47 protein-coding genes (1 of these 47 running past the window's edge) are annotated in these 57,671 nt (G+C 65.7%); 25 read left to right on the top strand and 22 right to left on the bottom strand.

Annotated features, from left to right (window positions below):
• The 6 genes from QQL87_RS23945 to QQL87_RS23920 form a co-directional block, all read left to right on the top strand.
• Positions 1–64, top strand: the end of a protein-coding gene (locus tag QQL87_RS23945; protein ID WP_231326311.1) for a branched-chain amino acid ABC transporter permease. 809 nt of this gene lie to the left of the window's left edge; only the last 64 of its 873 coding nucleotides appear in the window; the start codon falls outside the window, past its left edge; it ends in the stop codon at positions 62–64.
• Positions 61–1,842: a branched-chain amino acid ABC transporter ATP-binding protein/permease gene (locus QQL87_RS23940; RefSeq protein WP_284421200.1), complete on the top strand. Its 1,782-nt coding sequence runs from the start codon at positions 61–63 to the stop codon at positions 1,840–1,842. Before QQL87_RS23945 ends, QQL87_RS23940 begins: the two co-directional genes overlap by 4 nt.
• Positions 1,842–2,567, top strand: a complete 726-nt coding sequence (locus tag QQL87_RS23935; RefSeq protein WP_284421199.1) for an ABC transporter ATP-binding protein — start codon at positions 1,842–1,844, stop codon at positions 2,565–2,567. Before QQL87_RS23940 ends, QQL87_RS23935 begins: the two co-directional genes overlap by 1 nt.
• A 15-nt stretch (positions 2,568–2,582) precedes the next feature.
• Positions 2,583–3,668 (top strand): malate/lactate/ureidoglycolate dehydrogenase, encoded by a 1,086-nt coding sequence (locus QQL87_RS23930; RefSeq protein WP_284421198.1) that lies wholly within the window; start codon positions 2,583–2,585, stop codon positions 3,666–3,668.
• Between the two features lie 187 nt (positions 3,669–3,855).
• Positions 3,856–4,635, top strand: coding sequence for an HpcH/HpaI aldolase family protein (locus tag QQL87_RS23925; protein WP_284421197.1), 780 nt, complete (start codon positions 3,856–3,858; stop codon positions 4,633–4,635).
• Positions 4,636–4,745: 110 nt separating this feature from the next.
• Positions 4,746–6,269: a UxaA family hydrolase gene (locus tag QQL87_RS23920; RefSeq protein ID WP_284421196.1), complete on the top strand. Its 1,524-nt coding sequence runs from the start codon at positions 4,746–4,748 to the stop codon at positions 6,267–6,269.
• 181 nt (positions 6,270–6,450) lie between these two features.
• Here the strand turns inward: QQL87_RS23920 and QQL87_RS23915 are convergent, their stop codons facing one another.
• The gene (locus tag QQL87_RS23915) at positions 6,451–6,648 is read right to left on the bottom strand and encodes a hypothetical protein (protein ID WP_008964013.1); all 198 of its coding nucleotides are present in this window, start codon (positions 6,646–6,648) and stop codon (positions 6,451–6,453) included.
• Positions 6,649–7,083: 435 nt separating this feature from the next.
• Between QQL87_RS23915 and QQL87_RS23910 the strand changes: the two genes are divergently transcribed.
• The 4 genes from QQL87_RS23910 to QQL87_RS23895 all read left to right on the top strand — a co-directional run bounded on the left by QQL87_RS23910 (position 7,084) and on the right by QQL87_RS23895 (position 14,321).
• Complete coding sequence (locus QQL87_RS23910) at positions 7,084–10,398, top strand: transglutaminase family protein (protein ID WP_284421194.1); 3,315 nt, start codon at positions 7,084–7,086, stop codon at positions 10,396–10,398.
• A gap of 30 nt (positions 10,399–10,428) precedes the next feature.
• Complete coding sequence (locus QQL87_RS23905) at positions 10,429–12,963, top strand: circularly permuted type 2 ATP-grasp protein (RefSeq protein WP_284421193.1); 2,535 nt, start codon at positions 10,429–10,431, stop codon at positions 12,961–12,963.
• Positions 12,960–13,838 (top strand): transglutaminase family protein, encoded by an 879-nt coding sequence (locus QQL87_RS23900; protein ID WP_284421192.1) that lies wholly within the window; start codon positions 12,960–12,962, stop codon positions 13,836–13,838. Before QQL87_RS23905 ends, QQL87_RS23900 begins: the two co-directional genes overlap by 4 nt.
• A gap of 102 nt (positions 13,839–13,940) precedes the next feature.
• On the top strand, positions 13,941–14,321 hold the full coding sequence (locus QQL87_RS23895) for a hypothetical protein (protein ID WP_284421191.1): 381 nt from the start codon (positions 13,941–13,943) through the stop codon (positions 14,319–14,321).
• Positions 14,322–14,550: 229 nt separating this feature from the next.
• Here the strand turns inward: QQL87_RS23895 and lepB are convergent, their stop codons facing one another.
• From lepB to QQL87_RS23840, 11 genes are all read right to left on the bottom strand, one after another.
• Positions 14,551–15,351 carry a signal peptidase I gene (gene lepB / locus QQL87_RS23890; protein WP_284421190.1) on the bottom strand — a complete coding sequence of 267 codons (801 nt, stop codon included), beginning with the start codon at positions 15,349–15,351 and terminating at the stop codon, positions 14,551–14,553.
• Positions 15,352–15,505: 154 nt separating this feature from the next.
• Entirely contained in the window at positions 15,506–16,399 is an 894-nt protein-coding gene (locus tag QQL87_RS23885) for an SMP-30/gluconolactonase/LRE family protein (protein ID WP_284421189.1), read from the bottom strand.
• A gap of 181 nt (positions 16,400–16,580) precedes the next feature.
• Positions 16,581–18,620 carry a PQQ-dependent sugar dehydrogenase gene (locus QQL87_RS23880; RefSeq protein WP_284421187.1) on the bottom strand — a complete coding sequence of 680 codons (2,040 nt, stop codon included), beginning with the start codon at positions 18,618–18,620 and terminating at the stop codon, positions 16,581–16,583.
• An 8-nt stretch (positions 18,621–18,628) separates the two neighbouring features.
• Positions 18,629–19,912, bottom strand: a complete 1,284-nt coding sequence (gene nhaD, locus QQL87_RS23875; protein WP_284421184.1) for a sodium:proton antiporter NhaD — start codon at positions 19,910–19,912, stop codon at positions 18,629–18,631.
• Positions 19,913–20,010: 98 nt separating this feature from the next.
• Positions 20,011–21,537 (bottom strand): cryptochrome/photolyase family protein, encoded by a 1,527-nt coding sequence (locus QQL87_RS23870; protein ID WP_284421183.1) that lies wholly within the window; start codon positions 21,535–21,537, stop codon positions 20,011–20,013.
• Between the two features lie 16 nt (positions 21,538–21,553).
• On the bottom strand, positions 21,554–22,168 hold the full coding sequence (locus QQL87_RS23865) for an RNA polymerase sigma factor (RefSeq protein ID WP_284421181.1): 615 nt from the start codon (positions 22,166–22,168) through the stop codon (positions 21,554–21,556).
• 159 nt (positions 22,169–22,327) lie between these two features.
• Complete coding sequence (locus tag QQL87_RS23860) at positions 22,328–22,978, bottom strand: ChrR family anti-sigma-E factor (protein ID WP_284421180.1); 651 nt, start codon at positions 22,976–22,978, stop codon at positions 22,328–22,330.
• Positions 22,975–23,520: a sigma-70 family RNA polymerase sigma factor gene (locus QQL87_RS23855; protein WP_284421264.1), complete on the bottom strand. Its 546-nt coding sequence runs from the start codon at positions 23,518–23,520 to the stop codon at positions 22,975–22,977. The genes QQL87_RS23860 and QQL87_RS23855 overlap by 4 nt, the downstream gene beginning before the upstream one ends.
• Before the next feature lie 205 nt (positions 23,521–23,725).
• Positions 23,726–24,346 carry a GTP cyclohydrolase I FolE gene (folE, locus tag QQL87_RS23850; RefSeq protein ID WP_284421179.1) on the bottom strand — a complete coding sequence of 207 codons (621 nt, stop codon included), beginning with the start codon at positions 24,344–24,346 and terminating at the stop codon, positions 23,726–23,728.
• A gap of 85 nt (positions 24,347–24,431) precedes the next feature.
• On the bottom strand, positions 24,432–25,775 hold the full coding sequence (gene aptA, locus QQL87_RS23845) for an omega-aminotransferase AptA (protein ID WP_284421178.1): 1,344 nt from the start codon (positions 25,773–25,775) through the stop codon (positions 24,432–24,434).
• 39 nt (positions 25,776–25,814) lie between these two features.
• On the bottom strand, positions 25,815–26,738 hold the full coding sequence (locus QQL87_RS23840) for a GntR family transcriptional regulator (RefSeq protein WP_284421177.1): 924 nt from the start codon (positions 26,736–26,738) through the stop codon (positions 25,815–25,817).
• A 71-nt stretch (positions 26,739–26,809) separates the two neighbouring features.
• On the opposite strand from QQL87_RS23840, the gene QQL87_RS23835 reads away from it, so the two are divergent.
• The 5 genes from QQL87_RS23835 to QQL87_RS23815 are packed head-to-tail and all read left to right on the top strand — an operon-like array spanning position 26,810 to position 32,901.
• Positions 26,810–27,970 carry a C45 family autoproteolytic acyltransferase/hydrolase gene (locus QQL87_RS23835; protein ID WP_284421176.1) on the top strand — a complete coding sequence of 387 codons (1,161 nt, stop codon included), beginning with the start codon at positions 26,810–26,812 and terminating at the stop codon, positions 27,968–27,970.
• Complete coding sequence (locus tag QQL87_RS23830) at positions 27,967–29,532, top strand: ABC transporter substrate-binding protein (protein ID WP_284421175.1); 1,566 nt, start codon at positions 27,967–27,969, stop codon at positions 29,530–29,532. The genes QQL87_RS23835 and QQL87_RS23830 overlap by 4 nt, the downstream gene beginning before the upstream one ends.
• A gap of 17 nt (positions 29,533–29,549) precedes the next feature.
• On the top strand, positions 29,550–30,494 hold the full coding sequence (locus QQL87_RS23825) for an ABC transporter permease (protein WP_284421174.1): 945 nt from the start codon (positions 29,550–29,552) through the stop codon (positions 30,492–30,494).
• Positions 30,491–31,303, top strand: a complete 813-nt coding sequence (locus QQL87_RS23820) for an ABC transporter permease (protein WP_284421173.1) — start codon at positions 30,491–30,493, stop codon at positions 31,301–31,303. The genes QQL87_RS23825 and QQL87_RS23820 overlap by 4 nt, the downstream gene beginning before the upstream one ends.
• Positions 31,300–32,901: a dipeptide ABC transporter ATP-binding protein gene (locus tag QQL87_RS23815; protein WP_284421172.1), complete on the top strand. Its 1,602-nt coding sequence runs from the start codon at positions 31,300–31,302 to the stop codon at positions 32,899–32,901. The genes QQL87_RS23820 and QQL87_RS23815 overlap by 4 nt, the downstream gene beginning before the upstream one ends.
• A gap of 16 nt (positions 32,902–32,917) precedes the next feature.
• Here the strand turns inward: QQL87_RS23815 and QQL87_RS23810 are convergent, their stop codons facing one another.
• Both QQL87_RS23810 and QQL87_RS23805 read right to left on the bottom strand, forming a co-directional pair.
• Complete coding sequence (locus tag QQL87_RS23810; protein ID WP_284421171.1) at positions 32,918–34,654, bottom strand: methyl-accepting chemotaxis protein; 1,737 nt, start codon at positions 34,652–34,654, stop codon at positions 32,918–32,920.
• Positions 34,655–34,787: 133 nt separating this feature from the next.
• Entirely contained in the window at positions 34,788–35,036 is a 249-nt protein-coding gene (locus QQL87_RS23805) for a hypothetical protein (RefSeq protein ID WP_284421170.1), read from the bottom strand.
• Between the two features lie 130 nt (positions 35,037–35,166).
• Between QQL87_RS23805 and QQL87_RS23800 the strand changes: the two genes are divergently transcribed.
• Both QQL87_RS23800 and QQL87_RS23795 read left to right on the top strand, forming a co-directional pair.
• Positions 35,167–36,753, top strand: coding sequence for a B12-binding domain-containing radical SAM protein (locus QQL87_RS23800; RefSeq protein ID WP_284421168.1), 1,587 nt, complete (start codon positions 35,167–35,169; stop codon positions 36,751–36,753).
• 370 nt (positions 36,754–37,123) lie between these two features.
• Positions 37,124–39,481, top strand: coding sequence for an efflux RND transporter permease subunit (locus tag QQL87_RS23795; RefSeq protein ID WP_284421167.1), 2,358 nt, complete (start codon positions 37,124–37,126; stop codon positions 39,479–39,481).
• A gap of 313 nt (positions 39,482–39,794) precedes the next feature.
• On the opposite strand, the gene QQL87_RS23790 is transcribed toward QQL87_RS23795, so the two are convergent.
• Entirely contained in the window at positions 39,795–40,289 is a 495-nt protein-coding gene (locus QQL87_RS23790; RefSeq protein WP_284421166.1) for a hypothetical protein, read from the bottom strand.
• A 479-nt stretch (positions 40,290–40,768) separates the two neighbouring features.
• On the opposite strand from QQL87_RS23790, the gene QQL87_RS23785 reads away from it, so the two are divergent.
• The 5 genes from QQL87_RS23785 to QQL87_RS23765 all read left to right on the top strand — a co-directional run bounded on the left by QQL87_RS23785 (position 40,769) and on the right by QQL87_RS23765 (position 45,285).
• Complete coding sequence (locus QQL87_RS23785; RefSeq protein ID WP_284421165.1) at positions 40,769–41,002, top strand: hypothetical protein; 234 nt, start codon at positions 40,769–40,771, stop codon at positions 41,000–41,002.
• Positions 41,003–41,223: 221 nt separating this feature from the next.
• Positions 41,224–42,102 carry a squalene synthase HpnC gene (gene hpnC, locus QQL87_RS23780; RefSeq protein ID WP_284421164.1) on the top strand — a complete coding sequence of 293 codons (879 nt, stop codon included), beginning with the start codon at positions 41,224–41,226 and terminating at the stop codon, positions 42,100–42,102.
• Complete coding sequence (hpnD, locus tag QQL87_RS23775) at positions 42,099–42,938, top strand: presqualene diphosphate synthase HpnD (protein ID WP_284421163.1); 840 nt, start codon at positions 42,099–42,101, stop codon at positions 42,936–42,938. Before hpnC ends, hpnD begins: the two co-directional genes overlap by 4 nt.
• On the top strand, positions 42,938–44,188 hold the full coding sequence (hpnE, locus tag QQL87_RS23770) for a hydroxysqualene dehydroxylase HpnE (protein WP_284421162.1): 1,251 nt from the start codon (positions 42,938–42,940) through the stop codon (positions 44,186–44,188). Before hpnD ends, hpnE begins: the two co-directional genes overlap by 1 nt.
• Before the next feature lie 332 nt (positions 44,189–44,520).
• Positions 44,521–45,285, top strand: a complete 765-nt coding sequence (locus QQL87_RS23765) for a phosphorylase (protein ID WP_502871207.1) — start codon at positions 44,521–44,523, stop codon at positions 45,283–45,285.
• A gap of 276 nt (positions 45,286–45,561) precedes the next feature.
• Here the strand turns inward: QQL87_RS23765 and hpnH are convergent, their stop codons facing one another.
• Entirely contained in the window at positions 45,562–46,710 is a 1,149-nt protein-coding gene (gene hpnH, locus QQL87_RS23760) for an adenosyl-hopene transferase HpnH (protein ID WP_284421159.1), read from the bottom strand.
• 34 nt (positions 46,711–46,744) lie between these two features.
• A complete protein-coding gene (gene ispH, locus QQL87_RS23755) occupies positions 46,745–47,671 on the bottom strand; it encodes a 4-hydroxy-3-methylbut-2-enyl diphosphate reductase (RefSeq protein WP_284421158.1) in 927 nt (308 codons plus the stop codon).
• A 480-nt stretch (positions 47,672–48,151) separates the two neighbouring features.
• On the opposite strand from ispH, the gene hpnN reads away from it, so the two are divergent.
• Entirely contained in the window at positions 48,152–50,740 is a 2,589-nt protein-coding gene (hpnN, locus tag QQL87_RS23750; protein WP_284421157.1) for a hopanoid transporter HpnN, read from the top strand.
• An 83-nt stretch (positions 50,741–50,823) separates the two neighbouring features.
• On the opposite strand, the gene QQL87_RS23745 is transcribed toward hpnN, so the two are convergent.
• The gene (locus QQL87_RS23745) at positions 50,824–51,450 is read right to left on the bottom strand and encodes a DUF2147 domain-containing protein (RefSeq protein WP_284421156.1); all 627 of its coding nucleotides are present in this window, start codon (positions 51,448–51,450) and stop codon (positions 50,824–50,826) included.
• 101 nt (positions 51,451–51,551) lie between these two features.
• Here QQL87_RS23745 and hpnO point away from each other — a divergent pair, with 101 nt between their 5' ends.
• Positions 51,552–52,943, top strand: a complete 1,392-nt coding sequence (gene hpnO, locus QQL87_RS23740) for an aminobacteriohopanetriol synthase HpnO (RefSeq protein ID WP_284421155.1) — start codon at positions 51,552–51,554, stop codon at positions 52,941–52,943.
• A 358-nt stretch (positions 52,944–53,301) separates the two neighbouring features.
• Here the strand turns inward: hpnO and QQL87_RS23735 are convergent, their stop codons facing one another.
• From QQL87_RS23735 to QQL87_RS23720, 4 genes are all read right to left on the bottom strand, one after another.
• Complete coding sequence (locus QQL87_RS23735) at positions 53,302–54,081, bottom strand: anti-sigma factor family protein (protein ID WP_284421154.1); 780 nt, start codon at positions 54,079–54,081, stop codon at positions 53,302–53,304.
• Positions 54,078–54,632 (bottom strand): sigma-70 family RNA polymerase sigma factor, encoded by a 555-nt coding sequence (locus QQL87_RS23730; protein ID WP_284421153.1) that lies wholly within the window; start codon positions 54,630–54,632, stop codon positions 54,078–54,080. Before QQL87_RS23730 ends, QQL87_RS23735 begins: the two co-directional genes overlap by 4 nt.
• Positions 54,633–54,729: 97 nt before the next feature.
• Positions 54,730–55,056 (bottom strand): cupredoxin domain-containing protein, encoded by a 327-nt coding sequence (locus QQL87_RS23725; RefSeq protein ID WP_284421152.1) that lies wholly within the window; start codon positions 55,054–55,056, stop codon positions 54,730–54,732.
• Positions 55,057–55,068: 12 nt separating this feature from the next.
• The gene (locus tag QQL87_RS23720) at positions 55,069–56,013 is read right to left on the bottom strand and encodes a metallophosphoesterase family protein (protein ID WP_284421151.1); all 945 of its coding nucleotides are present in this window, start codon (positions 56,011–56,013) and stop codon (positions 55,069–55,071) included.
• A 219-nt stretch (positions 56,014–56,232) separates the two neighbouring features.
• Here QQL87_RS23720 and QQL87_RS23715 point away from each other — a divergent pair, with 219 nt between their 5' ends.
• Positions 56,233–57,405 (top strand): acyltransferase family protein, encoded by a 1,173-nt coding sequence (locus QQL87_RS23715; RefSeq protein ID WP_284421150.1) that lies wholly within the window; start codon positions 56,233–56,235, stop codon positions 57,403–57,405.
• Positions 57,406–57,671 lie beyond the last annotated feature (266 nt).

The raw sequence follows: 57,671 nt of genomic DNA, 5'->3' as shown, positions 1-57,671 counted from the left end.
GGTCGCCTTCCTGGTCTTCCGCCCGCAGGGCATCTTCGGCGAACGCGTGGCGGAAAAGGCATGAGCGTGGGCAGCGACAACATGCCGGCCACCGCGCCGGCCGTCAGCACGCGGCCTGCGTTCGTCAGGCACGCGCCGTATTTCATCGCCGCTGCGATCGTGGTGGCCCTGGCCGCCAGCATGCAGTTCGACGGCTACGTCCTCAACATCCTGATGCAGGCGACCACGTTCTCGATCGCGGTGTTCGGGCTCTCGGTGGTGCTCGGCCTGTGCGGCCAGATCAACCTGGCGCAGGCGGCGTTCTTCGGCTTCGGCGCCTATGCGGTCGGCATCGGCACCACGGACCTGCAGATGAACTATTGGCTGTGCCTGGTGGCCGGGTGCCTCGCGGCGCTCGCGGCGGGAGCCTTCCTGGGCATGTCGACCCTGCGGCTCGGCGGGCACTATCTCGCGATGGTGACGATCTCGTTCCAGCAGATCGTCACGCTGGTCATGATCAACGCGATCTGGCTGACCCATGGACCGGACGGCGTCTCCAGGATCGGACGTCCGGCGCTGTTTACGACCTCGCAGGGCTATCTCGCCTTCTGCGTCGCGATGCTGGCCATCGTCGGCTATTTGGTCTGGCATCTTCCGGATACCAAGCTCGGCCGCGCGATGCGGGCGGTGCGCGACAACGAGCTGGCGGCTGGCGTCAACGGCATCGATGTCTTCAGGACCAAGGTCTCAGCCTTCGCGATCTGTGCCGCGCTGGGTGGGCTGGCCGGCGGTCTGTTCGCGGGTGGCTTCGCCTATGTCAGCCCGGACCAGTTCTCGTTTGCGGAATCGATCGTGTTCCTGACGATGTCGCTGCTCGGCGGCGTGGCCTCGCCGATTGGCTCTGCGATCGGCACCGGCCTGTTGATCCTGATCCCGGAATGGCTGCGCTTCCTGAAGAGCGTGCCGGGACTGTATCTGGCGATCTATGGCCTGTTCGTGATCCTGATCATCCGCTTCATGCCGGATGGCATCTGGGGCTTCGTCGCGGCGGCGCTGGACAAATGGCGCACCAAGATCAAGACGTCGCCCGCAACCAAGACGCTGCAGCTCAAGCCGGCCATGGTCGGCGGCGACATCGTGCTGGAAGTCCAGGGCCTGGCGAAGCATTTCGGCGGCCTGAAAGCCGTCGACAATGTCGACATCGCGGTCAGGCGCGGCGGGGTGCACGCGCTGATCGGACCCAACGGGTCCGGCAAGACGACGACCCTGAACGTGCTCTCCGGTCTCTACAAGGCGACGTCCGGCCGGATCCTGCTCGACGGCGTCGACATCACGACGATGCCGCCGCATCAGCGGACGGCCGCAGGCCTCGGCCGCACGTTCCAGAACATCCGGCTGTTCCGCTCGATGACGGCGCTGGAGAATGTCGAGATCGGCGCCGAGCGTCCCGGCAACACTATGATCGGGGCAGGGGGCGGCGCTGCGCTCACCGAGCGCGCGATGGAGGCCTTGACCTTCGTCGGCCTCGGCAGCCGCGCCAACGAGCCGATCACGAGCTTCTCCTATGGCCATCAGCGCCTGATCGAGATCGCCCGCGCGCTGGCGTCGAATCCGACGCTGCTGCTGCTCGATGAGCCGGCGGCGGGCCTCAACTCGACCGAGAAGCTCGAACTGCATGAGCTGCTCAAGCGGATCGCGGCGCAGGGCCTGACCATCCTGATCATCGATCACGACATGACGCTGGTGTCGGAGGCCGCCCAGCACATCACCGTGCTCAATTTCGGACGCCGCATCGCGGACGGCGAGTCGATGGCGGTGCTGCGTCATCCCGACGTCGTCTCCGCCTATCTCGGGAGCGAATGATGGCGCTGCTGGACATTCGCGACCTCGTCGTGCGCTACGGAGAGATCGAGGCGCTGCGCGGCGTCTCCTTCAGTGTCGAGCAGGGCAAGGTCGTGACCTTGCTCGGCGCCAACGGCGCCGGCAAGTCGACCACCTTGCGGGCGATTTCCGGCCTTGCCAAGCCAGCCGCGGGCGAGATCCTGTTCGACGGCAAGTCGATCGCGGGCCTCGGGCCGGAGGCGATCGTGCGGCTCGGCATCTCGCATGTGCCCGAAGGCCGCAGGGTGTTTCCCGGGCTTTCGGTCAAGGAGAACATCATGCTCGGGGCCTCGAACCGGCGTGCGCCGAAGCGGCAATTGTCCGACGAGGCGGACGCGATGTTCGACCTGTTTCCGGACATCCGCGCCTTCTCCAATGCGCTCGGGTGGACGCTGTCCGGCGGTCAGCTGCAGATGGTCGCGGTCGCCCGTGGCCTGATGGCGAAGCCACGGCTTTTGCTGCTCGATGAGCCGTCGCTGGGCTTGGCACCGGTGATCGTGCAGGCCGTGTTTCGCATCATTTCCGAGATCCGGCGCACCACCACGGTCTTGCTGGTCGAGCAGAATGCGCGCATGGGATTGTCGGTCGCCGACTACAGCTATGTGCTTGAGACCGGGCGTATCGTTCTGGGCGGCAAGCCCGACGAGCTCTGGGGCAACGAAGCCATCGCCGCCGCCTATCTCGGCGGTCACGCCAAAGCGGGTTAACTGGAAGTTCTGCTCATGGTCACCATCAAGGTCGATAACCTCATCGATTTCGTCGCAGACGTCTTCGCGCATGCCGACTCCTCACCGGAAGAAGCACGCCGGATCGCGACCTATCTCACGACGGCGAACCTGACGGGGCATGACAGTCACGGCGTGATCCGTGTTCCCGTGTATATCCGCTGGAAGAAGATGGGATCGATCGTGCCCAACCAGACGGCTGAGATCGTCGTGGACACACCGTCGCTCGTCGTCGTCGACGGCAAGTTCGGCTACGGCCAGACCGTGACGCCGCAGGCGGTGAAGATCGGCATCGACAGGTGCAAGACGAGCGGGCTCGCCGCGCTGGCGCTGCGCAATTCCGGCCATCTCGGCCGTGTCGGCGACTGGGCGGAAATGGCCGCCGCCGAGGGGCTGGTGTCGATCCATTTCGTCACCGCTGCAGGGTCTTTGTTGGTGGCGCCGTATGGCGGCGTCGAGAAGCGGTTCTCGACGGCGCCGTACTGCGTCGGCATTCCGCGCCAGGGGCAGGATCCGATCGTGCTGGATTTCGCAACCTCGATCGTCGCCGAAGGCAAGGTTCTGGTGGCGAGCCGCGGCGGCAAGAAGCTGCCCAAGGGCGCGCTGATCGATGCCGATGGGACGCTGAGCGAAGATCCGTCCGTTCTGTACGGCCCTTATGAGATGGAGGGCACGCGCGACCACACCAAGGGAACCGGCGCCATCCGGGCTTTCGGCGAGCACAAGGGCTCGGGGCTGGCCTTCATCTGCGAGCTGCTCGGCGGCGCCTTGACCGGCACCGGCGCCACCTCGGCGAACCGGCGCTTCGCCAACGGCATGCTGGCGATCTACATTGATCCCAAGGTGGTCGATCCCGCCAACTTCTTTGATGGCGAGATCACCCGCTACACGGATTTCATCCGGGAGACCAAGCCCGTCGCCGGCGTCGATCAGGTGCTGGTGCCCGGAGACACCGAGCGCAGGACGCGGGCCGAGCGCACCGCCAACGGCGTGCCCTTGCCGGATGACACCTGGGCGGCGATAGTGAGCACGGCGCGCGAGGTGGGCGTCAGCGAAGCAAGCATCCAGCGGGCGGCATCGTGATCTCAATGCGCCGTGATATCAATGCGGTGTGATATCAATGCGGTGTGATATCGATGCGATCGCGGGCGGCGCGCCGTCATCGGGGCTGGCACCGGTCGGCTTGACTACGCAACGCGGCCGTGGTCGCAAAAGTTAACAACCTCTAACACGTCAGATCAAATTGACTAGCAGGGAAGGAAACGCAGTCGTGGCGAACAACAAGGTCAAGCAGCTCTGGGCCGAAGGCAAGACGGTGGTGAATGCCTGGCTTGCGATCCCCTCGGGATTCTCCGCGGAGGTCGTGGCTCAGTGCGGCTTCGACAGCGTCACCGTGGATATGCAGCACGGAGTGCAGGACTATCTGTCGATGGTCCAGTGCTTCCAGGCCATGCATGGCCACCCGGTCACGCCGATGGTGCGCGTGCCGTGGAACGAGCCTGGCATTATCGGCAAGGTGCTCGACGGCGGCGCCTATGGCGTGATCTGCCCGATGGTCAACACAGCGCAGGAAGCGCGCAATCTCGTATCCTACTCCAAATACCCGCCGAAGGGCGTCCGCTCGAACGGCCCGATCCGCTCGGGCATGTATGGCAGCGCGGGCGAGTATCAGAAGACGGCCAATGACGAGATCGTGCTGCTGCCGATGATGGAGACCCGCACGGCGGTCGAGAACATGGAAGCCATTCTCGATGTCGAAGGCATCGATGGCGTCTATATCGGCCCGTCCGACCTCGGCTTCTCCTATGGGCTGGTGCCCAAGCTCGATCGCGATGAGCCGGAGATTCTCAAGATCTACGAGAAGATCGTGAAGGAATGCGGCAAGCGCGGGCTCAATCCGGGCATTCATTGCAGCGGCGCCGACGGCGCAGTCCGGGCCATCAACATGGGCTTCAAGCTCGTGACCTTGTCGAACGAGGTCGGACTGATGCAGGTCTATGCCCGCCAGCAGGTCGCGCAGACTCGCAAGGAGTCCGGCGGCAAGGCTTGAGAGCGAATTGCGAATAGGGAGTAGCGAATAGGGTTCCTTCGGTTCGCTATTCGCTATTCGCCATTCGCGCATCCGTTACCGATCGACATCTCGAAACGAGAGGCACCGCCATGGCTCCCGCTCCCGTCATCCGTCTTCACCCCGACGACAGCGTGCTGATCGCGCGCGCGAGCCTGCCGCCTGGGCTCGCCGTGGCCGATGGGGTGGTGACGGTCGATCGGATCCCGGCGGGTCATAAGGTCGCGGTGCGTCCGATCGCGCAAGGCGAGCCGATTCGCCGCTATGGTCAGATCATCGGCTTTGCCACCGCGCCGATCGCGCCTGGGCAGCATGTTCACAGCCAGAACTGCGGCATGGGCGATTTCGCCAAGGACTACGCCTATGGCGTCGACGTCAAGCCGACGCCGAACTTCGATCTTCCGGCGACGTTCGAGGGCATTCGCCGCCCCGATGGCCGGGTTGCGACCCGCAACTACATCGGCCTCCTCACCTCGGTGAATTGCAGCGCCCATGTCGCGAGCCTGGTCGCCGATGTCTTCAAGAAGAATCCGTTCACCGGCGACAATCCGCTCGCCGACTATCCCCATGTCGACGGCGTGGTCGCGCTGACGCACAAGACCGGCTGCGGCATGACGCTCGACGAGCCGCTCAAGCTGTTGCGGCGAACCCTCGGCGGCTACGCGCGGCACGCGAATTTTTCTGCGGTGATCGTCCTTGGCCTGGGTTGCGAGGTCAATCAGATCGGCGGCCTGATGGAGGAACAGAGGCTCGCAGGCCGTCTGCGCGCGTTGGACATTCAGGAGGTCGGCGGCACCCGCAAGACCGTCGAGGCGGGAATTGCCTTCGTGAAGGAGGCGCTCACCGATGCCAACAAGGTCAAGCGCGAGACCGTTCCGGCCAGCGAACTGACGGTCGCTCTGCAATGCGGTGGCTCCGACGGCTATTCCGGCATCTCGGCAAATCCGGCGCTCGGCGTTGCGAGCGATCTGCTGGTGCGACATGGTGGCACGGTCATTTTGTCGGAGACACCTGAGACATATGGCGCCGAACATCTGCTGACCCGCCGCGCCGTCAGCCGAGAGGTCGGCGAGAAGCTCGTCGCCCTGATGCGCTGGTGGGAAGAGTATACCGCGCGCGAGGGCGCGGAGATGAACGCCAATCCCAGTCCGGGCAACAAGGCGGGTGGCCTGACGACGATCCTGGAAAAGTCGCTCGGCGCGATGGCGAAGGCCGGCAGCACCAATCTGGTCGATGTGCTGCATTATGCCGAAGCCGTCACCAAGAAGGGCTTCGTGTTCATGGATACGCCCGGCTACGACCCGGTCGCGGCCACGGGGCAGGTGGCCGGAGGCGCCAATCTCGTCTGCTTCACCACCGGTCGCGGCAGCGTGTTCGGCTGCAAGCCGGCGCCGTCCATCAAGCTCGCCACCAACACGCCGATGTACACGCGGATGGAAGACGACATGGACGTCAACTGCGGCACCATCCTCGATGGCGAGGAGACCGTGCAGGAGTGCGGCCAGCGCATTTTCGAGCTGATGTTGAAGACCGCCTCGGGGCAGCCGACGAAGAGCGAGAGCTTCGATTTCGGCGGTGCCGAGTTCGCGCCCTGGGTGCTCGGCGCGACGATGTAGCTGGGATAGCTCAGCTATTCAGTTGCATCGTGGCATCAGATGCCGGCTTCTGCCGGCATCTGATCGCAGCTGAGATCGTCAGGTAGCTGAGACTGGATCGCAACTGAGATCAGATGACAGGTGAGAAGCGCCGCCGTGGACTCGCCGCGCTCACGCGCGCGCGACAGCGGCGCTGAACAATTTACCGCTGGTGGCCCAGCCCGATGCCCAGCGCCAGAGCCTTCTGACGGAGCGAGCCTTCGGTCCGCTTCATCGCCTTGGCGATCTTGGCAACCGGGGTCTTGGACTTCGAGTGCTGCTTCAGCAGCTTGATGTCGGCCGGGGTGTAGGGCTTCCGCGCCAACTTCTTGGTAGCTGCCTTCTTAGCTGTCTTCGCCACTTGATTCTCCTTTTGGCAATGGGGGTCCTAAATAGCACGTGTAGTCGAGCTATCAAGCGATTGCGGCGGGTGCAACGCTATTAGTTCTTGTTAGTTCACCATTCGGGGTTAACCCGAACTATGGCAAAGTGGTCAATCTTCCGTGAGCGTTTGTGGGCTTGCCTGTGGACAACTCTCGAAAACACGCCGGCTTTGACTTGTTTGTTCTTCTCCCGTTCTTCGCGGCGGGGCCGGATTGGGTCGCGCTGCCGTCGGAAAAGCGACCGGTGCGTGCACTTGGAACACTTGATCGGGGCCGGATGCGACGAAAAGCCGTCCGGAATGCCGCCTTCCGGGCTTAGGATAGTTCAATAGGCAGCTGTGCCCGTTGTTAGTGCTTGATCCCTGAGCATGGCAATGTTCTGCTCAAAAAAGTTGCTGGAGCGCTGAACGCCTGTGTCAATCTACGTCGCATTACATCACGTCACCCATTACAAGTATGATCGTCCGGTCGGTCTGGGCCCGCAGACCATCCGTCTGCGTCCTGCACCACATACCAGGACGCCGGTCCTGAGCTATTCGCTCAAGGTCAGTCCGCCCGATCATTTCGTGAACTGGCAGCAGGATCCGCAGGGAAACTGGCTGGCGCGCTATGTTTTTCCTGAGAAGGTCAACGAGCTCAAGATCGAGGTGGATTTCACGGCACAGATGACCGTGATCAATCCGTTCGATTTCTTCGTCGAGCCCTATGCCGACAGCTACCCGTTTGCATATCCGGAAGGATTGAAGACGGAACTCGCGCCCTATCTCGAAACGATCGAGCCCGGACCGTTGCTCGCGGAATACTTGAAGTCGATTCCGCGCGAGGCTGACAACACCGTCAACTACCTCGTCGACCTCAATGCCCAGTTGCAGAAAAAGATTCGCTATATCATTCGTATGGAGCCTGGCGTTCAGACGCCGGAGGAGACATTGGCGTCGGCCGCCGGCTCCTGTCGCGACTCGGCCTGGCTGCTGATTCAGACCTTGCGCCATCTCGGGCTCGCTGCCCGCTTCGTCTCCGGCTATCTGATCCAGCTCCGTCCCGATATCGACCCGGTCGACGGCCCGGTGGAAGTCGAGAGCGATTTCACCGATCTACATGCCTGGGCCGAGGTCTATCTGCCCGGTGCTGGATGGATCGGCTTCGACGTCACCTCGGGCATGCTGGCCGGCGAGGGCCATATTCCAGTGGCTGCTACGCCGCATTATCACTCGGCCGCGCCGATCAGCGGCAGCGCCGGATTTGCCGAGGTCGAGTTCGGCTTCGAGATGAATGTGAAGCGCATCCGCGAGGCGCCGCGCATCACCCGGCCATTCTCCGATGACTCCTGGCAGAAGCTCGACCGGCTCGGCGAGGCGGTCGACGCGGATCTCGCGGCCCACGACGTGCGCCTGACGATGGGCGGTGAGCCGACCTTCGTGTCGATCGACGACATGGAGTCGGCGGAATGGAATACGGCGGCGGTCGGTCCGGCCAAGCGCGGGCTCGCGGACGACCTGATCAGGCGCTTGCGCGCGCGCTTTGCGCCGGGCGGACTTCTTCATTATGGCCAGGGCAAATGGTACCCCGGCGAAAGCCTGCCGCGCTGGGCGTTCGGACTTTATTGGCGCAAGGACGGCGAACCAATCTGGCGCAATCCCGACCTCATCGCCAGCGTCGACGGCCCGCGCATGGCGACGATCGCCGACGCAGAGCGTTTTCTCGATACGACGGCCGATGCGCTCGGGCTCGAGGCTGACTACGTGATGCCGGCCTTCGAGGATCCCGCGCATTGGCTGCAGAAGGAAGCCGCGCTGCCCGAGAACGTCGATGCGCTCGATTCCAAGCTTGCCGACGCCGAAGAGCGTGCGCGCATGGCGCGCGTGTTCGACGAGGGACTTCACATTCCTCGTGGCTTCGTGCTGCCGATCCAGCGCTGGAATGCACAGCCCAAGCGCTGGCGCAGTGAGCGCTGGGGCCTGCGGCGCAAGCGGCTGTTCCTGATTCCGGGCGACTCGCCGCTCGGCCTGCGGCTGCCGATCGGCTCGCTGGTCTACATTCCGCCGGAGGATTTCCCTTATATCCACGAGCAGGATCCGATGGAGGAGCGCGGACCGCTGCCGGTGTATGCGCAGGGGCGTCCGGTGATCGTGCCGCAGGTGCCGCCGTTGAAGGCGCTCGATCGCCCGCCGCCGCAACAGCAGGACGTCCAGTATCAGTACTGGGGCGGGCTCGGCGTGCGCACGGCGATGTCGGTCGAGATCCGCGACGGCATTCTGTGCGTGTTCATGCCGCCGGTGGAGACCATCGAGGACTATCTGGAGCTGATCGCAACCGTCGAAGCGACCGCCGAGGCGATGCAGATCAAGGTTCACGTCGAAGGCTATGCGCCGCCATTCGATCCGCGCATCGACGTCATCAAGGTGACGCCCGATCCCGGCGTGATCGAGGTCAACATCCAGCCCGCATCGAGCTGGCGGCAGGCGGTCGACATCACCTTCGGACTTTATGAGGACGCGGCCAAGGTGCGGCTCGGCGCCAACCGCTACCTGATCGATGGCCGCCACACCGGCACCGGCGGCGGCAATCATGTCGTGATCGGCGGCAGTTCGCCGCCGGATTCGCCGTTCCTGCGCCGGCCGGATCTGTTGAAGAGCCTCGTGCTGTACTGGCAGCGGCATCCGGCGCTGTCCTATCTGTTCTCCGGCATGTTCATCGGACCGACCAGCCAGGCGCCGCGAATCGACGAGGCGCGGCATGACAGCCTCTATGAGTTGGAGATCGCGCTCGCCAATGTGCCGCCCGTCGGTCAGAGCGTGCCGCTCTGGCTGGTCGATCGTCTGTTCAGGCATCTGCTGGTCGACATCACCGGCAACACGCACCGCTCGGAGATCTGTATCGACAAGCTCTATTCGCCGGAGGGCCCGACCGGTCGTCTTGGCCTCGTCGAGTTCCGCGCATTGGAAATGCCGCCCGACCCGCGCATGTCGCTGGCACAGCAACTGCTCATCCGTGCGCTGATCGCCAAATTGTGGCGCGAACCGCAGGACGGCAAGTTCGTGCGCTGGGGCACGGCGCTGCATGACCGCTTCATGCTGCCTCACTTCATCTGGGAAGATTTTCTTGATGTGCTGGATGAGCTCAGATTGTCCGGCTACGACTTCTCGCCGGAATGGTACCAGGCACAGCTCGAGTTCCGTTTTCCGACCTTCGGTCGCGTGCAGCATGGCGGCGTGACCTTGGAGCTGCGGCAGGCGCTCGAGCCCTGGCATGTGCTGGGCGAGGAGGGCGCGGCAGGCGGCACCGTCCGTTATGTCGATTCGTCGGTCGAGCGGCTTCAAGTGAAAGCTGAAGGCTTCGTCGAGGGCCGCCATCTCATCACCTGCAATGGTAGGAGGATGCCGATGACGGCGACGGGGCGTTCGGCGGAGGCGGTCGCTGCCGTCCGCTTCAAGGCGTGGCAGCCGGCCTCGGGCCTGCACCCGACCATTCCCGTGCATTCGCCGCTCACCTTCGACCTGATCGACACCTGGAATGGCCGTTCGCTCGGCGGCTTCGTCTATCACGTGGCTCATCCGGGCGGCCGCAACTACGACACCAAGCCGATCAACTCCTACGAGGCCGAGGCGCGGCGGCTCGCCCGATTCCAGGATCACGGCCACACTCCCGGGCGAATCGCGCTGCCGCCGGAAGAACGCACAAATGAATTCCCGATGACCCTCGACTTGCGCAGGCCGCTCCTGCATTGATGGAACGGAGTTTGTGCGGAGGACCAGGGTATGGACGGCCGGAGCGGCCAGGACCAGGGAGCGAGCCCCGCCGCCGGTCGGCCGGCGGCGCGCCCGGTCATGCGTCGCGCCGCGCAATGGGCTCGCGACTATGCGAGACTGCCCGGCATTCCCGATGAGTTCATGGGGGCCGATGGCCAGCCTCGGCCGGTCTGGACCCGTTTCGCTGACACCTTCGCCGCGCTCGCTCCGACCGACATCGACCGTCGCTTTGCCTCGGCCGATCGCCATCTGCGCGAGGCCGGCGTCACCTATCGGGCGCCCGGTGACAACGCCGAGCGATCGTGGCCGCTCAGCCATCTGCCGCTGCTGATCGACGAGGCGGAGTGGGCGCAGCTGTCGCGCGGCATTGCCCAGCGCGCCGAGCTGCTCGAGCGCGTGCTGCAGGACATCTACGGCGAGGGCCGGCTGATTGCGAGCGGCGCGCTGCCCGCGGCCGCGGTCGCCGGTTCCAGCGAGTATCTGCGCCCGGTGTGCGGCATCAAGCCGCCCGGCGGCCGCTTTCTCAGCGTCTATGCCGCCGACATCGGCCGCGGACCCGACGGCGGCTGGTGGGTGCTCAGCGATCGCACCCAGGCGCCGTCCGGCATGGGCTATGCGCTGGAGAACCGGCTGGTGCAGTCGCGCGCCTTCTCCTCGATCTACAAGTCGATGAATGTCGATCGCCTCGCGCCGTTCTTCGAGGCGTTCCGCGATGCGCTGCGCGCCAGCGCCGATCGTGACGAGCCGCGCATCGGCGTGCTGACGCCGGGCACATTCAGCGAGACCTATTTCGAGCACGCGACCTTGGCGCGCTATCTCGGCTTCCTGCTGGTGGAAGGCGACGATCTCGCCGTCAGCGGCGATCGCGTGCACATCCGCACCGTCGCCGGCCTGAAGCGTCTCGACGTGCTGTTGCGCCGGCTCGATTCCAACTCGCTCGATCCGCTCGAGCTCGACGCGGCCTCGCGGCTTGGCGTCGCCGGGCTGATGGATGTCGTGCGCAAGGGCGGCGTCGTGCTCGCCAACATGCCGGGCTCCGGCGTGCTGGAGGCGCGCGCGCTGCTCGGCTTCGTGCCGAGCCTGTGCCGGCGCGTGCTCGGCGAGGACCTCAAGATTCCGCACATCGCGACCTGGTGGTGCGGCCAGAAATCGGCGCGTGACGAGGTGCTGTCACGGCTCGAGGACTTCGCCATCGAAGGCGCCTATAGCCGCGCCGTGCCGGGCTTCGCGAGCAGTGGTCCGGTGCTGGCGAGCGAGCTGTCCGCGGCCGAGCGTGAGCGGCTGCGGGCTGCGATCAGCCAGCGCGGCATCGACTATGTCGGCCAGGAGGTGGTGCGGCTGTCGACCACGCCGGTGTGGGAGGACGGCAAGATCGCGCCGCGGCCGTTCGTGCTGCGGGTGTTCGCCGCCGCCACGCCCGACGGCTGGACCGTGATGCCCGGCGGCTTCTGCCGCATCGCCGACAAGCTCGACGCGCGCGCGATCTCGATGGGCGACGGCGCCAGCGCTGCCGACGTCTGGGTCGTCGGCGACAAGGCGGTCGCGGCCCGCACCCTGCTGCCGGGCTCCGACAATGTCCGCATCCGCCGCATCGCCGGCGTGCTGCCGAGCCGCGCGGCTGACAATCTGTTCTGGCTCGGGCGCTATCTCGAACGCGCCGAGGCCACCTTGCGGCTGATCCGCGTGCTCGCCGCGCAGCATCGCGATCCCGGCAAGGGCTCGCCGGCCCAGCTCAACACCGCCGAGCGCATCCAGCGGCTGTTGCTCGCATGGGGCGCGATCTCGGCGACCTCGCGCACCCAGGGGCCGCGCGTCGCGGCCGAGGCGCTGCAGGCCGAGGCGCATTTCGGCTCGGCCCTGTCGCTGGTGAGATCCGCCCAGCGCACCGCCGTCTCGCTGCGCGAGCGGCTGTCGCCCGACGCCTGGCAGGTCATCACCGAGATGCCGAGCCGGCTGGCGCAGGAGGCCGATGACGAGGATGCTGTCGTCAGCACGGCCGAAATCATTCTCGAAAAGCTCGCGAGCTTCGCAGGCCTTGCCCAGGAGAACATGAACCGCGCCGCGGGCTGGCGCTTCCTTGACATCGGCCGCCGCGCCGAGCGCGCCATCAACACCGTGCGCTTCGGGCGCCAGTTCGGCTATGACGAGGCGACGCCCGAAGATCTCGACGTGCTGCTCACCCTGGTCGATTGCCAGATCACCTACCGTTCGCGCTATCTGATCGGTCCCTCGCTGGCGCCGATCCGCGATCTCGTGGTGCTCGACCTCTACAATCCGCGCTCGGTCGCCTTCCAGATCGAAATGCTGAACGACGACATTGCGAGCCTGCCGGTGCTGAAGGAGACCGGGCTGATCGAGCGGCCGCAGCGGCTCGCGGTGTCGCTGCGGGCGCGGTTGACGGCGGCGGAGGCGGCCCATCTCGATGGCCGGACGTTGTTCGCGCTGGAGCAGGATCTGCTCAATCTGGCGGAGGCGATCGGCCAGCATTATTTCCCGCACGGCCCGAATGCGACGCGGCCGGAAAAGCTCACGGGTCTCGCGTGATCTACGACATCCGGCATGTCACCACCTATGAGTACGAGAGCGCGGTCAGCTTTGCGCGCTGCTCGCTGCGGTTGGAGCCGATCAGCGGCGACGGTCAGGAATTGCTCTCGCATACGGTCGACATCCGGCCGCGGCCGTCGGAGCGGACCGCGCGGCGCGACTTTTTCGGCACGCTGACCGAAAGCATCGTCATCGACACCCAGCACCGCCATCTGCGCATCGACTCGCGCTCGCGGGTGAAGCTGGCGCGCACCGCGCCGGAGCGCGATGCGCCGAGCGCCGCCTGGGAGGTCGTGCGCGACGACGCCTTCGAGGCCACCAGCCTCGGCCCAGCGTCGCCGATCGGCTACGTCTTCGCCAGTGCGCTGGTGCCGGTGCTTGAGCCGGTGACCGACTACGCCGCGGCAAGCTTTCCGGCCGGCACCGGCATCGTCGCCGGTGCAGCAGACCTGATGGGGCGCATTCGCAAGGAGTTCAAATACGACCCGAAGGCGACGGTGATCTCGACGCCGCTGCGCGAGGTGTTCGACAAGCGTCATGGCGTCTGCCAGGACTTTGCGCATGTGATGATCGCGGGCCTGCGCGGGCTCGGTTTGCCGGCGGCCTATGTCAGCGGCTACCTGCGGACGATCCCCCCCGAAGGCGAGAAGCCGCTGCAGGGCGCGGATGCCACGCACGCGTGGGTGTCGCTGTGGTGCGGCGAGGCGCTCGGCTGGATCGGCTTCGATCCCACCAATGATCTCGTGGTCGGCAATGACCACATCATTCTCGGCATGGGCCGCGACTTCTCGGACGTCTCGCCGGTCGATGGCATCATCGTCGGCTCACGCAAGCAAAAGCTCGGCGTAGCCGTCGACGTCGTGCTGGTCGAATAGGGCCGTTCCCGGAGCCGCAACGGCCGGAACATTTCTCTCGCATCGCGCTTGATCCGTCCGAGGGGCCCGAACGGGGGCTGGCTGACCCTTTCGAGCGATGGAGTGATCGAGATGAAGCGTGCTGCAATCATTTTTGGCCTGCTGAGCGTCTGTGTCGCCGGCAGCGCCTCGGCCCAGCCGACGACCAACCTCACCGGGACCTACCGCTGCATCCAGATGTGCCGTGACGGCATGATCGGCGCGCCGGCCTTCGTGACGCAGAACGGCGATGCCGTGAATCTGACCACCGAGACCGGCGAGTCCCTGCAGGCCTGGCCGGACTGGAATGCGCCGAACAGCCGGCTCTGGATCGATGCGCGTGACGAAAGCGCGGTGTATTCGCCCGACGGCATGCGCATCCAGTTCGACGACGGCCGCGTCTGGCAGCGCGACCTGCCGCCGCCGGTGTTCTTCCGCCGCGCGCCGGTCGTGTACGGGCGGTAAGGGACCTCGACGCGCGTCTTGCGTACCTCGCGGCCGGGCACACATGCGCAGATGAGATGCAAGCTGTCGCCAAACAAATAGTGTCGTCCCGGCGAAAGCCGGGACTGACAACCCCGACTGAGTGTTGGGCGGCATGCTGATAGCAACATCGCGCCTATCACTCCCGCTGCGGCGTATGGGTCCGGGGTCAGCGCTACGACATTGATCGTAACCGGGATCAAGCCCGCGTTCATCTGGGTTGAAATGCCACTTTTCCAATGATCGTTTGGAGCGGCACGACGGTCGGTGCGGAACGCTCGCGATTGTCGCCAATCACCAGGACTTTTCCTGATGCTACGCGATACGCAGGGACATTCGACATGGTTCCGTTGAAGCGCACGTCGTAACCGACGCCGTTCGGCAATGTTTCGCGGCGAATGTTCGGATTCATGTGTCCGCCGTCTTCGAGCTGGGCCGGCGTGCCGTTGACCCGAACGAATCCGTTTGCGATTTCGATCTGGTCGTTCTCCAGTCCTACGACCCGACCGATCGCATCTTCGGCAGTCGTGGAATTGCGATAGACGATGACATCACCCAACTCCGGTTTCGCTGCGAGAAAACGACCGTCGAAATCCACGATGCCGAGCGGAAAGGAATATCGGCCGTAGCCATAGGCAGATTTCGAAATGAAGAATGCCTGCCCGTCGTGAAGCCCCGGAAGCATCGAAGGCCCAGCGACGACCTCGGGCTGGAAAACCAGGCTGCGAAACGCGATGAAAAGCACGATGCTGAGCATGATCGCCATCACCCGTTCGATGACCGGCGACGTCTTGGCCGGCTCGTCCAGGATCTCCGCCAGCAGGTCGGTGTTCTGCTTTGGTCGGGGAAGGAACAGAAGATAGACGCAGTGGATGATCAGCCAGACGACAAGAGCGACCAATCCGATCCAGCGTGGCAGGCGAAAAACGGAGATGGCCAGGACGGCAAGGACGACAAGAGCGATGCCGATGATCGCAAGAACGACTGCCGGAAACACGACGTTCTTTGCCACCTATGCCCCCATCGCCGACTGAATTCATCAGTTGCCGGCAATGTAGCGATGCCCCGATCGAGCGGGCAAGTCCGAAGTTCCATGCGCCATCGTTTGGTGTAAGGGCAGGGCCCTCATGGTCGCCTGAATTGGCCTGATGCGGCGTTGGGCTGAATCAGCACTTCCTCATCTGCAGGCAGTGCTCGCGGCCCTCGACGTCAGTCCGGAACGACTCGACGAAGCCGCCCTGGCGCTGGGTCACGAACACGGTCTTGCCGTCGCTGCCGCCGAAGGCGAGGTTGGTCGGTTCCTTGGCTTTCAGCGTGATCTCGCGCACGACGCGCCCGTCCGGTGCGAGCACGGCGATGGCCCCTTTCAGAATGCGTGCGACGAACAGTCGGCCACTGGCATCGGTGCGCAGGCCGTCGATCGTGTTCGGCTCGAACCGTGCGATCAGCCTGGGCTGGGCCAGCGCATCACCCTGGATCAGGTAGGACCAGATCTCGCCGCTGTTGGATTCGCCGACATAGAGCGTGCGGCCATCGGGACTGAGATCGATGCCGTTGGCGGTGCCCATCGCGCGTGGCGCCGTCATGCTCACGCCCTGCATCGCTCCATCCGGCCCCTTCGCGATCCGCCAGATGCGGCCGCTGCGCGCCTTCCAGTTCGGATCGCTCGCATAGATCGTGCCGTCGCGAGCCAAGGTGATGTCGTTGGGCTGGCTCATGTCGTCGGCATGAAACACGAGGCGGGGCTCGGTCGTGCCGGGCGCGATGGCGAAGATGTTGTGGCGCTTGTAGTCGGCGACGAACATCGTGCCCGTGGCATCGATGCGGATGGCATTGCCGATGCTGCCTTCGGGCAGCTCGGTGAACTTTTCGGAAGCCGCGGCCTCGGGAGCGAGCTTGCCGATCGTGCCGGCCTTGCCGAAATTCACGACGAACAGATTGCCTTCGCGGTCGACCGCGGGGCCTTCGATGCCGAAGGTGTATTCGCCTGAGGGTGTGAGCTGCGTGCTCTCGAACAGCTTTGGCGCGGCGAGGGCAGGAACGGCTGCCAGGGATAGCATGACCACTGCCGCCCAGCGCACGATGCGTAGGGTGGGCAAAGGCGCGATGCGACGCTGCTCGCGCCCGAGCACGGTCTCGTGCGCGCCGTGCCCACCGTCATCAGCACCGGTGTCCCCGGCCGGTGGGCACGCGCCGCCTGACGGCGCCGCTTTGCCCACCCTACGATTCACGCTCGTATCGTCAGAGCGGCACCAGGAATTGCTGTTGGATGTAATAGCCATGATCGTCCGTGCAGGTGCCGTTGAGATGGATGTCGGCCGGCCGGACGAAACGGCTGAAGCCGGGCTTATTGACGGCAGACCGCTCCGTCACCACGACGATCTTGCCGAACGGAATGTCGCCGCATTCGCGGCCGTCGGCGGCGAAGAATTTGCGATGTGGCGGACCACCCGCTTTCACCCGCATGCGGGTGCCCGGAACCATCCGCGCGACGAACGCGTCGGTGACGTCAAGCAATCTGGCATAGCCGGGTTCCGTTTTGATGAGGTTGCCGCCCGGCGGCATCTGCCGTTCGGCGCCGAGGCCCCGCAAGCGCTGCCGCAGCCGGCCGGCATCGGGATCGCCGGGGGTGATCCAGCCGTCCTGTGCCAGCATGAAGCGCAGCATCGCCCGGTCTTTCTCTGACTCGGATTGCTCTGCCTTGAGGCCGAAATCCGCATGGCAGCCGCTGCAATGTTTCTCGACCAGCTCCTTTCGGATGGTTGTCAGTCGCGCGCGGCTCGCGGCGTCCTGCATGGCCAAGGCCGCCAGCCGGTCGATCAGCGCTTCGCTTCTGACATCGCAGGGCAGCGGCTCGGGTGTGGCGTCGCTGGAGCGGTCGATGCGGATCACGGTCTGGTTCTTGTCCTCGACCAGCCAGATCGCGCCGTCGTCGGCCACGGTGATGCCGACCGGCGCGCCCTGCGGCCGGATACCGTTGACGCGATGCCAGCCGGCGATGAGCTCCTCAAATGCGGCGGCCGGCGCCGGGCCTGCAGCAGTCTGGAAGGCGCGGGTCGGCTCGGCGGTGCAGCTCACATGATAGCGCACTGGAGCCGGGGTCACTTTCGGGAAGCCGCGCTCGTCGACCTCATAGGCGAGCAGGCGGCTGCCGGTCGCGCGGTAGCCGTGCAGGCCGACCAGCAGCTTGCCTTTCAGATCCTCGAAGCGGTCGGCCGTGTAGTAGAGCATGCCGAGCGGCGCGCCATGCGGTGGCAGCAGCGACCAGGGCTGCCTGTAGAGCGCGGTCGTGTTGCAGAAGTCCTTGTAGCTGCCTGACTGTAGCACCCGCTTGAATTCGGGGCTCGGCGTTGTCAGGTCGTAGCAATAGGGCCAGCCGTAGTGGCGGCCCTGTTCGATGGCGTTGATCTCCTCATTCGGCGCAAACACGTCCTGCAGGTCGCGCGCGTTCTCGCCCTGCAGGAAGGCCGTGCCGGGATCGGGAAAGCGCGGATGCAACGCCAGCGCCATCGAATTGCGCAGGCCGCGCGCGAACACCTGATGCGGCGGATCGGGATCGCCGGATGTCAGCGCCGGAAACACGCCGCCGGCGGGCGGCGTGAACAGCCAGATTGACGCCAGGGGGGAAGCGCCTTCGCCGGCGGCGCAGCGATCCGGCGCAGATGATAGGCAGTTGTCGCTGTGCGAGCCGATGTTGACGAACAGCCGGCCGGTGCGGTCGAAGGCGAACGCCTTCAGCGGATGCGCGCTCTCCGTGATGCTCACGCCGTCGGGCAAGGTGAGGCGCCGTCCGGGCAGATCGCGGATGATGGTCTCGACCGTTGCTTTTGGATTGGTGGCAAGAGGATCGAAGCGGAAGATCGACGTATCGGTCGACGCGTAGATCTTGCCGTCGGGACCGGCGGCGAGGCCGAACGGATAGGACAGTCGCGTAATGGCTTCGCGCAGGCGCTGGCCCGCAGGTGCTGCGGGATCGAGGATCAGGAGCCGGCCGTCGTCATGGCCCCAGCCGCCCATGTCGGCGACCACGAACAGCGGCGTGCCCGGAATCTGCACAATGTTGCGAGGGAATTTCAGGCCATCGTCGCGGCTGGCGACGAGGCCGGCGCAGAAGCCGGACTTCATGTCGATGCGCAGCCGCGGGAAGGTGAGGGTGCCATCGCCGCAGGTGGCGGCGCCGAGCGCGTAGCCGCTCTTCAGCGTGGTCTCGTCGGCATGACCGCCGCCTGCGCCGATCAGCAGCGCGGCCGCGATGGTTGCAAGAACGTGCAACGGCCTCATGGGCTCGCTCAATGCGTCAAATGATATTGCAGAATGTAGGCGCAGGCCCCCGCAAAATAGCCGAGCAGGGCGATGCCGCTGATGCGGCGCACGTACCAGAAGAAGTGGATGGTCTCGAGCCCCATCGCGGCGACGCCCGCCGCCGAGCCGATGATCAGGATCGAGCCGCCGGTGCCGGCGCAGTAGGCGACGAACTCCCACAGGAAACTGTCCGGCGGATACTGGTTCAGGCTGTACATGCCCATCGAGGCCGCGACCAGCGGCACGTTGTCGATCACGGCACTGGCCAGGCCAAGCACGATCACGATCAGGTCGAGACGGCCGACCGTGCGGTCGAGCCATTGCGCCAGCGCCTGCAGGATGTGGGTGTGCTCGAGGGCTGCGACCGCGAGCAGGATGCCGATGAAGAAGACGATCGAGGGCATGTCGATCCGGGTCAGCGCATGCACCAGGGTCAGGCGCTGCTTCTGCTCGGAGGCCTTCTCGCGATGGACGATCTCGCCGACCAGCCAGAGCAGGCCGAGGCCGAACAGGATGCCCATGAACGGCGGCAGGCCAGTCAATGCCTTGAACGCCGGCACCAGCACCAGCGCGCCGAGGCCGAGCACGAACATCAGATTGCGCTCGAACGGCAGGATCGGGCTGATCGAGGCGAGGCCGGCGGAGGCGGGCGCAACGAGCTGCTGGCCGCGCAAGGTGAAGCTCACGGCGGCGAGTGGCACCACGAGGTTTAACAGCGAAGGGATGAAGACGGCTTTCATGATCGCCAGCGGGGTGATCTGGCCGCCGATCCACAGCATGGTGGTGGTGACGTCGCCGATCGCCGACCAGGCGCCGCCGGCATTGGCGGCGATGACGATGATGGCCGCGAACACCAGCCGATCCTCGTCGCGGCCGGACAGCTTCTTCATCAGCGACACCATCACGATCGCGGTGGTGAGATTGTCGAGCATGGCGCTGAGGAAGAAGGTCACGAAGCCGACCAGCCAGACCAGGGTGACCTGATTGCGGGTCCGGATCAGCGCGGTCACGACCTCGAAGCCGTGATGGGCGTCGATGACCTCGACGATGGTCATGGCGCCGATCAGGAAGAAGATGATCTGTGCGGTCGAGGCCACGGAGTCGTTGAGTTCGGCCGCGACCTGCGCCGTGGCCCCGCCCGTGAGCGCATAGATGGTCCACATCAGCCCTGCGGCAACCAGCGCGGTGGCCGCCTTGTTGATCCGAAACGGATGCTCCAGCGCCACCACGGCATAGGCGAGGGCGAAGACGGCGACGATGGCCGTGGTCATTCCAGGGGACTTCCGGTCATGGATCTCGGCAGAGGCGGGATGGAATCACCCAAGATATGACCGATCGGCGCCCGGCCAGCAAGCCGGGCGGTCGGGGCCTAGACCATCGTGGCGGTGATCGTGTCGGCGTGGCTGCGGATGGCGCGGATCTCGGCGGCGCTGCGGCGCTCCAGATTGACGTACTGGTTGCGCATGCGGCCGTTATTGGCGAAACGGCGGCGGTGCTTGGCGAGGAAGCTCCAATACAGCGTGGTGAACGGGCAGGCCTTGTCGCCGGTCGCCTGCTTCGGATCATAGCGGCAGTTGCGGCAATGATCGCTCATGCGGTCGATGTAATGGCCCGAGGCCGCATAGGGCTTGGTGCCGACCAGGCCGCCATCGCCATGCTGGCTCATGCCGAGCGTGTTGGGCAGGGACACCCAGTCGATGGCGTCGTGGAACATTGACATGTGCCACAGATGCACGTCGTAGGGACGCACGCCGAGCAGCATCGTGAACAGGCCGAGCACCATCAGCCGCTCGATGTGATGGGCATAGGCGTGATCGATGGTGTGGCCGATCGCCTGGGACAGGCAGCGCATGTCGGTCTCGCCGGTCCAGTAGAAACGCGGCATCGGCAGATCGGCGTCCAGCGCGTTCTCCTCGGCATAATGAGGCATGCGCTGCCAGTAGATGCCGCGCACGAATTCGCGCCAGCCGATGATCTGGCGTACGAAGCCTTCGAGCGCGTTCAGCGGCGCGTTGCGGTTGGCGAGCGCCGCGTCGACGACCTCGCGCGGGTTCAGCATGTGCAGGTTCAGCGCGCCCGACAGCCGCGAATGATACAGGAACGGCTCATCGGTCAGCATCGCATCCTGATAGGTGCCGAACAGCGAGAGGCGCCAAGCGACGAAGTCCGACAGCTCGGTCAGCGCATCAACGCGCGCTACCGGCAGGTCGAAGCCGTCGAGCCTGCCTGGGCTGTTGGAGAAGCGCGCCGCCACCAGCTTGAGCACGTCGCGGGTGATCGCGTCAGGCGCGTAGGATCGGGGGACGGGGATGGGCGGCCGCGACTTGCCAAAACCCTTGCGATTCTCGGCATCGAAATTCCAGCTGCCGCCGATCGGCCGGCCGCCCTCGTCGATCAGCAGCCCGGTCTTGCGCCGCATCGCGCGGTAGAACGTCTCCATGATCGGACGCGGATGGCGCTCGGTGAAGGCGTCGAACTCGTCCGCCGTGCACAGGAAGTGGCGATCGAGACGGAATTCGACCGGCTGAGGCAGCCTGCGCAGGTTCTCGCGGACGCGCCAGTCGCCGGGCTCCAGCACGATCGTGGCCTGGGGCTGCAGCACCGCCTGATGCCGCGCGATCTCGCTGTCGAGTGCGCCGGTGTTGGCGGGATCATCGAGCCGGACGTAATGCACCGTGCGGCCGCGCGACTCGAGATCGGCGTGGAAGTGGCGCATCGCTGCGAAGAAGAAGGCGATCCGCATCTTGTGCTGCGGAACGTAGGTCGCCTCGTCGGCGACCTCCATCTGCAACACGACGTCCTGGTCCGGATCGAAGCCGTCGAACGCAGCCGAATCCGCGTCGAGCTGATCGCCCAGCACGACGACGAGATGTCTCACGGCAGGTGTCCTGGTCATTGCATCATTCTGCAGGTCAGGCCGCCGCGGCGGCGACGGCTCGGGCGTTTCCAAGGCAGTCCTTGCGCACCGCGATCAGGCTGCGATGCAGCCAGGTCTTGATGGTGCCCACCGGCACGCCGAACCGCTCCGACAACCGCGTCCGGCTTTCGCCCTCGAGATAAGCGAGCGCAAGCAGGCGCCGCCGCTCTTCCGGCAGACGCTCAAGCGCCTCGCGGGCGATTGGTTCCGCCTGGGCGTAGTCGAAGTCATCGCCCGTGTCGGCGGCGGTTGGATCCGCGATCGAGAGCGCCTCGTCGAGCTCCGAGGTCGGCACGCCGGTGGCGCGCAGTGCGTCGATCGCGGTGTTGCGCATGATCGTGCACATCCAGGTGATGGGGGAGGCGCGCGACGGATCGAAGCTCGCCGCGTGCCGCCAGATCTTCAGGTAACCGTCCTGCAGGATGTCGTCGAGGTCGGCCGTGGAGGGCAGCAAAGCGCGCACGGTCTTCCTCATTTTCACGATCGTTGCAGCATGGAGTTCGGCGAAGGCTTGCTCATCGCTGCGTCCGGCGCGAGCGAGCAAGCCGCTCAGATGCGCGACGTAACCCTTTCGATCCGCGCTCGTCTGATCCGCGCTTGCGGGTCGCATCTCTCTCCTCCATGCGCTTCCTGACAGGAAACGGGCCGGAGCGGGATGCGGATCACCGCCAGCATGCCGTCGTCGTTGCCGGCAGACAACTGGCGGATCATCCAGATCCAGAGCCTTCGCCTGGATCGCTTGACGTTGTTGGGACTGAAGAGCTTTGTCTCAGAGCCGGACGAACGGGCTGATGAGGCGGCCGAGCAGGCCATGCATCCGGAGGTCTCCGGTCATCGCCACGATGCACAGGCAAGGGCCGTCGTCGCCGACCACGGGACGATGGTCGACCTCGTCGTCGCCATAGTCGAAATCGCCAGGGCCGTAATAGCCGCCGAGATGGCTGAAGCTGCCCTTGAGCACGCAGGTCAGCTCGTTGCCGGAGTGGGTATGCTCCAGCATCCGCGCGCCCGGCTCGGAGCGCAGCAGGAAGGCGCGCGACTTTCCGGTGCCGGGGAGCTGGATCGGGCGCATGCTGATGCCCGGTGCCACGCGGCGGCGCCGGCCGATCTTGTAGCGCTTGACCATGTCGGGGAGATCGGCGAGCTCCGGATCGAGCTCGGCGATGGCGCTGACAACAGGCGCCGCCTGCGGGCGGCGGTCGATCCGTGCCATCACGGCATCGAACGCGTCGGCGCCCATCGCGACCGGCTCGGCGGCATCGAGTGAGGCGCCGGCGAGCTGCTCGATGGCGCGCACGAAGCGCCGGCACCGGGCGCAATCGGCGACATGAACCCCGACCACGAGCCGCTCGGCCTCGTCGAGGGCACCGGTCGCGAAGTCGGCCAGCAGATCTTCCGGCGGGTGATGGCTGATCGTCATGTCGCGTCGTCCAACAGGTCTCTCAGGCGGTTCATCGCCAGTCTGATTCGTGATTTTACCGTACCGAGCGGCAGTCCAAGCAAGGCTGCGATCTCCGAATGCGGTCGTTCCTCGATGAACGACAAGCGGATCACGGTGGATTGCTCCACCGACAATCTTTCGATCGCCGCGGCCACGCGTGTGGCATCTTCGACACGGGAAACGATCTGGTCGGCCGCGAGCGTCGGATCAGCCTCCTCGTCGAGGACGATCTCCTTGCTCACCCGCCCGTCGCGGATCGCCTTGCGCGCCGCGTCGATGCGCTGGTTGCGTGCGATGGTGAAGATCCAGGCCGCGGCGCCGGCCGTCGACGGGTCGAATTGACCGGCCTTGGTCCACACCGCCACCATGGTCGATTGCGAGATTTCCTCGGCGTCGTCGGCATTGCAGCCGGTCTTGATCAGGAAGCCTTTGATGCGGGGCGCAAAATGCTCGAACAGGGCCTTGAATGCCTCACGGTCGCCGCGCGCAGCGACGCGTCCGATCAATTCCGCCCAGTCCACAGTTGCCTTCGGCCCTCTGCCCGTATTTGTCCTGGCACGGGCACCGGATGCCCGCGCAACTCTGTGGCGGGACGATGCCACGTTCCACTGCGTTAATCTAGCCGCTCGAAGTCGCGTGGTCATGATCCTCGACACGGATGGTCCATCAGCTGAAACGCAAGGAGAGAACGGCTGGATCACAGTAGCGAACGATTTTTCGTGGCCCTCAGTCCTTCAGGTCCGAGTTGACCATCGCAAGGAACTCCTGCCGGCTCATCGGGTCATTGCGGAAGCAGCCGAGCATGCGGCTGGTGGTGAGGTCCACGCCATGCTTCTTGACGCCGCGCGAGCTGATGCAATGGTGGGCGGCCTTGATCACGACCGCCACGCCCTGCGGCTGCAGCACCTCGTCGATGATGTTGGCGATCTCCGCGGTCATCCGCTCCTGGATCTGTAGGCGGCTGGCATAGGCCTCGACGACCCGGGCAAGCTTGGAGATGCCGACCACGCGGCTGCGCGGCACGTAGCCGACCCAGGCGCGGCCGATGATCGGCGCCATGTGGTGCTCGCAATGGCTCTGGAACGGAATGTTCCGCAGCAGCACCATCTCGTCGTAGCCTGCGGTCTCCTCGAACGTCTTGCGGAGGTAGTCCTCGGGGTTCTGGTCGTAGCCGGCAAAGTAGCTCTTGTAGGCCCGGGCCACGCGGGCCGGCGTCTCCAGAAGGCCCTCGCGCGACGGATCTTCGCCGATCCAGGTCAGGATGGTCCGAATGGCGTCCTCGACGTCGTCCTGGGTCACGCCGACCGGGTCGCAGGCGAAGGGCAGTGTCTTGGCTGTGTTACGCACTGGGGGGCTCTCCGAAAGCAGGGAAACGGAACCCCGGGCGCCCTGGATCACCTCTCCGGCAAAATCGCCGACAGGTGAGGCTCCCTCAGCCGACCGCGTCGAGCGCCCGGCGGATCGTCCGGAAGATCGTCTCGACCTGCTCCTCGGTGACGATCAGGGGCGGCGATAGCACGAGCGTATCGCTGGAGCCGCGGATCAGCACCCCGTCGTCGAAGCAGCGGCTGGCGGCTTCGGCGCCACGCGTGCCGGGGGCGCCGTCGCGGGGCTTGAGGTCGATGGCCGCGAGCAGGCCGATGTTCCTGATGTCGATGACGTGGGGGGCCTGCCTCAAGGCGTGGGCCGCCTTTTCCCAGAGCGGCGCGATCCGCTGCGCCCGTCCGAACAGGTCCTGTTCGTTGTAGACGTCGAGTGCGGCAAGCGCCGCGGCGCAGGCAAGCGGGTGGGCCGAATAGGTGTAGCCGTGGAACAGCTCGATGCCCGGCGGCCCGCTCATCATCGCCGCGTGAATCCTGCGGTGGGCGATGACGCCCCCCATCGGCACGGCCCCGTTGGTCATGCCCTTGGCACAGGTGATGATGTCGGGCGTCACGCCAAAGGCGTTCGCGGCGAAGGCTGCGCCGATCCGGCCGAAGCCGGTGATGACCTCGTCGAAGATCAGGAGGATGCCGTAGCGATCGCAGATCTCGCGCAGCCGCTCGAGATAGCCGACCGGCGGCGGCAGCACGCCGCCCGAGCCGGTGACAGGCTCGATGATGACGGCGGCAACCGTTGCCGGGTCGTGCAGCGCCAGCAGCTTCTCGAGCTCATCGGCGAAGTGGACGCCCCAATGCGGCTGGCCGCGCGAGAACGCAGCGTGGTCGGGGTCGTGGGTGTGGGGCAGATGATCGATCTCGGGAAGCAGCGGACCGAAGTCGCGGCGGTGGCGTGAGAGGCCGCTGACCGACAGCCCGCCCCAGCCCATGCCGTGATAGGCGCGGGCGCGGCTGATGAAGCGGATGCGCTCGCCCTGGCCGTTGGCCCGATGATAGGCGCGGGCGATCTTCAGCGCGGTGTCGACCGATTCCGATCCGGAGTTGGTAAAGAAGACGTGGTCCAGCCCCTCGGGCGCGATCGCGGCGATGCGGGCGGCGAGCTCGAAAGCCGCCGGATGGCTCATCTGGAACGACGAGACGAAATCGAGCGTGGCGGCCTGCGCCTGGATCGCCTCGACGATGCGCGTCTGGCCATGGCCGGCGTTGACGCACCACAGCCCGGCCATCGCGTCGAGCACGCGGCTGCCATCGGACTTGACGTAGTGCATGCCTTCGGCGGCGACGAACAGGCGCGGGTTGCTCTTGAACTGACGGTTCGGCGTGAACGGCATCCAGAACGCGTCCATCTGCGCGTCGCTGAGCGTGGGAACGGCGGGGGTGACAGGTGCGGCGGTCATGAGGACACTCCGGAACGGATGAGAGAGTAGAGCGCGGGATCAGACGGATTTCGGACCGGCCCCCGGGGGCCGCCTGAGCGCAGCGGCGCTCTCGAGATGCCGCCGCAGCAGTTCGGCGGCGCGCTGCCGGTCGCCCCCCTCGATCTGATCGAGGATGGCGAGATGCTCGCGGCAGTTCACCACGACGCGCTCGTGCCCGAACGCCCAGTCGTAGTTCGCGAACCGGCGCAGCCGGTTCTGCTGCTGCACCGCGACCAGCAGGAAGCGGTTGCCGGACGCGGCCGCCAGGCCTTCATGGAATGCGGCATTCATCTCGAACAGCGCGATGCTGGCGGTCTCGTTCCAGGGCGTCTCCAGCATGGCCTGATGCCGCCGCCGCATGCCGGCCGTCCAGGCCGGATCGAGCCGGAAGCCGGGCTCGAGCAGGCCGGCGGGCTCGACCACCAGCCTGAAGCGGTAGCTCTCCGCGCGCGCCTCGGCGTCGGCGAGGCTGGGCGCGAAGCGCCAGCCGTGCCCCGGTTTGCGCTGGACCGCGGCGACCTCGGCCAGCCGCGCGAGCACCCGTTGCACCAGCGGGCGCGTGGCGCCGTAGCGCTGCATCAGGTCGCGTTCGGAGACGTCGAGCGGCAGCCGGCCGGTGCGGCGGTCGCGGGCGATCGCCAGGAACAGCTGTTCGGTCTGCTCCGGCGCCGGCCTGGCCGGCGTCTTTTGAGGAGGGGCTTCGTCGGCGACGAAATAGCCGCGCAGCGCGCCGCGCCGGATCAGCCGCTTGGCGGCGAGCAGCTTCAGCGCGGCGCGCACCGGCGTGCGCGAGACCTGCAGGCGCTCGGCCAGCACGACCTCGGCGAGGCGCGTGCCCGGCGCCGTCCCGTCGCTGCGGATCAGCTCCAGGATGTCGGCCGCAAGCTGCTGCTGCAGCCGGCTCGGCGCGGTCCGGGATGAGCTCGAAGATTTTTGTTTCATGTCATCACAAAATACATTAGGCTTCGGAGGAAGGCAAAGGGTAGTTGTGTGAAGGACGCTCTGCGACAGTGATGATCGAGCCGTTTCCCCTGATCGAAATCTCCGGCGCCCCCTATGCGCGTGGTGTTCAATATGGCCAGCAGGCGGTCCAGCGCATCCGCAAGGGCGCCACGCACTACCTGGCGCAGCTCAAGGATCTGTCGCTCGATGCCGCCGGCGTGGCGGCGCTGGTGCGCGACTATCTGCCAGTGATCGAGCAGTTCGAGCCTGACTATGTCGCGGAGATGCGCGGCATCGCGGCTGGCGCCGATGTCCCGTTCGAGGACGTCGTGCTGCTGAATGCGCGCACGGAGATCCTCAAATTGGCGCGGCCCGAGGTGCGAGCGCGGCTGAAGACGCCGGACGAGCCGGACGGCTGCACGGGCGTCGTCGTGCTTCCCGCGGCCACGGAAGACGGACGGCTTATTCATGCGCAGAACTGGGATTGGAAGCGTGAATGCGTCGAGACCGCCGTCGTCCTGCGGGTCCGGCGCGACGATGGGCCGGATCTCCTGACGTTCACCGAGGCCGGCGCGCTCGGCCGTTCCGGCTTCAACGCGATCGGTGTTGCGATCACCGCCAATTATCTCGAATCCGATCGCGACTATCGCGAGGCCGGCGTGCCGCTCGCCTTGATCCGTCGCAAGGTGCTGGAGAGCGAGCATGTCGCGCTGGCGATGCGCGCGGTCTATTGCACCAGGAAGTCTGCGGCCAACAACATGATCGTCAGCCATTGCGAGGGCGTGGCGATCGATTTCGAATGCGCGCCCGACGAGACCTTTCAGGTGCATCCGGAGCGGGGACTTCTCGTGCATGCCAATCACTTCGTCAGTCCGGTGGCGCTCGGCAAGCTCAAGGACACCGGCGTCGCCAACACGCCGTGCAGCCTCTATCGCGACATTCGCGTGCGCGATCTGCTGCAGCCGCACATCGGCGCCATCACCAAGGAGCGGGTGAAGGCGGCGCTGTTCGACAATTTTGCCGAGCCCTGGTCGGTATGCCGGCCGCCGCGGCGCAATCTCGGCAACAATCTCAGCGCCACGGTGGCGATGATCGTGATGGAGCCGGCCGAGGGCGTCATGGAGGTGGCGCCGCTGCCGGCGCTGAACACGGCGTTCACCACCTATCGCCTGGACATGTCTGCGGCTGCGACATCGGTGGCCGGGCGGCTCGCGACTGCGACGGTGTCATGATGGGACAGGGCCGGGGATCGCTTCGGCTGCTGGCCGGTCTCGCACTTGCGGCGCTGCTGGCCGATTCGGCCGGCGCCGAGACGCTGCTGCGCACGCGGCTGAACGCCGATATCCGGTCGACTGATCCCGGCACCAACCGTGATGCCAACACCGACGGCGTGATCGCCCATGTGGTCGAAGGCCTCGTTGCCTTTCGCGACGACACGTCGGTGGGCCCGATGCTGGCCGACAGCTGGGCGGTCTCGGACGACGGCAGGACCTATACGTTCAAGCTGCGCCAGGGCGTGAGATTCCACAACGGCGCGACGATGGCCGCAGGCGATGTGGTGTGGGCGCTGGAGCGCTGGCTCGACCCGGCCACGCAATGGCGCTGCCTCTCGGAGTTCGGCCCGAACGGCATCGCCCGGATCGAGAAGATCCTGGCCGTTGACGCCCAGACCGTCGCGGTCACGCTGGATCAGCCGACGGCGCTGTTCCTGCCGACCTTGGCGCGGCCCGACTGCGGCCAGGCCGCCATCCTTCACCGCGACTCCGTGGGGCCCGACGGCAAATGGATCGGCCCGGTCGGCACCGGTCCGTTCAAGCTCGGCGAATGGAAGCGCGGCCAATATGTCGATGTCGTCAGGTTCGACGGCTACACCGCGCGCACCGAGCCGCGCACGGGCTTGACCGGCGCCAAGTCCGCCGTGGTCGATCGCGTGCGCTTCAACGTCATTCCGGACAGTGCAGCCGCCAAGGCCGGCCTGCTCAGCGGTGCGCTCGACGTCATCATGAGCCTGTCGATCCCGGACATGGACGACCTGAAGGCTCGGCCGGAGGTGCAGCTCAGCATCACGCCGTCGCTCAGCATGACCGGGCTGCTGTTCCAAACGCGCGATTCCCTGCTGCAGGACGTGCGCATCCGCCGCGCCATCGCGCTGGCGCTCGATGCGCCGCAGATCGTGGATGTCGTGATGGAAGGGACGGCGCGGGCGAACAATTCGGCGCTGCCGATCGGCAGCCCGTTCCACGGCAGCGTGCAGGGGCAGGGCTACCAGCAGGATCTGGCCGAGGCGAAGAAGCTGCTCGCCGCCGCCGGCTATCGCGGCCAGCCGATCAAGCTGATCACCAACAAGCGCTACAGCTTCGTGTTCGACGCGGCCGTGCTGGTGCAGGAGATGGCGCGCGCCGCCGGCATCAATATCGAGCTCGAGGTGCTGGACTGGGCGGCGCAGCTCGATCGCTACAACCGCGGCGACTATCAGGCGATGGCCTTCATCTACTCGGCGCGGCTCGATCCGTCGCTGAGCTTCGAGATGCTGATGGGCCCGAAAGCGACCCAGCCGCGCAAGGTCTGGGACAATGCCGAGGCGCAGGAGATGCTGCGGCAGTCGATGCTGACGGCGGACCCCGTCAGGCGCCAGGCCCTGTTCGACGAGATGCACCGGCGCTTCATCGCCGACGCGCCGATGGTCGTGCTGTTCAACGGCTCGGAGCTCACGGCTCTGCGCAAGGCGGTGAAGGGCTATGCCGGTTGGCTCTATCCGCAGGCGCGGTTCTGGGGCGTGAGCCTGCAGCCCTAGTCCGGAGTTCGCGCTCGATGCTCGGTTACCTGCTGCGCCGCCTGGCCACGACGATCCCGACGCTGCTGATCGTCGCCGTTGCGGTGTTCCTGCTGGTGCGCCTGATCCCAGGCGACCCCGTGCAGGTGATGCTCGGCGATGCCGCCGATCCGGCACAGGTCGCGGTCCTGAAGCAGCAACTCGGCCTCGATCGTCCGCTTCCCATCCAGTTCCTGTATTGGCTCGAGCGGCTCGCGGTCGGCGATCTCGGCCACTCCATCACCAACGGCCTGCCGGTGCTGCCGCTGATCCTGGAGCGCTTCCAGGTCAGCGCCGTGATCGTGCTGGTCGCGGTTGCGATCGCAGCCTGCATCGCGGTGCCGGCCGGCCTCGTCGCGGCGTGGCGCCAGAACAGCGCGGTCGATCTCGTGATCGTCGGCGGCGCCACGCTGCTGCTGTCGATCCCGAGCTTCTGGCTCGGTCTGCTGCTGCTCCTGCTGTTCGGCCTCAAGCTGAAATGGCTGCCGGTGGTCGGCTATGTGCCGTTCTCGGAGAGCTTTGCCGGGGCTGCCCTGTTCATGGTGCTGCCGGTCGCCACGCTGGCGATGATCGAGGTCGGCGTGCTGACGCGGATGGCGCGGGCCGCCTCGATCGAGGTGCTCAGGCTCGAATACGTCACCCACGCGCGCGCCAAGGGTGTGCCGGAATGGCGCGTGCTGGCGCGGCACGTGCTGCCCAATGCGTTTGCGCCGACCTGGACCCTGATCGGGCTGGTGCTCGGCCATCTGCTCGGCGGCATCGCCGTCATCGAGACCGTGTTCACGTTGCCCGGTCTCGGCCGCCTGCTGGTCGATTCGATCTTCGCGCGGGACTATCCGGTGGTGCAGGGCTGCCTCTTGTTCACCGCGCTGATCTATGTGCTCGTCAACCTGATCGTCGATCTCTGCTATCCGCTGTTCGATCCGCGGGTGGCCGTCGCATGAGCGTGCGTGCCAACAGCTTGATCGGCGGCGTTCTGATCGCACTGCTCGGCGGCACGGCGCTGGCCGCGTCGGTGTGGACGCCGTTCGATCCGCTGCGCACCAATCTGCGCGCCCGGCTGCAGCCGCCGTCGGCGCAGCACTGGTTCGGCACCGACGAGTTCGGCCGCGACGTGCTGAGCCGGATCATGGCGGGCGCCTCGACAAGCGTCCTGGTCGCGCTGGCGACGGTGGTACTCGCGGTTGCGGTCGGCATGCTGGTCGGCAGCATCAGCGGCTATTGGCGCGGCTGGACCGATCGCCTGATCATGGCCGTCAACGATGCGCTGCTGGCGTTTCCCGGCATCCTGCTGGCGCTCGGGGTGATGATCGTGATCGGCGCCAGCAGCTTCGGCATCGTGCTGGCGCTGGCGCTCGCCTACATGCCCTCGGTGGCGCGCGTCGTGCGTGGCTCCGTGCTGTCGCTGCGCGAGAAGGAGTACATCGAGGCCTCGCGCGTGCTCGGCAATTCCGAGCTCTATTCATTGCTGCGGCATGTGCTTCCGAACGCGATCGCGCCGGTGGCCGTGCTCGCCACCAGCATGTTCGGCTGGGTGCTGCTCGCCGAGAGCGCGCTGAGCTTCCTCGGTCTCGGCGTGCCGCCGCCGGCGCCGACCTGGGGCAACATGCTGGCAGCGAGCCGGCCCTACATGGAGAATGCCGCCTGGCTCAGCATCGCGCCGGGCCTGTGCATCGCGCTGACGCTGCTCGGCATCAATCTGCTCGGCGATTCCTTGCGCGATCGCCTCGACCCGCGGATGGCGCAGCGATGACGGCGCCGTTGCTGCAGATCGAAGGCCTGGGAATTGCGACCACGGCCGGCGCTTCGATCCTCGACGATGTCTCGTTCGCGATCGGACGCGGCGAGTTTGTCGCCGTGGTCGGGGAATCCGGCAGCGGCAAGACCGCAGCCGCGCGCGCCGTGCTCGGCCTGCTGCCTGCCGGGCTGGTGCGCCGCCGCGGCCGCATCTTGCTCGACGGGGAGGACCTGACGGCGGCGCCGCCGCGCCGGCTGCGCGCCCTGCGCGGTCCCGCGATGGGCATGGTGTTCCAGGAGCCGATGGTGTCGCTCAATCCGGCGCTCACCGTCGGCGCCCAGATGACGGAAGGCCTGGTCCTGCATCAGCGCCTCGGGCGCGACGCGGCGCGCCGCCGCAGCCTCGACATGCTGGCGCGGGTGCAGATCCGCGATCCTGCCAGGACCTTCGAAGCCTATCCGCACGAATTCTCCGGTGGGATGCGCCAGCGCATTATGCTGGCCTCGGTGATGCTGTTGCGGCCGAAGCTTCTGATCGCGGACGAGCCGACGACGGCGCTCGATACGCTGACGCAACGCGAGGTGCTGGACCTGATGGTCGCGCTGGCGCGCGATCACGGCACCGCCGTCATGCTGATCACCCACAATCTCGGGCTGGTCGCACGCTACGCGCAGCGCGGCGTCGTGCTGTGCCGCGGACGGCTGGTCGAAACCGGCACGGCGCAGCAGATCCTGACGGCGCCACGCGAGGCCTATACGCGCGACCTGGTCGAAGCGCTGCCGCGCCGCGCGCCGGCGCGCCGCAGCGCTGGCGCCGGCGATATCGTGATGGCGGTCCGCGGGATGAAGGTGGCGTTTGCCGGCCGACAGCGGCTGTTCCGCCGCGATCCCGGATTGATGGCGGTGAAGGGCGTCGATCTGACAATCCGCGCCGGCGAGACCGTCGCGGTGGTCGGCGGCAGCGGTTCGGGCAAGACCACCCTCGGCCGCGCGATGCTGCGGCTGTTGCCGCTTGCGGCCGGCGAGGTCCGCTTCCTCGGCCGCGACGTGACCGCGGCGGCCGACCAGGACTTCCGCCTCGCCGCGCAGCTCGTGTTCCAGGACCCGTATTCCTCGCTCGATCCGCGCATGCGCATCGGCGACATCGTGGCCGAGCCGCTCCGTCACACCACGCTGTCGGCCGTGGAACGGACGGACCGCGTCGCCGCGATGCTGGACGAGGTCGGGCTGTCGGGCCTGGCGCGGCGCTTTCCGCACGAATTGTCCGGCGGGCAGCGCCAGCGGGTCGCGATCGCCCGGGCAATCATCCGTCGCCCGGCCTTCGTCGTCGCCGACGAGCCGGTGTCGGCCTTGGACATGACGATCCAGGCGCAGGTCCTGAAGCTGTTCGAGCGGCTGCAGGCGCAGTACGGTTTTGCCTGTCTGTTCATCAGCCACGATCTCGCTGCCGTCGAGCAGATCGCCGACCGGGTCGTGGTGATGCAGGGCGGAGAGATCGTGGAGCAGGGCAGCCGGGACGAGGTGTTCGACCGGCCGCAGCACGACTACACCAAGGCGCTGCTCGCGGCAGCGCCGATCATCGCCTTCTCCGGCCAGGCCGGCGTCCCCGCCTGACAGCAGCTGTCGGCGGTCAGCCGGCCTTGCGCAGCCGGGTTTCGGCCGCGGGACCCGCGCGCAGGTTCTGGAAGAACCGCTCGACCTCATGGGCCAGGGTCTGCGCCGTCGAATTCAGGTCGCCGGAGGCCGACAGCACGGAGGCGGCGGCCGTCGAGGTCTCGCCGATCGCGTCGCGCAGCGAGCCGATGTTCATGACCAGCGTCTGGTTGCCATGGGCGGTCGACTGCGCATTGGCGGAGATTTCGCGGGTCGCCTGATCCTGCTGCTGGATGGCGTTGGAGATGTTCGACGTGATCTCGTTGATGCCGCGCACGGCCTGGCCGATCTCGCGGACCGCATCGACCGCGGTCTTGGTCGAGGCCTGGATCAGGCCGACATTCTCGCTGATCTCCTCGGTGGCCTTGGCGGTCTGTCCGGCCAGCGCCTTGACCTCGTGGGCGACGACGGCAAAGCCGCGGCCGGCCTCGCCGGCTCGCGCCGCCTCGATGGTCGCGTTCAGCGCCAGCAGATTGGTCTGCTCGGCAATGGTCTGGATCAGCGTCAGCACGCCGTCGATGCGCTGGGTGGCGGCGGCGAGGCCCTCGATCTCGGTGATCGACTTCTCGGTGCGATAACCGGTCTGCTCGACGGCGCCGGCCGATTGGTGGATCTGGCGGCCGATCTCCTCGACCGAGGCGGACAGCTCCTCGGCGGCGCTGGCGACGGCCGAGACGTTGGTCGAGGCCTGCGAGGTGGCGCCGGCTGCCGTGACGGCGCGCTCGTTGGCGTCGGCGGTCAGCCGCGTGATGGTCTCGGCGGTGTTGCGCATCGCTGCGGCGTTTTCGGTGACGGTACGCATCACGCTGCCGATAGCGGTGCGGAACTCCTCCACGGCGGCCTCGATGTGGCGCGCGCGGGCCTCGCGGATCTCTGAATCCTGCGACACCTGGACGTTGAGGTCGCGGTTGTGCGCCATGGCCTGCTGGAACACGCCGATGGCGCGGGCGAGCTCGCCGACCTCGTCGGCGCGGGCGGCATGCGGTACCTCGACGTTCTCGGTGCCGGTCGCGACCTGGCGGATGGTCTCGGTGATCTGCGACAGCGGGCGTGCGATCGAGCGGGCGATGATGACGACGCCGGCCACGACCAGCAGCAGCATCACGCCGCCAAGCATCGTCAGGACGAACGAAAGCTTCTTGTTCAGCTCGGTATCCTCGCCAATCTTCCTGGCGCGCTCGAGATAGACCTTGGACAGCTCGTCGAGGTCCTTGTTCAAGGCGGAGCGGACCGCGCGGTTGGCGTCATTGTCGCCCCATTCGCGCCCTGCAGCGGAATTGATCTCGATGGCGCGGCGCACCAGCTCCTTGCGAAACTCCACGAACTGCTCGATGCGCTTCTTGAAGGTCGCGAACTGCTGGGCGTCGTCGGCCTGCACGATGCCCTGCCACTTGTCCACGACCTTGAGGATCTCGGCATTGAACTTCAGCAGCCCGTCGCCGTAGCGCTTCACGACTGCCGGATCAGTCGACATGTAGACGCCGCGCGACTCCATCACGACGGCGTAGACGAGGCCGTTGACGAGCTGCACGTTGAGGGCTGCGAGGTTTGCCGTCTCGATCGCCTTGGTGAGGTCCGTCGCCCGCCGCGAGTTGTAGTCCGACAGCCAGGTGATCGCAGCGGTCAGAAGGGCAAACAGCGCGAAGATCGCGTAGAGCTTCACCGCGATGGACTGCCGTGTGGCCGTTTTCGTCGACGTCGGACGTGAGGTCATGGGGTGGAATACCGAGGGGTTTGGCAACGACGCTGAACGCTCGTTCGTTAATAGTTATGCAAAAGCTTCATGGAGAAAGCGTTAAGTGAGCACAGTCCATACGATGCAACCACCGCGCACTTCGCCTGTTCTTTCAATTAATTAGCTGCTGATCCGGCGCGTCGATGGAACCCGGCGATATCCGCTTGACTACGGATGCTGCGGGCGGCCTGCTCCTTTGCAATTGCATTGCAACTGGTTTGCGCTGGCTCTGACGGTTTTGCCGCGGCAGCAGAGATCGAAAGCGGGTGTGATCGACGCCGCAGCGGACTGGAACCTTGGCCGCGCCGCTCGCATTGGCGCGCATTCGGGCGTGCGCCACGGCGGTCCGATCTTCCAGCATGCGCCGACACCGCGCCTGCATGGTGAAGTGCAGAGGACGTGACGGCAACTCAACTTTTCAGGAAGGGGGTGGCGAAGCTGTCACTCTCGCCGTAAGGTAACAGGATAGCAGTTTGTTGCGAGGACAGTCGATGAGATTCGAAGGCATCGAAACGATACGCCGCATCCTTTGTGTGTTTCCACGCTACACATCCTCGTTCGGAACCTTCGAATATGCCTATCCGCTCACGGACGGTATCCAGGCCTTCATGCCGCCGCAGGGGCTGCTGCTGATCGCAGCCTACCTGCCGAGCTCCTGGCAGGTGCGTTTCATCGATGAGAACATCCGTCCCGCGCGCGCGGAGGACTTCGCCTGGGCGGAGGCCGTGTTCGTCAGCGGCATGCATATCCAGCGGCAGCAGATGAACGACATCTGCCAGCGCGCGCACGAGTTCGATCTGCCGGTGGCGCTCGGCGGGCCGTCGGTCAGCGCGTGTCCGGACAATTATCCGAGCTTCGACTATCTCCATCTCGGTGAGCTCGGCGATGCCACCGATGCGCTGATCGAGCGGCTTGCCCGAGATGTGTCGCGCCCCGCGAGCCAGGTCGTGCTGCGCACGGCGGAGCGCGTCGCGATGACGGATTTCCCCGTGCCGGCCTATGAGCTGGCGGAGGTCAGCAAGTATTTCCTCGGCAGCATCCAATATTCCAGCGGCTGTCCCTATCAGTGCGAGTTCTGCGACATTCCGGGTCTCTATGGCCGTAACCCGCGCATCAAGACGCCGCAGCAGATCATCGCCGAGCTCGACAAGCTCCGGGAATGCGGCGTCACCGGCTCGGTCTATTTCGTCGACGACAATTTCATCGGCAACCGCAAGGCGGCGTTGGACCTGCTGCCGCATCTGATCGAATGGCAGAAGCGCACCGGCTATGTGATGCGGCTCGCCTGCGAGGCGACGCTCAACATCGCCAAGCGGCCCGAGATCCTGGAGAAGATGCGCGAGGCCTATTTCATCACCATCTTCTGCGGCATCGAGACGCCGGATCCGGATGCGCTGACGGCGATGCAGAAGGACCATAACATGATGGTGCCGATCCTCGAGGGGATCAGAACCATCAACAGCTACGGCATGGAGGTCGTCTCCGGCATCATCATGGGCCTCGACACCGACACGCCGCAGACCGCGGATGCGCTGCTGCAGTTCGTCGAGGAGAGCCGGATCCCGCTCTTGACGATCAATCTGCTGCAGGCCCTGCCGAAGACGCCGTTGTGGGATCGGCTGGAGCGCGAGGGCAGGCTGGTCAACGACGACAGCCGTGATTCCAACGTCAAGTTCCTGATGCCCTATGACGAGGTGGTGTCGGCGTGGCGCCGCTGCATGGAGGTGGCCTACGAGCCGGAGCGGCTGTTCGCGCGCTACAAGCATCAATGCGACGATACCTATGCCAACCGTATCAAGGTGCCGGTCAGCGATGAGATGAAGAGCTGGCCCAACATCAGGCGCGGCCTCGTGATGATGGGCAAGATCTTCTGGAAGGTGGGCGTGCTCGGCGACTACAAGCGGCCGTTCTGGCGCTTCGCCTGGAGCCAGCTGAAGCGCGGCGAGATCGAGAACTTCATCGCGGTCACGATGATCGCGCATCACCTCATCATGTTCGCGCGCGCCGCCTCCCACGGCCATCAGAACGCGTCGAACTACTCGATCCGTCTGCGCGAGGCGGCCGCTCCGGCGACCTGACGGATCGGCGCCGGCCTGTGTCGGCGCGCCGCACGGAGCAGGAGGGATCGCGGTCTCCGGCAGGGTCGCGATGCATGAGCGAATCAGGGATTCCCGAGCGGGGCGAGGCGCCCGCGAGCTCTTTTCAAGCAGGACAGAATCGTGGCGTGATGCTCCGCGTTATCTGCTCGCCGTGTTGTGTGGTGCGCAAGGTTGCGGCCGGGGCGTGAACCCTGCTAGACCCGGCCCCGACAAATTTTCACGTGTTTTCAAGGATTAGCTTGGGCGGCGGGCCACAATGCGGTCATGCCAGCTTCGCCGAGCGGCCTTATTTCTGCCCTATGCGCTCAGGCCTTCCGAATTGGGCCGCGCCCTAACCACTGGACACCGCATGCTGGAAGTCAGGCACGACAACGAAGTCCATGTCGAGAAGGCCGAGCAGCGGCCGGCCGACAGCATCGCCTTCGGCATCGAACGGCTCGGACTGTTCGCGGTCAAGGTGCCGATCCTCTCCTGCGTCGTCCTGCTGGTGCTGATCGTGGCCGCCGTGTTCGGCATCAAGCGCATCCAGATCGACGATTCGCTGAGCCAGCTGTTTCGCTCCGACAGCAAGGAATTCCAACAATACGAGGCGGTCACGAAGAAGTTCCCGGCTGAGGAGTTCGACGTCCTCGTCGTCGTCGAAGGCAAGACGCTGCTGGCCCGGCCGAACCTCGAGAAGCTTCGCGACTTCGTGACCGACCTGCAGCTGGTCGAGGGGACCCGTGGCCTGGTCTCGCTGTTCTCCGCCCGCCAGGCGCCGGCGCCCGGCAAGTTGCCGGCCGCGCTGTTTCCATCGGATCTCCCCGAGGGCGAGGCCTACGACAAGTTCATCGAGACGGTGAAGTCCAACGAGATCATCCGCGGCAAGCTGCTGTCCGAGGACGGCACGCTGGCGCTGATCGTGCTGTCGCTCGAGCCGAAGGTCGTGGCCTCCAACGACCTTGGCAAGGTGGTCGGCGAAATCAGGAAGCTGATGACCGACGACCTCGCCGGCACCGACCTTGCCGTGCAGCTCTCCGGCGTACCTGTCATGCAGCTCGAGATCCGCAACGCGGTCGCGCGTGACGGACTGACCTACAACGTGCTCGGCATTCTCGCCGGCTGCATCATCGCCATCATCTTCTTCCGCAAGGTGTCCTTCATGATCGCGGCGGCGTTTCCGCCGCTGATCGCGATCCTGCTCGCGCTCGGCGCGCTCGGCTGGGCGAATTTCAATCTCAACATGTTCCTGAACGTGATGACGCCGCTCATCATGGTCATCAGCTTCTCGGATTCGATGCAGCTGACTTTCGCCGCACGCGACCGGCTGATTGCCGGGCAGGACAAGTTCACGGCCTTCAAGAATGCGGTGCTGGTCGTCGGCCCCGCCTGCGTGCTGACCCACGCCACCGCCGGCATTTCCTTCATTGCCTTGCAGTTCTCCGACAGCGACCTGATCCGCAAGTTCGGCGAGGCGGGGCTGGCCGCCACCATCATCGCGCTGATCGCGGTGCTGTCGCTGGTGCCGGTGTTCGGCGTGCTGCTGGTGCGCAACGAGAAGACCTTTGCGGTCAAGTTCCAGGGCGGCGATGCCGGCGTCCAGGCGCTGCGCAACTTCTGCTACTGGATCGCGGTGCGCATGGTCGGCCGGCCCGGCCTGTTCAGCCTGATCGCGGTGCTGTTCGTCGGTGGCCTCGCGGTGGTCTATTCGACGTTGGAGCCGCGCTATCGCCTCGCGGACCAGGTGCCGGACAAGCAGCAGGCGGTTGCGGCGAGCAACCGGCTCGATGCCAAGCTGACCGGCGCCAACCCGGTCAACGTGCTCATCCAGTTCCCCAAGGGGGCATCGCTCTACGCTCCGGAGACGTTGCAGACGATCGCCGACGTCCACGCCACGGTCGAGAAGACCGCCGGCGTCGGAAATGTCTGGTCGGTCGAGACGCTCAGGCGCTGGCTCGCCGAGAAGGCCGGTTCATCCGATACCGCCACCTTGCAGGAATATGTCAGCCTGATCCCCGAGCACCTGGTGCGCCGCTTCATCGACAAGGAGCAGGACGCAGTGGTGGTCGCCGGCCGCGTGCCCGACCTCGATTCGAGCCAGCTGCTGCCGGTGGTCGACAAGCTCGATCGCGAGCTCGATACGGTCAGGAAGAAGCATCCGGGTTACGAGGTCGCGGTGACGGGCCTCGCGGCCATTGCCGCGCGCAACTCCGCGAGCATGATCCAGAAGCTCAACCACGGGCTCACGATCGAGTTCGCGCTGGTCGCGATGTTCATCGGGCTCGCCTTCCGCTCCTGGGTCGTGATGCTCGCCTGCATCCTGCCAGGCATCTTCCCGGTCGTGATGTCCGGGACCCTGCTGTGGGCGATGGGAGAGGGCCTGCAATTCGCCAGCGTGGTGGCGCTGACGGTGTCCTTCGGGCTCGGCCTGTCCGCCACCATCCACTTCCTCAACCGGCTGCGGATGGAGAGCGCGCCCGGTGTCAGCGCGGCCGTGGCCGTGGAGCGCGCCACCGTGCTGGTCGGACCGGCGCTGATCCTCACCACCGTCGTGCTGGCCTGCGGCCTCGTCGTCACGGTGTTCTCCGACCTGCCGTCGCTGCGGCTGTTCGGCTGGCTCAGCGCCTTCTCGATGGTGGCGGCGCTGTTCGCCGACCTCTTCATTCTCCGGCCGACGGCGATGTTCCTGATCAACCTTTCGCAGAAGCTGAAGCGCAAGCCGGTGTGAGGTCGACTCTCTGGCACCTCGGAAGGCGACTGCCTTCGAGTTGCGGATTGCTTTGCTCTGCTCCCTCCATCGTCATGGCCGGGCTTGTCCCGGCCATCCACGTCTTTCCGTTTTGAAGATCGACGTGGATGCGCGGGACACGCCCGCGCATGACGGAGTCAGGCAATTGGCGGCTCGCTAGGCCGCTGAGTTTTCAGTGTTTCGAGATCGCTCGTCGCGGAAGGACCGTCGCAGACACCGGCTTAAAACAAAACGGCCCTGACATCGTCAGGGCCGTTCGCGCATTCCGTTCTTGATGACGATCGCGACCCGCTCAGGTCTTCGACATCGTGATGTTGACGCCGCGGATCTCGCCCTTGGAGGAGATCTGCACGACCTGCTTGTTGCCGCTGGTCTTCAAGGTGATGCTGGCGGCGAAGCCGGCGGCCTGCACGAAGACGTCGATCTGGCCGTTGCCGGCGGTGCCCTGCAACTCGCCGTTCACGTTGCGGCTCGCCTCGCTCCAATTGCCCGAGATGCGATCGCCCTGGCTGGTGACGTCGCTGGACAGATCGAACTTGTAGCTGTCGCTGGCGCATTGCAGGGTCTGCTTGAGGTTCGCGCCGGCGACACGGTAGCTCGCCTTGCAGCGGATGCGCTCGGTGCTGCCGTCGGAGAGCGCGACCGTGCCGTTGCCCGACCAGGAGCCGTCGAAGCCGGCGAACGGGCCCGACTGCGCATGAACTGCCGATGCCGTCAGGAACAAGGCCGCTCCGAGGCCGGCGGCCTTGACGACGCGCCCGGAGAAAGGTGAGCCGAACAGTTTCATATCGAGTTTCCCATCCAAAATGACACCGTTGTGCCGGCGTATAACGCCGCTTCGAACACTTTGGTGTTCTCGCCGAAGGTTAGGTTCAAATGACGGCCGGTCGGGCGCTGCGACCGGATGTCATGATGCCTGTCGGCACCGTGCGGCGGATCTGCGCCGCATGGCCGTCCGCGCAAAACCGCTGCACCCCCCGCGAGCTTGACGGCGCTGCATCTAACGGTGCCCGCGGCATGCTTGCAACAGCCAAATGCGAAAAATGACCCCGGAGAATAATGCCCTAGTATCAACGCCTTGTTTATGCCAAAGCTGTGATGCCGAGTGCGATCTGCTCGGAAACATAGGGCGCGAATTTGGCCGCATTTGGCAGCGTACCTCCGGCGCTGGGGGGCTTGCGGTCCTTGCCAAACCAAACAGGTGTTTTCCCGGGCAGCATCGGCGATCCCGGGAGGTCTCCTCTGCTGTCAAAATGAAGGAACACGATGCGTAAGATTCTCTTGGCTCTTTCCCTGTTGTCGCTGACCGTTTCCACCAGTGCCTTCGCGCAGGGCTCGCGCGGCAGCGCCGAGGAGCAGGCCGCGTGCACGCGTGACGTTCAGAAGTTCTGCCGGGCTGTGATCGATCAGGGCGACTTCACCATTCTGGCGTGCCTGAAGGAGAACCGCCCCAAGATCAGCCCGGATTGCGACAAGGTGCTGAAGAACCACAACCAGTAAGCGGTTGCCGTTCGGAACGGTTGTTCCGGACTCTCTTGGTTAACGGCCGCCGGCTCGCCCGCCAGGGCGGGCGGCGGCCGCGCCGCATCGGCTGCCCGATATCGATTGCATTGGTTTTGGCTGGATCTTCGCCTATATGGAGGCCAGCAATCCGTTCGCATGAGCGAAGCGGCGGGCATTGTTTTCCGTAAGCCCCTTTCAACCTGATAGCTGTTTCGTCCATGACCACCGCGAGCGATTTGCGATCCGGCAAGACACACCGGGACGAGAACTTTCCGGTGGCGTCATGGATCATCCGTCCCGAGCACCGGGCGCTGATCCTGGCCTTCTACAATTTCGTGCGTACCGCCGACGACATCGCCGATCACCCGAGCCTGCCGGGCGACGAGAAGCTGCGGCTGCTCGACCTCCTGGAAGCCGAGCTGACCGGGACCGGCGAGACCCAGGATGTCGCCGTCAGCCTGCGCCGCGCGCTGGCCGAACGCGGCATGCCGCCGCGCCATGCCCTCGATCTCCTTGTCGCTTTCCGCATGGACGTGACCAAGCTGCGCTACGAAAACTGGGACGAGGTGATCCACTACTGCCGCTATTCGGCGATGCCGGTCGGCCGCTTCATGCTCGACGTGCACGGCGAGTCCACCGCGACATGGCCGGCATCGGACGCGGTCTGCGCCGGGCTGCAGATCAACAACCACCTGCAGGACTGCGGCAAGGACTACAAGGCGCTGAACCGCGTGTATCTGCCGCGCGATGCCCTGGCCGAGGCCGGCGCGACCATCGAGATGCTCGGAGACTCCAAGTCGTCGCCGCAGCTGCTGTCGTGCCTGCAGAAGCTGGCCGTCCACAACGCGGCGCTGCTCGAGGAGGGCAGGGACCTCAACAGCGGCGTCCAGGATTTTCGCTTCGGGCTGGAGATCGCCGTGATCCAGGCTTTCGCCGACCGCATCGTGGCGCTGTTGAAGGTGCGCGATCCGCTCAGCGAGCGCGTGCATCTGACGCCGGCGGGGATGCTCGGCCTCACCTTCACCTCGGTCATGGGTGAGATTGGCCGCCGCGTCGCCGGTCGTCATCCGGTGACAAAAACGGCGGCCGGCGCATGACCCTCGAGGCGACCGCAGACCACGTCGATCACGGCACGGCCGCGTCCGGCAGCTCGTTCTATGCCGCCATGCGCATCCTGCCGCGCGCGCAGCGCGATGCGATGTTCCAGGTCTACAGCTTCTGCCGCGAGGTCGACGACATCGCTGATTCCGACGGCCCGCGCCCGGAGCGGCTGGCGGCGCTGCAGCAATGGCGTGACGACATCGATGCGCTGTATCAAGGCAATCCGCCGCCGCGGCTGCGCGACTACGTCAGCTCCGTGAAGACGTTCGGGCTGAAGCGGGAAGACTTCCTCGCCATCATCGACGGCATGGAGATGGACGTGCCGCAGGAGATCCGCGCGCCCGATCTCGCCACCCTCGACCTGTATTGCGACCGGGTGGCGAGCGCGGTGGGCCGTCTCTCGGTGCGCATCTTCGGCATGCCCGAGGAGGACGGCATCCTGCTCGCCCATCATCTCGGCCGCGCGCTGCAGCTGACCAACATCCTGCGCGACATCGACGAGGACGCCGGCATCGGCCGGCTTTATCTGCCGCGCGAGGCGCTGCTGTTCGCCGGCATCACCGGCGACGACCCGGCCAAGGTCACGCAGGAGCGGGCGCTGCCCAAGGTCTGCAATTCGGTTGCCGTCAGGGCCAGGACCCATTTCGAGAAAGCCGACGAGATCATGCGGCGCAACCGCCGGCGCGCCGTGCGGGCGCCGCGGATCATGTCGAAATACTACCGCGCCGTGTTCGATCTGCTGATGGCCCGCGGCTTTGCGCTGCCGCGTGAGCCTGTCCGCGTGAGCAAGCTCACGAAGATCGGCATCATCCTCCGTTACGCTATCATCTGATGACCAAGACAGCTCACATCATCGGCGCCGGAATCTCCGGCTTCTCCGCCGGCGTGCGGCTCGCCCAGGCGGGCTACGTCGTGCACGTCCATGAAGCGACGCAGCAGCTCGGCGGCCGCTGCCGCTCCTATTACGACGCCGCGACCGATCTGGTGATCGACAACGGCAATCACCTGCTGCTCTCGGCCAATCACCACGTGCTCGACTACGCCCGCGCGATCGGCTCGGAGGCGGGACTGGTGGGGCCGAAGGACGCACAGTTTGCCTTCGTCGACATCAGAAGCGGACAGCGCTGGGTGCTCGACCTCGGCAGCGGCCGGCTGCCGCTGTGGGTGTTCGACGAGAGCCGCCGCGTGCCCGATACGAAGCTCGGCGACTATCTCGCGCTGTCGCCGCTGATCTGGGCTGGGACCTCCAGGACGATCGGCGACACCATTTCCTGCAAAGGGCTTCTGTACGACAGGCTGGTGCAGCCGCTGCTGCTGGCGGCGCTGAACTGCGATCCGCCGGAAGGCTCGGCCGGGCTCGCCGGCGCCATCGTGCGCGAGACGCTGCTCGCCGGCGGCCAGGCCTGCCGGCCGCTGATCGCGCGCGATGGCCTGTCGGGCGTGCTGATCGATCCGGCCGTCAAATTCCTGGAAGGAAAAGGCGGCAGCGTGCAGATCGGCCGCGAGCTTCGCGGCCTCGACAGCGCGGGCGGCCGCGTGACCGGCCTGAAGTTCGGTGGCGATGAAACCGTTGCGCTCGGGCCGTCCGACGTCGTCGTGCTGGCGGTGCCGCCGCGGCCTGCGATGGCGCTGCTGCCGGGGCTGACCGGGCCCACGAAATATCGCGCCATCGTCAATGCTCATTTCCGCATCACCCCGCCCAAGGATTCGCCGGCGCTGCTTGGCGTGGTCGGCGGGCTGATCGAATGGCTGTTCGCCTTCCCGCAGCGGCTTTCCGTCACCATCAGCAATGGGGACCGGCTGGTCGACATGCCGCGCGAGGAGCTCGCCACAGCGATCTGGGCCGATGTCTGCAAGGCGGCCGGGATCACGGGCGAGCTGCCGCCATGGCAGATCGTGCGCGAGCGCCGTGCCACGTTCGAGGCGACTCCGGAGCAGAATGCGCTGCGGCCCGGGGGCAAGACCGCGTTCGGCAATCTCGCTTTGGCCGGCGACTGGACCGACACCGGCCTGCCGGCGACCATCGAGGGCTCCGTGCGGTCCGGCGACCGGGCTGCCGACCTGCTGCTAGCACGGAATTGACGCCGCTTCCCGACCGAGGGACCGGATGCTGTCGGCGCCCGCCCGGTGAGGCGATTCTCACATTTTCGTGGCGTAGTTCTTGCTTAGAGTTCCATCGACGGTGGAGCTCATGCGGGCCTGTTTCAGCGTGGAACACAGCTGGCGGGACCAAATGGCAACACCGGGCAAAAAACGCATCGCGGGCCGGTGCAGTGCGGCGCAAACGGGGTTTCCTCGCGGATTTTTTCTGCGTAATCCTCGGTTTGTTAAGGTCTTTCCGCTCTGGCGCCGCCGCGGTTGGGGCTTTGGAACAAAAGACGAAGCGACGTCGAACAGGTGTCAGGGGTCGGATTGTGAAGTTGGGGATTGGGGACGGAATGTCCGCGGATCGCCCCATTGATCCGCGGCCGGTCTTGGTCGTGACCGGACTTGTGCAGGAGGCTCGCATCGCTGCGGGGCCCGGCATGATGGTCATCTGCAGCTCGAGCGATCCCAAGCAATTGCGCTCGCTGCTCACCGTGTTCGATCCCACCTCGATTCGCGGCGTCATCAGCTTCGGAGTGGCCGGTGGCCTCGATCCGAGCCTCAAGGCGGGCGATATCGTCGTCGCCACCGAGGTCACCGCGGGCGATGCCCGCTGGCTGTCCGGATTGTCCCTGCGCGAGGAGCACATCGCCCGCGCGGCCCTGAAGAAGCGCCGCGTCGTCCGCGGCGTGCTCGCCGGGGCCGAGGAGGTGGTCGTGGCGCAGGCCCGCAAGGCGGCGCTGCGCATGAAGACCGGTGCTGCCGCCGTCGACATGGAGAGCCACATTGCCGCGGCTTACGCCGCCCAATACGGGCTGCCTTTCGCGGCGCTCCGCGTGATCTCCGATCCCGCCCATCGCACGCTGCCGTCGCTCGCCAAGGACGCGATCAAGCCGAACGGCGACATCGATCTGCCGATGATCCTGCGCGGCGTGGCCCGCAATCCGACCGTGCTGGGCGGCCTGGTGTCGACGGGCATCGAGTTCAACCGCGCCCTGCGCTCGTTGCGCGGCGCCCGCGACCTGCTGCTGAGCGGCCTGCTTGCCGCCGAGCACTTCCTCGAGACCGAGACGCTGGCCGCCGCCGAGGCGTGAGCGGTCACGACTTGCGAGCGGTCGCTAACTCTTATCGGCGATTTTTCTCGCTCATTCAGCTTGCTCCGTCATTGCGAGCGCAGCGAAGCAATCCAGAGTGGTGTGCGGGACTCTGGATTGCTTCGCTGCGCTCGCAATGACGCGTGGAGAGAGCGTTGCTCGGGCGCGCCGATGCCGGCGCTGACACGCAAACCGCCGCGCTCTCGAATATGATCGCAACAAAAAAGGCCGCCGATCGCTCGGCGGCCTTTTAATGTCTGTCGAGATCTCAGCCGATCAAGCCGCGGTCGACGCCTTCTGCTGTGCCTCGACCGCCTCGTCCTTGCGGATGTCGGACAGGCGCTTCTGCACCTCCGACGAGAACACGTACTGCGCCGGGCGCTGCTTGGAGAGGTCGATCTCCGGGGCCATCGGACCTTCGGTCTTGATGCCGCGCAGCGACACGAACATCGCCTTGATCGGGTTGGTCAGCGCGGCGTCGGCGGCGGTGGCCTCATAGCCGCAATGCGCCATGCAGTCGGCGCACTTCTCGTACTTGCCGGTGCCGTAGGTCTCCCAGTCCGTCGTCTCCATCAGCTCCTTGAAGGTCTTGGTGTAGCCTTCGCCGAGGAGGTAGCAGGGCTTCTGCCAGCCGAAGATGTTGCGCGCGGGCATGCCCCAGGGCGTGCACTCGAACTCCTGGTTGCCGGCCAGGAAGTCGAGGAACAGGCCGGAATGCATGAAATTCCACTTCTTGCCCTTGCCGAGCGCGAACACGTCGCGGAACAACTGCTTGGTCTTGGTGCGGTTCAGGAAGTGCTCCTGGTCCGGCGCGCGCTCATAGGCATAGCCCGGCGACATCGTGACGCCGACGCCGAGCTCGGTGGTGAAGTCGAGGAATTTTGCGATCTCCTCGGCCGGATGATTGTCGAAGATGGTCGCATTGACGTTGACGGCGAAGCCGCGGGCCTTGGCGGCCTTGATCGCCGACACCGCGCGATCGAACACGCCCTTCTGCGACACCGCCTTGTCGTGATGCTCGCGCAGGCCGTCGAGATGCACCGAGAAGAACAGATAGGGCGAGGGCTCGAACAGATCGAGCTTCTTTTCCAAGAGCAGCGCATTGGTGCAGAGCGAGACGAACTTCTTGCGCGCCACCAGGCCGCGCACGATCTCGCCGATCTCCTTGTGGATCAGCGGCTCGCCGCCGGGGATCGCCACCATCGGCGCACCGCATTCGTCGGCGGCGTCCCAGCACTCCTGCGCGCTCATGCGGCGGTTGAGGATCGCGTCGGGATAGTCGATCTTGCCGCAGCCGGCGCACGCCAGGTTGCAGCGGAACAGCGGTTCGAGCATCAGCACGAGCGGATAGCGTTTCCGGCCGAGAAGCTTCTGCTTCATCAGATAGGCCCCGATACGCAGTTCCTTATGGAAGGGGATTGCCATTACGTCTCTTCTTTCTGGACCAAACGAGGACCGATCAGCCCGCGACCAGCTCAGCCGGCAGGCGGAATTCGATGTTTTCTTCCCGCCCCGGGACCACCGCGACCTCGACCGGTCCGATGCGCCGCAGGGCCTGTATCACGTCGTCGACGAGCACTTCGGGAGCCGAGGCGCCGGCGGTGATGCCGACGGCCTTGGCGTCCTTCAGCCAAACCGGGTTCAGCTCGCTGCCATCTGCGATCAGATAGCTCGCGATCCCGGCCTCGGTGCCGATCTCGCGCAGTCTGTTCGAGTTGGAGCTGTTGGCGGCGCCCACCACCAGGATGACGTCCACCAGCTTGCTCAGATCCCTTACCGCAGATTGCCGGTTCTGTGTCGCATAGCAGATATCCCGGATATCGGGACCTTGGAGGTCTGTAAAGCGGGCCTGGAGGGCTGAAATGATGTCCCTGGTATCGTCCACGCTGAGCGTGGTCTGGGTAATATAGGCCAGCGGCGTGTCCAAGGGCAGGGGCAGGGCCGCCACATCGGCCGTGTTCTGGACCAGGTAGACCGGGCCGGGAACCTGGCCGATGGTTCCCTCGACCTCCGGATGGCCGGCATGGCCGATCAGCACCAGGGTGCGGCCCTTGGCCCGATAGTTCTTGCCCTGGTTGTGCACCTTGGTGACCAGCGGGCAGGTGGCATTGAGCACCGGCAGGCCGCGGGCGGCAGCCTCTTCCTCCACCGAGCGGGCGACGCCATGGGCGCTGAACACGGTGACGGCACGAGGCGGTACCTCGGAGAGATCCTCGACGAAGATCGCGCCCTTCGCCTTCAGGCTCTCCACGACGTATTTGTTGTGCACGATCTCGTGACGCACATAGACCGGCGGCCCGTACTTCTCCAGCGCACGCTCGACGATCTCGATCGCGCGCACGACGCCAGCACAAAACCCGCGCGGTTGCGCGAGGTACACCTGCAAGGGACGTCCGTCAGCCACGTTGCCTCACTTTCGACCTGCTGCCTCCGTGCGCGAAACTGCGGTGCAATATCCGCACCAGGGCGAATGCCCCAATTCGCCCGCCGATGTGCATGAAAGCGCAGGGCTTTGTGTCAAAAATCGAGCAGAGAGAAAAGCCGGTCTGCAAGTCGCTCGCATGTGATCTGCCGCACAGAGTGCGGAAGCCGTCGAAGGTAATTTAGTAATTATAAATTAATTCAGTCAATTAAGGTGCTTACACTCTCACTCGTTCGTCACTTTACCGCCGAGAACAGCCGCTATATCAGCCGCCCCGACGGTTCCGTGCATCGTTCGACCTGATCCGCCGTCCAGGGACCATCCTCGTCTCCGAAGGCTGGGCCAGATCCAGCCCGGGCATGCTCCGAGCTTGGCAACGGCCGGGGAACTCCGCCTTGAAGCGGACGTTTCCGCCCAGCTCTCCAAACATGAGAAAGTCACGAAGTGCTGACCACGTTTGTTGTCTCGATCGTCAAGGCCTGCACACGGTTTGCGTGGCCGACATTGATTGCGGGTCTTCTCCTGTCGGTGGGCGCGGGCGTCTATACCGCTCGCCATTTTTCCATCAATACCGATATCAACAAGCTGATTTCGCCCGAGCTCGACTGGCGCAAGCGCGACCAGCAGTATGAGCAGGCGTTCGATCGCGACCGTATGATCCTCGGCGTGGTCGAGGCGGCGACGCCGGAGCTGACCGGCGTGGCGGCGGATGCGCTCGCCAAGAAGCTCAAGAGCGACACCACGAACTTCTCCTCGGTGGAGCTGCTCGGCGGTGGCGAGTTCTTCGCCCGGAATGGCCTGCTGTTCCTGCCGACCGAGGAGGTCAAGCAGTTGACTGACCAGTTCGCGCAGGCGGCGCCGCTGGTCGAGATCATGGCCGGCGATCCTTCGATCCGCGGCCTCACCGGCGCGCTCGAGACCGGTCTTGCCGGCGTCAAGCGCGGCCAGGTCCAGCTCGACAACGCAGCCCGGCCGTTCGACTACATCTCGCAGACGGTCGAGACCGTGCTCGAGAAGGGCGATGCGACGTTCTCCTGGCGCCAGCTGATCTCCGACAAGCCGCTCGCCGACAGCGACAAGCGCGCCTTCATCCAGTTCAAGCCGATCCTCGACTATCAGGCGCTGGAGCCCGGCAAGGGCGCGACCGATGCGATCCGCCAGGCGGCTGCCGATCTGGATTTTCCGAACCGCTTCCACGCCCGCGTCAGGCTGACCGGCCCGGTGCCGATTGCGAATGAGGAATACGCCACGGTGCAGGAGGGCGCCGTCGTCAACGGCATCGGCACCGTCGTGGTCGTGCTGATCATTCTCTGGCTGGCGCTGCATTCGGCCAAGATCATCTCGGCCGTGTTCATCAATCTGTTCATCGGGCTCGCGCTGACCACGGCCGTCGGCCTGATGATGGTCGGCTCGCTCAATCTGCTGTCGGTCGCGTTCGCCGTGCTGTTCATCGGCCTCGGCGTCGATTTCGGCATCCAGTTCAGCGTCCGCTACCGCTCCGAGCGGTTCAAGAACGACAATCTGCCGGAGGCGCTTGCGGAAGCGGCGCACCGCTCGGCGGTGCCGCTGTCGCTCGCGGCGATGGCAACCGCTGCCGGTTTTCTGTGCTTCCTGCCGACCGACTACAAGGGCATCTCCGAGCTCGGCGCCATCGCCGGCGCCGGCATGATCATCGCCTTCCTGTCGTCGATCACGGTGCTGCCGGCGCTCCTGAAGATCCTCAATCCGCCCGGCGAGAAGGAGCCGGTCGGCTACGCCTTCCTGGCGCCGGTCGACGAATTCCTCGAGAAGCACCGCGTGCCGATCATCGTCGGCACGCTCGGCCTGGTCATCGCCGGCCTGCCGCTGCTCTATTACATGAAGTTCGACTTCAACCCGATGAACCTGCGTAACCCGCGCGCCGAGTCGATCGCGACCTATCTCGACCTGCGAAAGGATCCGAACACCGGCGCCAATGCCATCGACGTGCTGACCCGTTCGGAGACCGAGGCCAAGGCGATCGAGGCCAAGCTGTCGAAGCTGCCGGAGGTGGCGCGCGTCCTATCGCTCGACAGCTTCGTGCCCGAGGACCAGCCGGCCAAGCTGAAGCTGATCGCGCAGGGCGCGAAGGTGCTGGGACCTGCAATCAATCCCGACCAGATCGACGCCGCGCCGAGCGACAAGGAGAATGTCGACGCGCTCAACTCGACCGTCGACAATCTCCGGCGCACCGCAGGCGACGGCAAGGGCCCGGGCGCGGTGGCGTCGCGCCGCCTGGCGGATGCGCTCGCCAAGTTGGCTGGCGCAAGCGAGGCGCTGCGCAACAAGGCGCAGGCCGTGTTCGTCGAGCCGTGGAAGATCACGCTGGAGCAACTCGGCGCCACCCTGCAGGCGCAGCCGGTGACGCTCTCCAGCCTGCCGCCCGACCTGGTGTCGCAGTGGAAGAGCAAGGACGGCCTGATTCGGGTCGAGGCGCAGCCCAAGGGCGACCCCAACGACAACGACAATCTCAGGCGGTTCGCCAATGCCGTGCTGACGGCCGAGCCGAACGCGATCGGCGGCCCGGTCTCGATCCTGAAGTCGGGTGACACGATCGTGAAGGCATTCATCCATGCCGGCATCTATTCGCTGGTCGTGATCAGCCTGCTGCTCTGGGTGACGCTGAAGCGCTTCTCCGACGTGCTGATGACCCTGGTGCCGCTTCTGGTCGCCGGTGCGGTGACGCTCGAGATCTGCGTGCTGATCAAGCTGCCGCTGAACTTCGCCAACATCGTCGCGCTGCCGCTGCTGCTCGGCATTGGTGTCGCGTTCAAGATCTACTACGTGGTGGCGTGGCGCGGCGGCCGCACCAACCTGCTGCAGACCAGCCTGACGCGCGCGATCTTCTTCAGCGCGCTGACCACGGCGACCGCGTTCGGCAGCCTGTGGCTGTCGAGCCATCCGGGCACATCCAGCATGGGCAAGCTGCTCGCGCTGTCGCTGGTCACGACGCTTGCCGCGGTGCTGCTGTTCCAGCCCGCGCTGATGGGCAAGCCCCGCGAGGTGCATGAATAAGGTTCGGGGCCAGACCTCGGCTCAAAATAGAAAAGCGGCCGATGTCTCGGCCGCTTTTTTGTTGGGTCGTCGATGGCCGTCCGTCAGCGGGGGCGGGCGACGTCGGGCAGCAGGCAGATGTCGCCGATCTGATCCGCGGGCTTTGCGGCCGTCTTGGCCATCGCAGTCGTCCCAGCGCCCGGAGCCGCGGCCGCCTTGGGGGCCGGAGCAGGGGCGGGCGCGATGGGTTTCTGTGTACCTTTGGCCATGCTGTTGACCGGGCTCGACGGGATCGGCGGAGCGACCCGAGTCCAGGTCTCGCCGCCGCACAGGAAGCCGAGCACGCAGCCCTTGATTTCCAGGTGATCGGGATCGGTCGGGGTGATCGTCGATGCGTAGAGCTGGCCGTCCTTGGCGTTGTAGACTTGGCCTTCCCACGCCTCGGCGCCGGCCTTCTTCTTCATGTCGATCAGGATCGGCATGCCCAAGGTCGGCCGGCTTTGCCGGGCCGGGTCGGGATTATTGCTGTCCCGGCCGCCCGGAGTCTTCTCCCAGGCGACCACGCCCCACATGCTGCCATTACATTGTGCGACTCGGATGTTGGCGACACCGTCGGCCACCCGCCAATCACCTGTGGGATCGGCGGCGAGCGCAGAAGAAATTCCTGCTGCGAACACCACTGCAGAGTATGCTATCGTCGTTGGCATGAGAGATCTAAGGCGATGCAACATTGGCAGAAACCCGTGCTTGCTTTGATGGTGCGAATGAGGGCAAAACGCCGCATTGCGCGTTTTCAGTTGACGTCACGTCCATCAACCGAAGTATGTAGCCGATGCTAAAATCCAATCTAGACGTTTCCGAGATGTTCGTGGAGCGCCAAGCGCAGCGCAGCACGATGCATTCCCGGCATCTGAACGAGCAACTGGTCCGGGTTCTCAAGACGATTGGATATGACGTCGGGTTCCAGAAGGGACAAGGGCAGTATCTCTACGATCGCGACGGCGCCCGCTACCTGGATCTGCTCAGCGGTTTTGGCGTTTTTGCAATCGGCCGCAATCATCCCACCCTGCGCGACGCGCTGAAAAGCGTTCTCGACAGCGACCTGCCGAATCTCGTGCAGCTCGACGTCTCGACCTTGGCGGGCGTTCTGGCCGAGCGGCTGCTGGAATATGTCCCATATCTGGACAAGGTGTTCTTCGCCAATTCCGGCGCAGAGACGGTCGAGGCGGCGATCAAATTCGCGCGGGGTGCAACCGGGCGTCCGGGCATCGTCTATTGCGGGCATTCCTATCACGGCCTGACCTATGGCGCGCTGTCGCTGACCGAGGATTCGAACTTTCGCAACGGCTTCGAGCCGCTGCTGCCGGGTTGCACGGCCGTTCCCTTCAACGATCTCGCTGCGCTCGAGCAGGCGCTGTCCTCCCGCGAGATTGCAGCCTTCATCGTCGAGCCGATCCAGGGCAAGGGCGTCAACATGCCCACCGACGAGTTCCTGCCGGGCGCCGCGGCGCTGTGCAAGAAATACGGCTCGCTGTTCATCGCCGATGAGATCCAGACCGGCATGGGCCGCACCGGGCGGTTCCTCGCTGTGGAACACTGGAACGTCGAACCCGACATGGTGCTGCTGTCGAAGGCGCTGTCGGGCGGCCATGTACCGGTCGGCGCGCTGCTGACCCGCAAGGCGATCTTCGACAAGATCTTCAACCGCATGGACCGTGCGGTGGTGCATGGCTCGACCTTCGCCAAGAACGACCTCGCAATGGCTGCCGGCATCGCCACGCTCGAGGTGCTCAAGGCCGAGAAGCTGATCGAGGCCGCCGCCAAGCGCGGCGCCGAGCTGCGCCTGGCGCTGACGCGAATGGTGCCCGGATACGAGCTGCTGAAGGAAGTGCGCGGCAAGGGCCTGATGATCGGCGTCGAGTTCGGCCCGCCGAAATCGCTGCGGCTCAAGGCCTCCTGGACCATGCTGGAGAGCGCCAACAAGGGCCTGTTCTGCCAGCTCATCACGGTGCCGCTGTTCAAGGATCACAAGATTCTGACCCAGGTCGCCGGCCACGGCCTGCACACCATCAAGCTGCTGCCGCCGCTGACGATCACGGAAGAGGACTGCAGCTGGATCGAGCGCGCCTTCGACGACGTCATCGCCCAGAGCCACAAGGTCCCCGGCGCGATCTGGTCGCTCGGCAAGACCCTGGTCGACAACGCGATCCGCAAATCGGCGTGATGATTGTGTAGGGTGGGCAAAGGCGCGCAGCGCCGTGCCCACCATCCCAGTTCCGTCGCTGCAGTTCGGCGGGCACGCTTCGCTTTCCCCCACCCCAACGAAAACCATCGAAGTCGCGCTGCGCGATGCCGCGCCCTCTCCCCTTGCGGGAGAGGGCATCGCCGGCCTCTCCACGAACGCGGTTGGGTGAGGGGTCTCGCTCGGCAAACGATCCTCGCGGACAGATACCCCTCACCCGACCGAATGAGCCGCTCTGTCCTACATGCCCTCTCCCGCAAGGGGAGAGGGCGCAGCCACTTGCTTCGCTGTTCACCTCTCATGTTGGCGTAGAACTGACGAAGGCACGCGGAAGCTCGCCTCAGCCGCTCCCTCTCATCGCGCGCTCGAAGCGCTCGCCGAATTCGGTGAGCTCGTCGGCATTGATGTCGCTCACGGCCCAATAGTTCAGGCCGCGGTCGCGCCAGCTGCGGATGTTGAAGCCTTGGATGGTGTCGAGCCGCGGGCCGCGCCGCTCGGCGGACGCGGTCTGCGCCACGAACAGGTTGATGACGTGCTGGCGCCGGCGATAGACCACCGCGCCGATCGCGCGCGCATCGACATAGTCGAGCCGGCCACCGATCAACGTGAAGCCTTCAGTTGTCAGATCGATCACCGGCGGCGCGACGTCGAGCTTGCCGTTGAACCAGGGTTTCACGGTGTGCTGGTCCGTCGAGATCACGTCGGTCAGGTGGCCGGCCTGTAGCGAGCGCAGATGCGCCGACACGATCTCGGCCTCGACGCGTTGCTGATCGTCGTTGCGCAGCACGATCGCGACCAGGCCGGTGGCGGCGAGCGCCGAGACGGCGGAGCCCATGGCGAAGCCCTTCAGCAGCGTCCGACGGCTTGGCCTGGTGGCGAGCGGCGTCACGCGGGGCTCCGCGGGCGGCAGCACGGCCTCGATCCGTTGGCGCAAAGCGGATGGCGCCTTGTAGGTGAGGTCAGCACCGGCGAGCGCCTGCTTCATCTGCCGGATGGCAGCGAGCTCGGCGGCACAGCGCGGGCAGCTGGCCACATGAGCTTCGACCTCACTGCTATGCCCGGCGTCGAGCTCGCCGTCGGCCAGCGCGTGGATCAGAATTTCGGCTTCGTCGCAGGTCATGACTTGGGTTCCTCCTGCGCGAGCCAGGCCGCGCGCAGCATCGCGCGCGCCCGAGCCAGCCGCGACATCACGGTGCCGACCGGCACGCCGGCGGCCTCCGCGATCTCGCGATAGGACAGATTGTTGATCTCGCGCAGCACGAAGGTCTCGCGAAACGGCTCGGCAAGCGTGTCGATCATGCGCCGGATCGCCGAGGCATCGCGCTCGCGCAATACGGCGCTCTCCGGGGTCTCGGCATTCTCCTGCCACAGCGGCGGCTGTTCGGCGGCCTCCGGCGTATCATCGAGCGCCTTCATTGGCGCGCCGGTGCGGCGCGCGAACTCGGCGTGGCAGACGTTGCGCAGGATCGCGAACAGCCACGGCTTCATGGCCGGGCCCCGATAAGTGTCGAAATGCTTCAGCGCGCGCAAATAGCATTCCTGCACCGCGTCCTCGGCATCGGCCGGATTGCGCAGCAGATAGCGCGCCAGCGTATAGACGTCGTCGAGATACGGCAGCGCCGCTTCGCGGAAGCGCCGCGCCCTCTCGGGATCGTCAGGCGATGTGGTCACCGGCGTCCTTTCCGGTTCGGTTCGCGGCCTCGTGGCCGGGGCGGCGGCTCGCTGCCGTCCCGGCCACGCTGCGATGCTCATGCCCTGGTTCGCGATGCTACTCAACCTTGATCATCCCCGTCATGTGCGGATGCAGCGAGCAGAAGTATTTGTAGTCGCCGCTCGCGGCGAAGGTGAACGAGAAGCTGTCATCGGTATCCAGTGTCTTGGACCTGTATTTGCCCGCCGACACCACCGTATGGGGAATGTCGTCGTGATTGGTCCAGGTGACGGTGTCGCCGACCTTCACCGTGACGTCGGCCGGCGTGAAGGTGAAATTGTCGATCGTGACCTTGATGGTCTCGGCGCGGAGTGGCGTCGCGCCGAGCACGGCGGCAGTGAAAGCGAGGCGGACAGCCCGGCTCAGCGATGCACGTTGGATCATGGCGCTCCGTCCTCAGCCTGCCAGCGGCGTGTCGATGATGGCGAGCCGCTCCGCGCCGACCTTGAAATCGATGCTGGCGATCCCGAGCAGGCTGCGCAGCCTGGCATCCTCGACCTTCATCGGGCCGGGCGAGGGCGCCGTGCCCGGCGCCGGCTGCGGGAACGCGGTCGAGCGCGCGGTGTGGAAGGTGACGTTGCCCTCGACCTTCTGCATCACCTGATGGATATGGCCGTTCAGTACCGTGACCGAGCCGAACCCCTTGAGCATGTCGAGCGCGCGGCCGCCATCCTCGGTGCCCCAGCCCCATTCGGGATAGACCGTCCACAGCGGGATGTGCGCGAACACGACGATCGGTGTCGATCTGGAGCGGCCCTTGAGATCCTGCTCGAGCCATTCCAGCTGCGCCGCGCCGAGATTGCCGAGCCCGCCGGCCTTGAGATCGACGACGTTGACGAGGCCGATGAAATGCACGCCGCTGGCGTCGAACGAGTACCAGCCGGCGCCGCGCGTGCCCTTGCCGTAGCGCTCCTTGTAGAGCTTGACGTCTTCGTCGAGGAAGTCATGCTCGCCGGGCACGTAGTGCACGTCGAGCCGGCTCTGCGAGATGATGCGGTCGGCATCGTCGAACTCGGCCGCCTTCGACAGATGCGAGATGTCGCCGGTGTGGATCATGAAGGCGGGTTTCACCGGCATCGCCTTGATCCGATTGACGGCCTCCTCCAGCGTGCGAAGCGCGTTGGGATTGGCCGGCTTGTCGAAGCCGACATGGCTGTCGCTGATCTGCAGGAAGGTCAGGCCGGTGGTCGGCTGATCGGCGGCCCGGGCCGCGTCGACGAGGCCGAGCGAGCGCGGCACGCCGCCGGAGAGGGTCCAGAGCACGCCGGTGCCGGCCCAGGTCATGCATTCCAAAACCTTGCGACGGCTGAGGCCGCGCTCGTCATGATCATCGTGGCTCATTTTGCTCTCCCGTTGCCCTCACTGGGCTTACGGGTGAGGAGAGCGGAGACGCCGACGGTTTATTCCCGGCATTCCTGCTGATCGTGCGATGACGCGTTCGTGATCAATGTTGCGTTGGCATACGGCTCGCATACTCAAGCAGGATATCGGCGCGAGCGCCGCGCGAAATATATTGAAGTTTGTGCCGCACGGTGCGGCTGGTGACTGGAAGCGATTTCGATGCATGACCGCGTGACCCCGAACCTGCAACAGGCCGAGACGGTCCGCGGCCGGATCGTGCCGCTCGACCGTGCCAGGACCTTCATCACGCTCTCGGTCGTGCTCTATCACTCCGCGATCAACTACACCTATTTCGGCCAGGGCGGCGACCGTATGCACTGGCTCGGCTTCGATCTCGTCGCGCTGTTCAACGACAGCTACTTCATGTCGTGCATGTTCTTCATTTCCGGCCTGTTCGTGCCGGGATGCCTGGAGAGACGAGGGGCATCAGATTTCCTCCGGCGCCGCGTGCTCCGCCTCGGCGTGCCCTACATCGTATCGATCTTCGTGATCATGCCGATCGCCTATTATCGCTACTACGTGGCCGAGGATCAGTTCACCACGGTGTGGTGGCGCATGGTCAGCGAGGGTCCATGGCCGTCGGGCTCGGCCTGGTTTCTCGGCGTGCTGCTGATGTTCGACCTCGCCGCGGTGCTGGCATGGCTGGTGGCGCCGCAGGCGATCGGGACGCTCGGCCGCGTGGCGGAGGGGTTGCAGAGCCGGCCGCTCACAGGCTTCCTGATCTTCCTCCTCATCGCGAACGCGGCCTACCTGCCGCCGCATCTCTGGTTCGGCGACGGTGTCTGGTTCATGCCGGGGCATTTCCCGCTGCCGCTGCAGGCGAGCCGCGCGCTGCTTTATCCCGTCTTCTTCATCGCCGGTGTGGCGATAGGCGCGGCTGGACTGACGACCGGGCCGTTCGCCGCTGATGGCGCGCTGGTGCAACGCTGGCCGGTGTGGTTCGGACTGTCCTATGGCTGCTACGGCATGATCCTGTTGCTGGCCTACGCCCATCACAACTGGATCGCCGATTTCGACTCGCCGCCGGTCTGGTGGCGGACCGCCTACGGCATGGCCGTCGCGAGCTTCTGTGCGTCCATGGCGTTCGGCGTGCCGACCTTCTTCCTGCGCTGGGCCAGCGCGCCACTGGCGCTGATGGACCGCATGCAGCCGCAGGCCTATGGCATCTATCTGCTGCACTTCCTGCCACTGCTGTGGCTGCAATATCTGGTGTTTGATCCGGCCTGGCCGGCCGCCGTGAAATTTGCGATCGTCCTCCTCGGCACTCTCTCGGTGAGCTGGCTTGCCGCGGCGCTATTGCGGCGAATTCCGCTGATGGCGCGGATCGTCTAGGCCAATGTGCAAGCCGCGAGAGCAAGCATATAATTCGTCACTCCGGCGCGGTGCACATGAATGCGCCCTCTCCCCTTGCGGGAGAGGGCATTGAGGGACGCGCGACAGACGCGGTTGGGTGAGGGGTATCTCTCCACGAACGTCGCTTGCGGAGAGATACCCCTCACCCAACCGCGTGCGTGGATGGACCGGAGATGCCCTCTCCCGCAAGGGGCTACCGGATTCACACTTCGCCTCGGGCTAAGAGGTTTGCGCCGCGTTTCATG

The organism is Bradyrhizobium sp. SSBR45G (assembly GCF_030159255.1).
In the GTDB taxonomy this organism is placed as follows: domain Bacteria; phylum Pseudomonadota; class Alphaproteobacteria; order Rhizobiales; family Xanthobacteraceae; genus Bradyrhizobium.
The sequence above is the reverse complement of the archived record's forward strand: the minus strand, read 5'-3'. Positions and strand labels throughout refer to the sequence as shown.

Excerpts from the sequence above, each read along its gene's own strand:
- QQL87_RS23940 (WP_284421200.1), top strand. The coding sequence starts at position 61 with ATGAGCGTGGGCAGCGACAACATGCCGGCCACCGCGCCGGCCGTCAGC.
- QQL87_RS23935 (WP_284421199.1), top strand. The coding sequence starts at position 1,842 with ATGGCGCTGCTGGACATTCGCGACCTCGTCGTGCGCTACGGAGAGATC.
- QQL87_RS23930 (WP_284421198.1), top strand. The coding sequence starts at position 2,583 with ATGGTCACCATCAAGGTCGATAACCTCATCGATTTCGTCGCAGACGTC.
- QQL87_RS23920 (WP_284421196.1), top strand. The coding sequence starts at position 4,746 with ATGGCTCCCGCTCCCGTCATCCGTCTTCACCCCGACGACAGCGTGCTG.
- QQL87_RS23905 (WP_284421193.1), top strand. The coding sequence starts at position 10,429 with ATGGACGGCCGGAGCGGCCAGGACCAGGGAGCGAGCCCCGCCGCCGGT.
- QQL87_RS23885 (WP_284421189.1), bottom strand. The coding sequence starts at position 16,399 with ATGCTATCCCTGGCAGCCGTTCCTGCCCTCGCCGCGCCAAAGCTGTTC.
- QQL87_RS23880 (WP_284421187.1), bottom strand. The coding sequence starts at position 18,620 with ATGAGGCCGTTGCACGTTCTTGCAACCATCGCGGCCGCGCTGCTGATC.
- nhaD (WP_284421184.1), bottom strand. The coding sequence starts at position 19,912 with ATGACCACGGCCATCGTCGCCGTCTTCGCCCTCGCCTATGCCGTGGTG.
- QQL87_RS23870 (WP_284421183.1), bottom strand. The coding sequence starts at position 21,537 with ATGACCAGGACACCTGCCGTGAGACATCTCGTCGTCGTGCTGGGCGAT.
- QQL87_RS23865 (WP_284421181.1), bottom strand. The coding sequence starts at position 22,168 with ATGCGACCCGCAAGCGCGGATCAGACGAGCGCGGATCGAAAGGGTTAC.
- QQL87_RS23860 (WP_284421180.1), bottom strand. The coding sequence starts at position 22,978 with ATGACGATCAGCCATCACCCGCCGGAAGATCTGCTGGCCGACTTCGCG.
- aptA (WP_284421178.1), bottom strand. The coding sequence starts at position 25,775 with ATGACCGCCGCACCTGTCACCCCCGCCGTTCCCACGCTCAGCGACGCG.
- QQL87_RS23840 (WP_284421177.1), bottom strand. The coding sequence starts at position 26,738 with ATGAAACAAAAATCTTCGAGCTCATCCCGGACCGCGCCGAGCCGGCTG.
- QQL87_RS23835 (WP_284421176.1), top strand. The coding sequence starts at position 26,810 with ATGATCGAGCCGTTTCCCCTGATCGAAATCTCCGGCGCCCCCTATGCG.
- QQL87_RS23830 (WP_284421175.1), top strand. The coding sequence starts at position 27,967 with ATGATGGGACAGGGCCGGGGATCGCTTCGGCTGCTGGCCGGTCTCGCA.
- QQL87_RS23825 (WP_284421174.1), top strand. The coding sequence starts at position 29,550 with ATGCTCGGTTACCTGCTGCGCCGCCTGGCCACGACGATCCCGACGCTG.
- QQL87_RS23820 (WP_284421173.1), top strand. The coding sequence starts at position 30,491 with ATGAGCGTGCGTGCCAACAGCTTGATCGGCGGCGTTCTGATCGCACTG.
- QQL87_RS23815 (WP_284421172.1), top strand. The coding sequence starts at position 31,300 with ATGACGGCGCCGTTGCTGCAGATCGAAGGCCTGGGAATTGCGACCACG.
- QQL87_RS23810 (WP_284421171.1), bottom strand. The coding sequence starts at position 34,654 with ATGACCTCACGTCCGACGTCGACGAAAACGGCCACACGGCAGTCCATC.
- QQL87_RS23805 (WP_284421170.1), bottom strand. The coding sequence starts at position 35,036 with ATGCTGGAAGATCGGACCGCCGTGGCGCACGCCCGAATGCGCGCCAAT.
- QQL87_RS23800 (WP_284421168.1), top strand. The coding sequence starts at position 35,167 with ATGAGATTCGAAGGCATCGAAACGATACGCCGCATCCTTTGTGTGTTT.
- QQL87_RS23795 (WP_284421167.1), top strand. The coding sequence starts at position 37,124 with ATGCTGGAAGTCAGGCACGACAACGAAGTCCATGTCGAGAAGGCCGAG.
- QQL87_RS23790 (WP_284421166.1), bottom strand. The coding sequence starts at position 40,289 with ATGAAACTGTTCGGCTCACCTTTCTCCGGGCGCGTCGTCAAGGCCGCC.
- QQL87_RS23785 (WP_284421165.1), top strand. The coding sequence starts at position 40,769 with ATGCGTAAGATTCTCTTGGCTCTTTCCCTGTTGTCGCTGACCGTTTCC.
- hpnC (WP_284421164.1), top strand. The coding sequence starts at position 41,224 with ATGACCACCGCGAGCGATTTGCGATCCGGCAAGACACACCGGGACGAG.
- hpnD (WP_284421163.1), top strand. The coding sequence starts at position 42,099 with ATGACCCTCGAGGCGACCGCAGACCACGTCGATCACGGCACGGCCGCG.
- hpnE (WP_284421162.1), top strand. The coding sequence starts at position 42,938 with ATGACCAAGACAGCTCACATCATCGGCGCCGGAATCTCCGGCTTCTCC.
- hpnH (WP_284421159.1), bottom strand. The coding sequence starts at position 46,710 with ATGGCAATCCCCTTCCATAAGGAACTGCGTATCGGGGCCTATCTGATG.
- QQL87_RS23745 (WP_284421156.1), bottom strand. The coding sequence starts at position 51,450 with ATGTTGCATCGCCTTAGATCTCTCATGCCAACGACGATAGCATACTCT.
- hpnO (WP_284421155.1), top strand. The coding sequence starts at position 51,552 with ATGCTAAAATCCAATCTAGACGTTTCCGAGATGTTCGTGGAGCGCCAA.
- QQL87_RS23735 (WP_284421154.1), bottom strand. The coding sequence starts at position 54,081 with ATGACCTGCGACGAAGCCGAAATTCTGATCCACGCGCTGGCCGACGGC.
- QQL87_RS23725 (WP_284421152.1), bottom strand. The coding sequence starts at position 55,056 with ATGATCCAACGTGCATCGCTGAGCCGGGCTGTCCGCCTCGCTTTCACT.
- QQL87_RS23720 (WP_284421151.1), bottom strand. The coding sequence starts at position 56,013 with ATGAGCCACGATGATCATGACGAGCGCGGCCTCAGCCGTCGCAAGGTT.
- QQL87_RS23715 (WP_284421150.1), top strand. The coding sequence starts at position 56,233 with ATGCATGACCGCGTGACCCCGAACCTGCAACAGGCCGAGACGGTCCGC.